At 71.1% G+C, this 57208-nt stretch carries 50 protein-coding genes (2 of these 50 only partly in view); 26 read left to right on the top strand and 24 right to left on the bottom strand.

The window, feature by feature from the left end; genetic code table 11:
* The 5 genes from J4573_RS43095 to J4573_RS43075 form a co-directional block, all read left to right on the top strand.
* Positions 1-60: the end of a hypothetical protein gene (locus J4573_RS43095; RefSeq protein ID WP_243774495.1), read on the top strand. Its footprint begins 225 nt before the window's first position; only the last 60 of its 285 coding nucleotides appear in the window; its start codon lies beyond the left edge, outside the window; the stop codon is at positions 58-60.
* Positions 41-562 (top strand): DUF6879 family protein, encoded by a 522-nt coding sequence (locus J4573_RS43090; protein WP_208261983.1) that lies wholly within the window; start codon positions 41-43, stop codon positions 560-562. Before J4573_RS43095 ends, J4573_RS43090 begins: the two co-directional genes overlap by 20 nt.
* An 11-nt stretch (positions 563-573) precedes the next feature.
* Positions 574-1422, top strand: a complete 849-nt coding sequence (locus J4573_RS43085; protein ID WP_208261981.1) for a helix-turn-helix domain-containing protein — start codon at positions 574-576, stop codon at positions 1420-1422.
* 63 nt (positions 1423-1485) lie between these two features.
* Positions 1486-1674 carry a hypothetical protein gene (locus J4573_RS43080; RefSeq protein ID WP_208261979.1) on the top strand — a complete coding sequence of 63 codons (189 nt, stop codon included), beginning with the start codon at positions 1486-1488 and terminating at the stop codon, positions 1672-1674.
* A 139-nt stretch (positions 1675-1813) separates the two neighbouring features.
* Positions 1814-2008, top strand: a complete 195-nt coding sequence (locus J4573_RS43075; protein WP_208261977.1) for a DUF397 domain-containing protein — start codon at positions 1814-1816, stop codon at positions 2006-2008.
* Between the two features lie 47 nt (positions 2009-2055).
* On the opposite strand, the gene J4573_RS43070 is transcribed toward J4573_RS43075, so the two are convergent.
* From J4573_RS43070 to J4573_RS43060, 3 genes are all read right to left on the bottom strand, one after another.
* Positions 2056-3171, bottom strand: coding sequence for an acyl-CoA dehydrogenase family protein (locus J4573_RS43070; protein ID WP_208261975.1), 1116 nt, complete (start codon positions 3169-3171; stop codon positions 2056-2058).
* Positions 3168-4355 carry an acyl-CoA dehydrogenase family protein gene (locus J4573_RS43065; RefSeq protein ID WP_208261973.1) on the bottom strand — a complete coding sequence of 396 codons (1188 nt, stop codon included), beginning with the start codon at positions 4353-4355 and terminating at the stop codon, positions 3168-3170. Before J4573_RS43065 ends, J4573_RS43070 begins: the two co-directional genes overlap by 4 nt.
* A 72-nt stretch (positions 4356-4427) precedes the next feature.
* On the bottom strand, positions 4428-5051 hold the full coding sequence (locus J4573_RS43060; protein WP_208261971.1) for a TetR/AcrR family transcriptional regulator: 624 nt from the start codon (positions 5049-5051) through the stop codon (positions 4428-4430).
* Between the two features lie 104 nt (positions 5052-5155).
* Between J4573_RS43060 and J4573_RS43055 the strand changes: the two genes are divergently transcribed.
* Positions 5156-6082: a TIGR03564 family F420-dependent LLM class oxidoreductase gene (locus J4573_RS43055; protein ID WP_208261970.1), complete on the top strand. Its 927-nt coding sequence runs from the start codon at positions 5156-5158 to the stop codon at positions 6080-6082.
* Positions 6083-6133: 51 nt separating this feature from the next.
* On the opposite strand, the gene J4573_RS43050 is transcribed toward J4573_RS43055, so the two are convergent.
* From J4573_RS43050 to J4573_RS43040, 3 genes are read right to left on the bottom strand one after another with little or no spacing between them, the layout of a single operon-like run.
* Positions 6134-7072 carry a metal-dependent hydrolase gene (locus J4573_RS43050; RefSeq protein ID WP_243774494.1) on the bottom strand — a complete coding sequence of 313 codons (939 nt, stop codon included), beginning with the start codon at positions 7070-7072 and terminating at the stop codon, positions 6134-6136.
* Positions 7069-7908: an SDR family NAD(P)-dependent oxidoreductase gene (locus J4573_RS43045; protein WP_208261968.1), complete on the bottom strand. Its 840-nt coding sequence runs from the start codon at positions 7906-7908 to the stop codon at positions 7069-7071. The genes J4573_RS43050 and J4573_RS43045 overlap by 4 nt, the downstream gene beginning before the upstream one ends.
* Entirely contained in the window at positions 7905-8879 is a 975-nt protein-coding gene (locus J4573_RS43040) for an alpha/beta fold hydrolase (protein WP_208261966.1), read from the bottom strand. Before J4573_RS43040 ends, J4573_RS43045 begins: the two co-directional genes overlap by 4 nt.
* A 232-nt stretch (positions 8880-9111) precedes the next feature.
* On the opposite strand from J4573_RS43040, the gene J4573_RS43035 reads away from it, so the two are divergent.
* On the top strand, positions 9112-9864 hold the full coding sequence (locus tag J4573_RS43035; protein WP_208261965.1) for a helix-turn-helix domain-containing protein: 753 nt from the start codon (positions 9112-9114) through the stop codon (positions 9862-9864).
* Positions 9861-10430 carry a hypothetical protein gene (locus J4573_RS43030; RefSeq protein ID WP_208261964.1) on the top strand — a complete coding sequence of 190 codons (570 nt, stop codon included), beginning with the start codon at positions 9861-9863 and terminating at the stop codon, positions 10428-10430. Before J4573_RS43035 ends, J4573_RS43030 begins: the two co-directional genes overlap by 4 nt.
* 1 nt (position 10431) lies before the next feature.
* On the opposite strand, the gene J4573_RS43025 is transcribed toward J4573_RS43030, so the two are convergent.
* The 3 genes from J4573_RS43025 to J4573_RS43015 all read right to left on the bottom strand — a co-directional run bounded on the left by J4573_RS43025 (position 10432) and on the right by J4573_RS43015 (position 12933).
* Entirely contained in the window at positions 10432-11694 is a 1263-nt protein-coding gene (locus J4573_RS43025) for an MAB_1171c family putative transporter (protein WP_208261963.1), read from the bottom strand.
* 150 nt (positions 11695-11844) lie between these two features.
* Entirely contained in the window at positions 11845-12258 is a 414-nt protein-coding gene (locus J4573_RS43020; RefSeq protein WP_208261962.1) for a hypothetical protein, read from the bottom strand.
* Positions 12259-12441: 183 nt separating this feature from the next.
* On the bottom strand, positions 12442-12933 hold the full coding sequence (locus J4573_RS43015; RefSeq protein ID WP_208261961.1) for an ATP-binding protein: 492 nt from the start codon (positions 12931-12933) through the stop codon (positions 12442-12444).
* A 268-nt stretch (positions 12934-13201) separates the two neighbouring features.
* Between J4573_RS43015 and J4573_RS43010 the strand changes: the two genes are divergently transcribed.
* Entirely contained in the window at positions 13202-13417 is a 216-nt protein-coding gene (locus tag J4573_RS43010; protein ID WP_208262095.1) for a DUF397 domain-containing protein, read from the top strand.
* Positions 13418-13764: 347 nt separating this feature from the next.
* The gene (locus tag J4573_RS43005) at positions 13765-14664 is read left to right on the top strand and encodes a Sco1979 family transcriptional regulator (RefSeq protein ID WP_372443013.1); all 900 of its coding nucleotides are present in this window, start codon (positions 13765-13767) and stop codon (positions 14662-14664) included.
* Positions 14665-14693: 29 nt separating this feature from the next.
* Here the strand turns inward: J4573_RS43005 and J4573_RS43000 are convergent, their stop codons facing one another.
* Positions 14694-15851: a hypothetical protein gene (locus J4573_RS43000; RefSeq protein ID WP_208261960.1), complete on the bottom strand. Its 1158-nt coding sequence runs from the start codon at positions 15849-15851 to the stop codon at positions 14694-14696.
* Between the two features lie 205 nt (positions 15852-16056).
* Between J4573_RS43000 and J4573_RS42995 the strand changes: the two genes are divergently transcribed.
* Positions 16057-16860 (top strand): SAM-dependent methyltransferase, encoded by an 804-nt coding sequence (locus J4573_RS42995; protein WP_307797373.1) that lies wholly within the window; start codon positions 16057-16059, stop codon positions 16858-16860.
* Between the two features lie 66 nt (positions 16861-16926).
* Positions 16927-17574, top strand: a complete 648-nt coding sequence (locus J4573_RS42990; RefSeq protein ID WP_208261959.1) for a TetR/AcrR family transcriptional regulator — start codon at positions 16927-16929, stop codon at positions 17572-17574.
* 3 nt (positions 17575-17577) lie between these two features.
* Here the strand turns inward: J4573_RS42990 and valS are convergent, their stop codons facing one another.
* Positions 17578-20103: a valine--tRNA ligase gene (gene valS / locus J4573_RS42985; protein ID WP_208261957.1), complete on the bottom strand. Its 2526-nt coding sequence runs from the start codon at positions 20101-20103 to the stop codon at positions 17578-17580.
* Between the two features lie 140 nt (positions 20104-20243).
* Here valS and J4573_RS42980 point away from each other — a divergent pair, with 140 nt between their 5' ends.
* Both J4573_RS42980 and J4573_RS42975 read left to right on the top strand, forming a co-directional pair.
* On the top strand, positions 20244-20531 hold the full coding sequence (locus tag J4573_RS42980; RefSeq protein ID WP_208261956.1) for a DUF4235 domain-containing protein: 288 nt from the start codon (positions 20244-20246) through the stop codon (positions 20529-20531).
* Between the two features lie 105 nt (positions 20532-20636).
* On the top strand, positions 20637-21236 hold the full coding sequence (locus J4573_RS42975; protein ID WP_208261954.1) for a maleylpyruvate isomerase family mycothiol-dependent enzyme: 600 nt from the start codon (positions 20637-20639) through the stop codon (positions 21234-21236).
* Between the two features lie 27 nt (positions 21237-21263).
* Here the strand turns inward: J4573_RS42975 and J4573_RS42970 are convergent, their stop codons facing one another.
* Positions 21264-22124 (bottom strand): hypothetical protein, encoded by an 861-nt coding sequence (locus J4573_RS42970; RefSeq protein WP_372443011.1) that lies wholly within the window; start codon positions 22122-22124, stop codon positions 21264-21266.
* 12 nt (positions 22125-22136) lie between these two features.
* Positions 22137-22433, bottom strand: coding sequence for a DUF4193 domain-containing protein (locus J4573_RS42965; protein ID WP_208261953.1), 297 nt, complete (start codon positions 22431-22433; stop codon positions 22137-22139).
* A 512-nt stretch (positions 22434-22945) separates the two neighbouring features.
* Here J4573_RS42965 and J4573_RS42960 point away from each other — a divergent pair.
* The 3 genes from J4573_RS42960 to J4573_RS42950 all read left to right on the top strand — a co-directional run bounded on the left by J4573_RS42960 (position 22946) and on the right by J4573_RS42950 (position 29876).
* Positions 22946-24604 (top strand): serine/threonine protein kinase, encoded by a 1659-nt coding sequence (locus J4573_RS42960; RefSeq protein ID WP_208261951.1) that lies wholly within the window; start codon positions 22946-22948, stop codon positions 24602-24604.
* Positions 24605-24649: 45 nt separating this feature from the next.
* The gene (locus J4573_RS42955; protein ID WP_208261949.1) at positions 24650-27262 is read left to right on the top strand and encodes an ABC transporter substrate-binding protein; all 2613 of its coding nucleotides are present in this window, start codon (positions 24650-24652) and stop codon (positions 27260-27262) included.
* A gap of 61 nt (positions 27263-27323) precedes the next feature.
* Positions 27324-29876 (top strand): ABC transporter substrate-binding protein, encoded by a 2553-nt coding sequence (locus tag J4573_RS42950; protein ID WP_208261947.1) that lies wholly within the window; start codon positions 27324-27326, stop codon positions 29874-29876.
* A gap of 29 nt (positions 29877-29905) precedes the next feature.
* Here J4573_RS42950 and J4573_RS42945 read toward each other — a convergent pair whose 3' ends face one another.
* A complete protein-coding gene (locus J4573_RS42945) occupies positions 29906-31264 on the bottom strand; it encodes a sensor histidine kinase (protein WP_307797371.1) in 1359 nt (452 codons plus the stop codon).
* Positions 31261-31914 carry a response regulator transcription factor gene (locus J4573_RS42940; RefSeq protein WP_208261946.1) on the bottom strand — a complete coding sequence of 218 codons (654 nt, stop codon included), beginning with the start codon at positions 31912-31914 and terminating at the stop codon, positions 31261-31263. The genes J4573_RS42945 and J4573_RS42940 overlap by 4 nt, the downstream gene beginning before the upstream one ends.
* Positions 31915-32114: 200 nt before the next feature.
* Here J4573_RS42940 and J4573_RS42935 point away from each other — a divergent pair, with 200 nt between their 5' ends.
* Positions 32115-32291: a hypothetical protein gene (locus tag J4573_RS42935; protein ID WP_208261945.1), complete on the top strand. Its 177-nt coding sequence runs from the start codon at positions 32115-32117 to the stop codon at positions 32289-32291.
* Between the two features lie 86 nt (positions 32292-32377).
* On the opposite strand, the gene J4573_RS42930 is transcribed toward J4573_RS42935, so the two are convergent.
* The 3 genes from J4573_RS42930 to J4573_RS42920 all read right to left on the bottom strand — a co-directional run bounded on the left by J4573_RS42930 (position 32378) and on the right by J4573_RS42920 (position 35417).
* Positions 32378-33196 (bottom strand): inositol monophosphatase family protein, encoded by an 819-nt coding sequence (locus tag J4573_RS42930; protein ID WP_208261944.1) that lies wholly within the window; start codon positions 33194-33196, stop codon positions 32378-32380.
* Entirely contained in the window at positions 33193-34218 is a 1026-nt protein-coding gene (locus J4573_RS42925; protein ID WP_208261943.1) for a ferrochelatase, read from the bottom strand. Before J4573_RS42925 ends, J4573_RS42930 begins: the two co-directional genes overlap by 4 nt.
* A gap of 68 nt (positions 34219-34286) precedes the next feature.
* Positions 34287-35417: a lytic transglycosylase domain-containing protein gene (locus J4573_RS42920; protein ID WP_307797369.1), complete on the bottom strand. Its 1131-nt coding sequence runs from the start codon at positions 35415-35417 to the stop codon at positions 34287-34289.
* 192 nt (positions 35418-35609) lie between these two features.
* Between J4573_RS42920 and J4573_RS42915 the strand changes: the two genes are divergently transcribed.
* Both J4573_RS42915 and J4573_RS42910 read left to right on the top strand, forming a co-directional pair.
* The gene (locus J4573_RS42915) at positions 35610-36821 is read left to right on the top strand and encodes an MFS transporter (RefSeq protein ID WP_208261941.1); all 1212 of its coding nucleotides are present in this window, start codon (positions 35610-35612) and stop codon (positions 36819-36821) included.
* A gap of 9 nt (positions 36822-36830) precedes the next feature.
* Entirely contained in the window at positions 36831-38141 is a 1311-nt protein-coding gene (locus J4573_RS42910) for a D-arabinono-1,4-lactone oxidase (RefSeq protein WP_208261940.1), read from the top strand.
* A gap of 57 nt (positions 38142-38198) precedes the next feature.
* On the opposite strand, the gene J4573_RS42905 is transcribed toward J4573_RS42910, so the two are convergent.
* Positions 38199-39146: a hypothetical protein gene (locus J4573_RS42905; RefSeq protein ID WP_208261939.1), complete on the bottom strand. Its 948-nt coding sequence runs from the start codon at positions 39144-39146 to the stop codon at positions 38199-38201.
* A 445-nt stretch (positions 39147-39591) separates the two neighbouring features.
* Here J4573_RS42905 and sepH point away from each other — a divergent pair, with 445 nt between their 5' ends.
* Positions 39592-41595: a septation protein SepH gene (gene sepH / locus J4573_RS54770; RefSeq protein ID WP_243774492.1), complete on the top strand. Its 2004-nt coding sequence runs from the start codon at positions 39592-39594 to the stop codon at positions 41593-41595.
* 33 nt (positions 41596-41628) lie between these two features.
* On the opposite strand, the gene J4573_RS42895 is transcribed toward sepH, so the two are convergent.
* Positions 41629-43116: a PH domain-containing protein gene (locus J4573_RS42895; protein WP_208261938.1), complete on the bottom strand. Its 1488-nt coding sequence runs from the start codon at positions 43114-43116 to the stop codon at positions 41629-41631.
* Positions 43113-43676, bottom strand: a complete 564-nt coding sequence (locus J4573_RS42890; RefSeq protein ID WP_307797367.1) for a PH domain-containing protein — start codon at positions 43674-43676, stop codon at positions 43113-43115. Before J4573_RS42890 ends, J4573_RS42895 begins: the two co-directional genes overlap by 4 nt.
* A 341-nt stretch (positions 43677-44017) precedes the next feature.
* On the opposite strand from J4573_RS42890, the gene J4573_RS42885 reads away from it, so the two are divergent.
* Positions 44018-45001, top strand: a complete 984-nt coding sequence (locus J4573_RS42885; RefSeq protein ID WP_208261936.1) for an ATP-binding cassette domain-containing protein — start codon at positions 44018-44020, stop codon at positions 44999-45001.
* Positions 44998-45837, top strand: a complete 840-nt coding sequence (locus J4573_RS42880; RefSeq protein ID WP_208261935.1) for an ABC transporter permease — start codon at positions 44998-45000, stop codon at positions 45835-45837. The genes J4573_RS42885 and J4573_RS42880 overlap by 4 nt, the downstream gene beginning before the upstream one ends.
* Before the next feature lie 57 nt (positions 45838-45894).
* Here J4573_RS42880 and J4573_RS42875 read toward each other — a convergent pair whose 3' ends face one another.
* From J4573_RS42875 to J4573_RS42865, 3 genes are all read right to left on the bottom strand, one after another.
* Positions 45895-47553 carry an NACHT domain-containing protein gene (locus J4573_RS42875; RefSeq protein ID WP_208261933.1) on the bottom strand — a complete coding sequence of 553 codons (1659 nt, stop codon included), beginning with the start codon at positions 47551-47553 and terminating at the stop codon, positions 45895-45897.
* Positions 47554-47734: 181 nt separating this feature from the next.
* Positions 47735-51007: an ATP-binding protein gene (locus tag J4573_RS42870; protein ID WP_208261931.1), complete on the bottom strand. Its 3273-nt coding sequence runs from the start codon at positions 51005-51007 to the stop codon at positions 47735-47737.
* Between the two features lie 85 nt (positions 51008-51092).
* Positions 51093-52481 carry an NAD(P)/FAD-dependent oxidoreductase gene (locus J4573_RS42865; RefSeq protein WP_208261929.1) on the bottom strand — a complete coding sequence of 463 codons (1389 nt, stop codon included), beginning with the start codon at positions 52479-52481 and terminating at the stop codon, positions 51093-51095.
* Positions 52482-52874: 393 nt separating this feature from the next.
* Between J4573_RS42865 and J4573_RS42860 the strand changes: the two genes are divergently transcribed.
* From J4573_RS42860 to J4573_RS54765, 3 genes are all read left to right on the top strand, one after another.
* Positions 52875-53462, top strand: a complete 588-nt coding sequence (locus J4573_RS42860; RefSeq protein ID WP_208261928.1) for a YbhB/YbcL family Raf kinase inhibitor-like protein — start codon at positions 52875-52877, stop codon at positions 53460-53462.
* Between the two features lie 261 nt (positions 53463-53723).
* On the top strand, positions 53724-55757 hold the full coding sequence (locus tag J4573_RS42855) for a hypothetical protein (protein WP_208261926.1): 2034 nt from the start codon (positions 53724-53726) through the stop codon (positions 55755-55757).
* 73 nt (positions 55758-55830) lie between these two features.
* Positions 55831-57208, top strand: the 5' portion of a protein-coding gene (locus tag J4573_RS54765) for a SulP family inorganic anion transporter (RefSeq protein WP_307797365.1). Its footprint extends 1037 nt past the window's final position; the window shows 1378 of its 2415 coding nt (coding positions 1-1378); the start codon lies at positions 55831-55833; the stop codon falls past the right edge of the window.

Genomic DNA, 57208 nt, shown 5'->3' with positions numbered 1-57208 from the left:
CGTATGAAACCAGCCATCTTGAAGGCTTTGGAGGCCCTTGATGGAGAGACCGCTGACTGAGGACGACTTCGAGACACTGTTGTCGAACGCCACCGAGTCAGCGATCCACCTGGAATTGCGAGACGCCTACATGGCCGACGATTCGTTCACAGCGTGGCTGAGAACAGGTGTGGTGGTGGACGATGACCCGGCCGACGCGTGGTGGCGTTCGGTGGTACGCGCAGCGGTCGCACGCGGTGTCGGCGTCAAACGTGCACGCGTCATCTCCGAGCCGGTCTCCGATTACGTCCGCTGGGAATGGGCGTGCACGGAACCGGTGAACGTAGCGGCAGGAGAAAAGGTGCGTTGGTTGCCTCGGCATCTGACCACAGGCCTGTGCGTACCACCATCCGATTTCTGGGTGTTCGACTCGCAGGTCGTGGTGTGGAATCACTTCAGCGGTGCGGGCGAGTGGTCAGGGCACGAAGTCGTCCGCGATCCGCACCTGGCCGAGAATTGCGCTACGGCGTTCGAGACGGTGTGGGACCGAGGTATTGACCATCGGGACTACAGGCCCTCCTGACGACCGCTCCCATGGCCAAGCATCCCTCGTCGTCCGTTCAGCAAGCGCGTGAGGACCTCGCTGCTCAACTCAGGGAGCTTCGTCTCGACGCCGGCCTCTCAGCACGTGAGGTGGCGGCACTCTGCGGGTGGCACGAATCCAAGTGCAGCCGAGTTCAGAGTGGCCATCAAGCTCTCACCGACGCCGACATCAGGGCTTGGTGTGCGGCCTGTGGCGCTGATGAACGTGTTGCGGCTGGCCTCATCAGCCAGAATCGCCAGCTGGGGTCCGCGTACGTCGAGTGGCAGCGGATGCAGCGCGGCGGGTTGAAGCGCCTTCAAGAAACCGTGATCCCGCTCTGGGAACTGACCTCAGCTTTCAGAATCTACGAGCCGGGGGTAATGCCCGGCTTCTTCCAAACCCAGGGTTATGCCGCCGCGCTGCTTGGTCGTATCGCTGCGTTCTTCGCTATCCCCAGTGATGGCGATGAGGCTGCAGCGGCACGGGTCGAGCGCCAGCGGTTGCTCTATTCGGGCCAACGTCGCTTCGCGGTCGTGATTGAGGAGGCCGTGCTCCGGACTCGCATCGGAGACGCGGAGGTGATGGCCGGTCAGCTGGGTCACCTTCTTGATGTGATGTCGTTGCCGTCGGTGTCCCTTGGGGTGATTCCGTTCACCGCTGATCGTCCGATGTGGCCAGTTGAGGGATTCTGGATTCTCGGTGACGACCAGGTGGTGCTGGAGACTGTATCCGCCAAGATCACCGTGCAGCAGGCCAGCGAGGTGGACCTGTATGCGCGGACCTTCGCAGAGCTGTCCTCAATGGCGATTCATGGCGCGGCGGCGCGTCAGTTGATCACTGCCGCGATCACGGCCCTCTGACCTCGCGTGCAAGCAGACGCAAGTTCCTAGCGCTGGGTTCGCAATTGAGGCGAGGCTCGACGCATGAGCGCGGACGTTGCCCGAGAACTGCACAACCGGCACCGAGAATGGCTAGTGGTCTGGTCGTCCTGGACGGAAGAGTTCCTTGCCTTCCCGTTGTGGCCTGGGCAAGCGGGCAGTCTGGTCACCGATCACGACGTTCGGGAGCTGGAGCGGCGAATGGGGCTGCTCGAGCGGGCCTGCCGTGACTGATCCGGAACGGTTGGCCCGGGCGCTCGTGGAGTTCGAACGTGCACTGGAGGACGCTGTCAGTCCGCTGCACTACGGAGTCAGCGTTCCGCGTTCCAAGTGGCTGCGGGATCGGGCCGCCTACTTAGGCAAAGGAACGTCCATGGCATTCGAGTTCAAAGTGAGCACCTTGGGCGTCGGTGAGGAGGGCGTGGAGGTGGCCACCAATCTCGCTGGCGCGGAGACGGGCGGGACGGTCGCGCTTCGGGACAGCAAGAGCGGGGTCGTCTCGGTCTTCACGTTGGTCGAGTGGCGAGCCTTCATCCAGGGTGTGAAGGCTGGCGAATTCGACGTTTGACCAAATGACGAACCCCGGCCGGGTGGTCGGCCGGGGTTTCGGGGGTGTCAGATGCCTAGGCGTTCGGCCAGGCGGGCTCGGTGGTGGCGGGGCGGGCCCAGGAGGAGTTCGGCGCTCTTGGCTCGCTTGTAGTAGAGGTGGGCGTCGTGCTCCCAGGTGAAGCCGATGCCGCCGTGCAGGAGCAGTGCGTCCTTGGCGACCTGGAAGTAGGCCTTGCCCAGGTAGGACTGGGCCAGGACGGCGGCCACGGGGAGTTCTTCTGGGCTTTCGTCGGCGGCCCAGGCGGCGTAGCGGACGATGGACTCGGCCTGTTCGAGGGTGCAGTGCATGTCGGCGAGCTTGTGCTTCACGCCCTGGAACGAGCCGACGAAGCGGCCGAACTGCACGCGGAGCTTGGCGTACTCGACGATGGTGTCCAGGCAGCGGCGCAGGCCGCCCAACTGCTCGGCCGCGAGGGCTACTGACGCGAGGTCGAGGGCTCGGGTGATGGCGTCGTTCGCGTCGGACGGGCCGATCTGGCGGGCAGGGGTTCCCTCGAAGGTGAGGGCGGCTTGCGGGCGGGTCAAGTCGAGGGTGGTGAGGGGCGTACGGGTGAGGCCCTGGGCGGAGGCTTCCACGGCGAAGAGGGAGATGGGGGCGTAGCCGTCTTTGACCTCGTCGGCGAGGGTGGCGGCGATCAGGATGAGGTCGGCGTCCGCGCCGTTGAGGACGCGGGGAGAGGAGCCGGTCAGCTCGTAGCCGCTGCCGGTCTTGCGGGCGCCAGGGGTCTCCTCGCCCGGGACCGGGATGGCGAACGTCGCCACCTTCTCGCCGCTCGCTATCCCGGGGAGCAGGTCCTTGATGGCGTCGGTGTCGCCCGACTCCAGGAGGACGTTGGCAGCCAGCACCGCGGAGGCCAGGTAGGGGGTGGGGACCAGGGACGCGCCCAGTTCCTCCATGACCACGGCGACCTCGGCGTGGCCCGCGCCCGCGCCGCTGTGCGACTCGGGAACGGCCAAAGCCGCCAGGTCCAGCTCGCGGGTCATGCGCGTCCAGACGTCCCGGTCGTAGGGGGACGTCGACTCGGCGATCTCGCGGACGCGGGACATGGGCGAGGTGTCGGCGAGGAAGGCGCGGACGGAGGCGCCGAGTTCCTTCTGCTCGTCGGTGAGGATCAGCTTCACTTGGACTCCTCGCGCGTCTGGGTGCCGACCTTGAGGTCGCGGAACGGGATCTCGCGGTCCACCTGGGGTTCGCGGGGCAGACCGAGGACGCGGTCGCCGATGATGTTGCGCATGATCTCGTTGGTGCCGCCACCGAGCGCCATTCCGGGGCCCCAGGAAAGGGCGCGGGCGATCTTGCCTTCGCCGGAGTAGGCGGTCGTCTCGGGGCCGAGGATCTCGCTGGCGATGTCGGCGCTGGACAGGGTGAGGTCGGCGAGGAGCAGCTTGGCGATCGAGCCTCGGGCGCCGGGGAAGATGCCGGCTTTGACTTCTTGGGTGAGTCTCGCGTTGAAGAGGTCGAAGGCTCTTTCCTGGAGGTAGAGGTCCACCAGCTGGTCGCGTACGGCGGGGTCGGTGAGGATGTCGCGGTCGCGCGCGGCCTTGCTGAGGGCCTCGAACGAGGCGGGGCGTTCGGTACGGGCGGCGCCCATACCGATCGAGACGCGCTCGTGCAGGAGGGTCGTGACGGCGGCGGACCAGCCCTCGTTCACGGTGCCGACGACCTGGTCGGGCGCGACGCGGACGTCGTCGAAGAAGATCTCGTTGAAGTGGGACTCGCCGGTCATGTCGCGGAGCGGGCGGACGGTGACGCCGGGGTCGTGCATGTCGATGATGAACATCGTGATGCCCTTGTGCTTCACCGCGTCGGGGTTGGTCCGCGCGATGAGCAGGCCGTAGTCGGCCTGGCGGGCGACCGAGGTCCACACCTTCTGGCCGTTCACCACCCACGCGTCGCCGTCCAGGACGGCGCGGGTCTGGAGGGAGGCCACGTCCGAACCCGCGCCGGGCTCGGAGAACATCTGGCACCAGATCTCCTCGCCGCGCAGCAGCGGCCTGACGTAGCGCCTCTTCTGCTCCTCGGTGCCGATCGAGATCAGGGTCGGGCCGCACATGCCCAGGCCGATGCCGAAGACGCCGACCGGGAGGACGACGTCGCGCGCGGCCTGCTGGAAGGCGCGTTCCTCGGCGGCCGACAGCCCCTGCCCGCCGTACTCCGACGGCCAGGTGATGCCCGAGTAGCCGGCGTCGTAGAGCCTGGCGAAGAACGCCCGGGCGGTGGCGAGGTCGGGTTCGCGGGGAAGGTCGACGGCGTTGTCGTCCAGCCAGGCCTTGGCTTGGCGGCCGTATTCATCCAGGTCCGTCACGGGGAGGCTCCTCGGAATTGTCAGCGTTTGCTTACGTTAACGCGGCGACCCGAGAAACGGAATGGCGTTCGGTTAGGTGGGGTTCGTGTCGGTTTTCCCGATCGGCTTGCCCGGCAGCGGGGTCCCCGGACGGGCCCGGAGGCCGTCCAGCATCAGGCCGACCAGACGGCCGGGGACCGATTCGGCCAGCTCGACGGGGATGTCGGCGGCCTGGTGGATGTGCACGCTGATCAGCATGCCGATGTCGCCCGGCCCGACGTCCTCGCGCATCACGCCGGACGACTGGGCGCCCGTCACCATCTGGTCCAGATAGTCGGCCATGCGCGCCCGCGCCTCGGTCACCCCGGGGTCGCGGCGGATCCTGGTGTGCAGGACGGGGTCGACGGTCGCGCTCAGCACGCCCATCCGCAGCGCGACGCACTCCCGTACGAAGCGGCTCAGCGCGCTCCAGGCGTCCGGCTCCTCGCTCCACGCGCGTTCGGCCACGTCCCCGACCAGACGCAGCGTGTGCTCGGAGACCCCGATGATCAGGTCCTCGCGTTCGGGGAACCGCCGGTAGAGCGTGCCGATGCCGACCCCGGCGCGCGCCGCGATGTCCTCCAGCGGGGGCATGGCGCCGCGTTCCACGATCAGCTGCCGCGCGGCCTCCAGGACGCGCTCCCGGTTGCGCCGGGCATCGGCCCGCAACTCCGCCACGAAGGCTCTCCCCTCGAGAGAACTGGAGGATTTTCCTCCACATAGGCTACAGTCCAGACAACCGGAGGAAATTCCTCCGCTTACCTCCCGACTTGGAGTGCGCCATGCGCATCGGACTGTTCCTCAACGAGCTGGGCGTCCCCTTCGAGACCGTCGTCGACCAGACCCGCGAGGCCGCCGAGCAGGGCTTCGCCGGGGTCTGGCAGGCGGGCCGCCCGGGCTGGGATCCCCTCACCACGCTGGCCGTCTCGGGTCGTACGGCACCCGGCGTCGAGCTGGGCACCGCGATCGTGCCCAACCTCCCCCGCCACCCGCTGGCCCTGGCGGCGCAGGCGCTGACCGTTCAGGCGGCGACCGGCAACCGCCTCACGCTCGGCCTCGGCGTGAGCCACCGGCACATCATCGAGGGCCAGTTCGGCATGCCGTTCGACCGCCCGGCGCTGCGGATGCGCGAGTACCTGACGGCCCTGCGCCCGCTGCTGAACGGCGAGGACGTGGCGTACGAGGGCGAGACGCTCAAGGCCGAGGGCGCCGTCATGGCGCCCGGTGCCGAGGCGCCCTCGGTGATGATCGCCGCGCTCGGCCCGGCGATGCTGAAGGTCGCGGGCGAGCTCACCGACGGAACGATCCTCACCTGGGCGGGCGCCGAGGTGATCGAGAACCACGTCGTTCCGGCCATCACCAAGGCCGCGGAGGCCGCCGGACGGCCGAGCCCGCGAGTGGCGCTCTCCACGTTCGTCAGCATCACGAACGAGCCGGACGAGCGCCGTGCCTGGGTCGCGGAGAACTTCGGCGTCGCGGGGAAGATGCCCGCCTACCGCGCCATGATGGACCGCGGCAACGCCGCAGGACCCGAGGACACCCTCATCCTGGGCGACGAGAAGACCGTCGAACGCGAGCTCGCGCGCGTCGCCGACGCGGGCGCCACCGACCTGATCGCGGTGACGATCCTCGGCCCGGAAGAGGAGCAGAAGCGCACGAACGAGTTCCTGGCCGACCTCGCACGCGCCTCCCGCCCGAAGCAGAACTAGTGCGATGGACGGGCCGCCGTGGGCGCGGTTACAGCGGCCCGCCCACCGGGATCAGGAAGCGGTCTCGCCCGTTCCATAGCCGCCGACCGCACGCGCGGCGGGCGAGACGGCCAGGTAGTCCAGGGCCACCTGCGTCGAGCACTCGTGCGAGGGATGGTAGTCGCGGCGCAGGTACGCCCGTGCCGCGCTGATCATGAAGCGGTTGCTCGGGAAGATCCCGCGCCGCACCGCCCGCCGGTAGTCGCGGATGCGCGGCCGTACGCCCTTCAGCGTCGGGTCCTTGGCGCACAGGTAGCCGGCGCCGAGGTAGACCATCAGCGGCATCGCCAGCACGCCCAGGAAGAACGCGATGAAGCGCCGCCAGTACGCGCCCGACACGTGCTGGTAGACGTCGAACGCGACCGACCGGTGCTCGACCTCCTCCGCGCCGTGCCAGCGCAGCAGGTCCATCATCGTCGGGTCGGCGCCCGCCTCGTCCAGCTCGGTGGCGTCCAGGATCCACTGCCCGAGCACCGCCGTGTAGTGCTCGATCCCGGCGATGATCCCGATGCGCAGGTTGAGCCACTGCCGCTTGGGGATCACCGGCAGCGGGCGCCGGTCGCCGAGCAGGTGCTGGAACATCCACTCGATGCGGTCCGTGAGCGGCCGCGGGTCCAGTCCCTGGGCGAGCATCTGCCGGTCGAGGACGCCCTGGTGGGAGTAGGCGTGCACGGCCTCCTGCCCCATGAAGCCCTTGACCTCCTTGCGCAGCTGCGGGTCGCCCTCCACCAGCGGGAGCGTCTGCTTGTAGACGTGCACGAACCACCGCTCGCCGGCGGGCAGCAGCAGGTGCAGAACGTTGATGAAGTGCGTGGCGACCGGCTCGTCCGGGATCCAGTGCAGCGGCGTGTCCGACCAGTCGAACTTCACCCGCCGCGGGGTGATGACCGGGTGCCGCTCGTCGATGTCGCTCACCTCTCGCCCGTCGCTCATCGCCCGCCCGTCGCTCATCGCCTGCCCCTTCGTTCCAGCACGGCCGGGTCCACGCGCGCCATCAGCCGCATCGCGCCCGGTGACAGCCGCGACAGCGCCCGGTTGAGCTTGGCCTCGGCGGCGACCGGCACCACCGCGGCGTTGCGCTCCACCGCGCGCACGATCTCCTTGGCGACCTTCTCCGGCGGGAAGTTGCGCAGCTCGTACCCGCGGGTCGCGGCCTTGCGAGCCCGCTCCTGCCCCTCGGCGTCGAGCGCCACGTACTCGGTCGTCTTCGAGATGCCCGTGTTGACGAAACCAGGACAGATCACACTGACGCCGATCTTGTGCGGCGCCAGCTCCGCGCGCAGGCATTCGCTCAACATCAGCACCGCCGCCTTGGTGGTGGCGTAGGCGGCCATCCCGCGGTTCGGGGTGAACGCGGCGGCGGACGCGAGGTTGACGATGTGCCCGCCGCTCCCCCGGTCGACCAGTTGCCGCCCGAAGATCCGGCAGCCGCGCGCGACGCCGTTCAGGTTGATCTGCAGGATGCGGTTCCACGCCTCGGGGCTGGTGTCCAGCAGGCCGCCCGCCATGCCGATCCCGGCGTTGTTGACCACGATGTCGGGCACGTCCGGCAGCCCGGCCGCCAGCTCCTCCATCGACTCGTCCGACGCCACGTCCACGCGCCGCGCGAACGCCTCCTGCGCGCCGACCGCCCGCGCGAGGTCCGCCGTACGCCGCGCCGCCGCCTCGTCGATGTCGGCGGCCACCACCCCGGCGCCGCGTTCGGCGAACGCCAGCACGGTCGCGCGCCCGATGCCGCTGCCGCCGCCCGTGACGACGACGATCCTGTCCCGGTACGACCTGCTCACGCGCCGCTCCCCGCCATGATCTCGCCGACGGCCGGCACCTGCGCGGCCCGCAGCTCCGCGCTCTCGGGCGCACCCTCGATGTGCCACACGAACTGGGCCACCCAGTCCGCGACCAGCGCGGGCTCCTTGCGCACCGAGCCCCAGTGCCCCACCGGGATCTCGCGCCGCCAGAACCGGTCCACGTACCGCCCGACGTCCTTGGACTGGTGCGGCGACACGAACGCGTCGCGGGTCGGCGCGATCGCCTGGACCGGCACGCCCGTACGGCACATGTCGCCCGGCCGCAGGAAGCGCAGCGCGTTCGCCCGGTAGAGCTTCATCCCGTACAGCGCGTCCTTGAGGAACGTCGGGCCGGGCCTGCGCTCGATGCCCTCCATCCGTTCGATGACGACCGGGAAGACCTTCGCGCCGCCGAGCCGCCACGTCAGCTGCGGAACGCCGGGGATCGCGCCGAACATCAGGTACCAGGACCGCGCGAACTGCCCGAACAGCTGCCCGACGTTGCGAGGCGTGGGCCGCCGGAGCCGGTCGCGCACCCACTGGCCGAAGTGCTCGATGCACGGCCCGGAGATCGAGGTGAACGAGGCGGCGCGCCCGCCGAGCCGGTCGCCGGTCACCGCGCCCCAGCTCTGCACCGAACCCCAGTCGTGCCCGACCAGGTGCACCGGCCGCCCCGGCGACACCGCGTCGATGACCGCGGCCAGGTCGTCGCCGAGGTTCTCCATGACGTAGGCCTTGGTGCGCCGCGGCCTGCTCGACTCCCCCGCGCCCCGCACGTCGTAGGTCACCACGTGGAAGTCGTCCGCGAGGATCTCCGCGACCGGCTCCCAGATGGCCTGGTTGTCGGGATAGCCGTGCACCAGCACGATCGTCGGCGCGCCCTCCGACCGCCCCCGCTCGTGCCCGTACTCGCGTACGGCCAGCTTGACGCCGTCGGCCTTCACCTTGCGCGTCCTGGGTGTGAGCGTCACGCCTCGCTCCCGTCGTTCGCCCCGACAATTGGACTGTCGATCTAATATGCTGAGCGAGTTGAACCAAAGTCAAGAGACGCCGACGCGCGATCGGCAGAGCTCCTGATGTGATCGGGGCGAACACCGGTACATCCGGGAGGTCTCGCGATAAAGTTGCGCAAAGGTTCAGCCTCGCGGTCCGGGCGAGCGTCGTGTGCAGTCCCGACGAGGCCAGGCGGACGGAGAAGTCGCAATGGATGCCGGTCGGCGCGAGTCATTCGCCGCGAACCTCGACGAGCTGTGCCGTTACCCGGTGGCGCGCCGTCGCCCCTTCACCAATACCGAGCTCGCCAGGGTCGTCTGCGGCCTCGGCGGTGACATCACCGACGGCTACATCTCGCACCTGCGCAACGGTCACCGCGACAACCCCACGTTGCAGACCGTCCAGGACCTGGCCGCCGCGCTCGGCGTCTGCCCCGCGGCGTTCGTCGGCGGGCGCCGCGAACGCCGGGGCGAGGAGGATCCGCGGCAGACCTTCTCCGCCAAGCTGCGCCATCTGATCGCGGCGATCTACCCGTCGAGCCGCGGCCCGTACACGCCGGAGGAGGTCGCGCAGTCGATCAGCGCGGACGGCCGGTACGGCTCGATCTCCTCCAGCCACCTGAGAGACCTGCTGAACCCGGCCGACGACGTGGTCCCGAACCCGCGCCTGAAACACCTGATGGGGCTGGCCGATCATTTCGGCCTGGCCGACGACGGCGGCCCGCAGGTCGCCTACTTCCTCGACGACCGGCTCGCCGCGAGCATCGACGCCGAGCTCACCGACCTGGTCGCCCTCCGGGACGCCGGGGTCGTCGAGTTCGCCGCGCGCGTTGCCGAGCACGCCTCCGGCTGGAGCCCCGAGCTGCGCAGCCAGGCCGTCCGGGCGATCACCCAGGCCATGGAGTCCGGGGAGACCAGCTGGGTCTTCCCGCTCAACCGCGAGAGCGGAGGTGCGGTGACATGAACGGGCTGAGCCGGCGAGCCCGCGAGACCCTGTGCGACGAGGTCGTCCAGCGGTTCGGCCTGCCGCCGTCCGCGACGCACCGCGAGGCGTGCCGCCGCACCGGCGAGGTGATGAGCGAGATCCTCGGCGCGCAGGTGGAGGTGCGGTTCGCCTCGCTGCGGAACGTCCCGTTCAGCGGCGCCACCGTGCGGCACGCCGACGGCACCTACGTCGTCTACTGCGCGAAGTCACGCTCCTGGTACCACCGGCTCGGGATCCTCCTGCACGAGCTGGCGCACGTTCTGCTGGACCATCCGCCCGTCGCGTCCGCCGACTCGTCCGCCGTACGGCTCTTCACGCCGCACCTGCCGGGCAAGATGGCGCGCATCATCGCGGGGCGAACCGTTCACGCGGAGGCCCAGGAACGCGAGGCCGAAGAGCTGGCCGACCGGCTCCTGGAGCGGCTGACCGAACGTCCCGAGGAGCGGGAGGACGCGGCGCTGCTCGACGCCACGCCGCGCGTGATGCGCATCGCCCAGGGACTGGCCCGCCATCCGGCCGGCGGCAAGGACCGCCCGCGCCGCTGACTCACACGGCAGGCTCTGTCCTGGTCTTGTGACGGTCGGCGTGGTCCTGCCGCGACGGTGGCTGAGGAACGTCGTCGACCTCAGCGTTCTTGAACGCGCGGGCGACCTGGCACCACCACGCGAGCTCGCCGTCGAGATCGTTGCCGTCCCGTTCCTCCAGACGTTCCTCCGGAGAACCGTCCGCCGGGACAAGGCCATCGTGCTCTGTGGAGGCATCCTCGCCGCTCTGCCACGCGCGCAGGGCGGCCTTCAGGCGTGCGGCCTCCAGCGCCACGGCCAGTTGCCCGTCCGTGAGGCCCGCCTTTTCGGCCCGCGCACGGACCGCGGTCTCGACGAACGGGTCGAAGCTCGGCGCGAGGGTCCAGCGCCAGTCGCTGAGCTCGATCAGCGCGCGGCGGATGCGGTGCTGCACGTCGAACCGCCGGCCCGACGCCACGAAGACGATGCCGGGGCTGACCTCGCGCAGGGCCCGGTGCAGCGGCCGCAGTGTCCGGAACCCGTTCCACAGGCGAAGCGTCCGGCGCAGCGCGGGCCAGCGCGGACCCCAGATGGGGATCAGCAGGGCCGGCGCCAGGACCACGCATCCCGCCACGGCCGCGATCACCGGGGCCACGGTCCCCATCGGCCTCAGCGCCTGGACGCCGAACCAGTCGGCGACCAGCGCGGCCAGCCTGGACAGCGAGTAGAGCACCAGCACCATGCCGGACCAGCCGTACAGCCAGAGCCCGCGGCGCAGGTGGGGGAAGCTCTCGTAGTCGTCGTGCCGGGCCCAGGCGAAGCACCAGCGCGACAGCACCAGCGACCCGGCCAGCGTCGAGACGTACAGAACGCAGTAGGAGGCGCCGACCGTCGGCTGCCGACCGTAGTGGTAGATGAAGTCGACGGGGCGTTCCTGGGGCACGTCCGACAGCGCGAAGAGCACGCTGATCGTCGCGATGACCAGGAGATAGATGACGATGACCTGCACGGTCTTGGGCCGCGCCACCCGCGCCGGATAGCGCCAGTGCAGGGCCAGCACGAGGAACGAGGCAGCGAGCGCCGCGAGGCAGCTCGCGGCGATCAGTTCCGCGACGTTGGACACGCCGATCGTCCGGTTCAGCCATCGGCAGCTCGCCGGGGACGCCGACCACATCGCACCGGCGAAGAAGAAGATGGTGCCGCACAGCGCCCACATCACCGCGCTGCTGCGCCTCAGGTAACGCGCCTTGTAGGCGAGAACGGCCACCAGCAGGATGCCGCAGAGGGGAAAGACGAAGTTGCGCATCGCCATGGCCCCTCTCACCGGTGCTCATGACAACGATTCACCATCTAAGGCTCATCTGCCACGGCAATGCACAAAGAAGCGGACCAAAGAGGCAGCCGAACACGGTGAACCGAACGCCGCGAACCGAACGCGGTGAGAACTGTGCGAGCCTCAGCTCGCCATCTGGTGGGGCTCGGCCAAAAGGAGCAGCGCGGTCCGCAGTTCCTCGGGCGTCGCGCTCACCAGGCGGGGGCGGTTCGGGCGCACGCCGTCGTCGTGGCCAGGGCGGCGGGGCTCGGCGGCCCAGCGGTCGTTCTCGCCGAGGTGGCGAACGCGCCAGACCTTCCAGCCCGGGAACTCGCGCTCCAGGTCGACCCGGAATCTCTCGGTGAGCGAATAGGCGATGCGCTCGGCCATGCAGCCGCGCCGCAGCCGCGCCCAGGTCTGTTCGATGACGACGATCGCCGGGTCGCGGACGCTGACCGCGCGCCAGCCGCCCTCGGGCAGTGCGCTCACCCGGAAATCAGGGATCCGGTCGTGGGTCTCCACGTCCTGTGCCCTCCCCTGGCCGACCACGCTTCGCATCGCGAGCTCTTCATGCTTGCGTGGAAGCCCGGACCGGACTCGCACCACCGCAGTAGAGCTCGTTCACGACACGAAGTTAGTCCCCAGTCGGGGCGCTCACAACTGAAATGGAAAAGGTGCCGGAAATCTCTCCGCGACAGTAGAACGCCGGGAGAACAGCGGGTGAACGTCTCCGGAACGACCTCAGGCCACGGTGGCGAGCGTGGCCCAGACGACCTTGCCGCCCGTGGCGAGGGGCGTCCATCCCCACTCGTCACTGAGCGCCTCGATCAGGTGCAGGCCACGGCCGCTCTCGGCGAAGTAGTCCGGCTCCCGCACGGTGGGGCCCTGTTCGCTGGAGTCGGTCACCGCGGCCAGCAGCCAGCGCGGATGCCGGATGAGCACGAGCTGCGGAGGTCGGCGTGCGGCGGAACCGGCCGACGGCGGCGACGCGTGCCGCAGCGCGTTGGTCACCAGTTCGCTCGCGATCAGCGCCGTGTCGTCGTGCAGCGCGAGCAGGTTCCACTGGGTCAGCGTCCGGTGCGTGAACTCGCGCGCCACTCCGCACGAGATCAGGTCGGGAGACAGGACGCGCCGGACTATCTCTGGCTCACCGTCGAGCTGCGCCGGCCACGCGGTGTGCGCGGCGACCGACGCGAGCGAGTCGAGTGGGCTGGGGAAGCGAGAACTGATCATTGCGAACCCTCGGGGGCGTGAGAGGGATGGGTTCGGTATACGGCCATAATCCCCTTTGTCACGTGCACCTGCAAGCACATCTGCAAGGTTAGATGCACGTGCACGGCGATTCCACGGCGTGCCCGGTGCGGGGACAAGTCTCTCACTTGCAGGTGCAGGCGCAAGCACATCCGCAAGAACGTTCCACTGCAAGCACAGATGCACGTGCAGGACTTAGGATGTCGGTCAACCAAAACGGGAGGTGAGGACCATTCGGTTCTTCAACGGCATGCCGGCGTCGCAGTTGCCCGGCATCAGCTGGCGCAAGAGCCGGCACAGCAACCCCGACGGGAGTTGCCTGGAAGTGGCCGAGCTCATTGATGGAAATATTGCTGTCCGTAATTCGCGTCATCCCGAGGGGCCGGCGCTGATCTACACCCCCGCCGAGATCGCGGCGTTCGTCCTGGGCGCGAAAGACGGGGAGTTCGACGACCTCATCGGCTAGCGATCCGCACTCACCAGGGAGTGATCTCTGACTCCCGCACCCTCGAACGACCCCCGTGTTCGACGCCAGATTGAGCCCCTGACCTCCTCGTTCAGAATTTTTCGCGATTTCCCCAGCGATTGCATGACCGGCGCATGCGGCCTGAACTGGGGATCAACGAGACTCCGCCGGTGAATGCGTCACAATTCGGCAGACGTCCCTGTCCATTTGGTTGCCAAAACGCCTTCGAACAAGCCCCTTGGTCGTACCCTGAGTCGGTACGGCATCAATGAGCGGGCAACGCTGGGGGCGGCGAATCCCGAGGGGGAGGGCGCGTGAGCACCGTGCGCAAGAGAGAGGAAGCTCCCGTGGAGCGCTTGGTCGAGGTCGGCGAGCTGCAGAGCCTGGAAGGTCTGCACCGCCGCGGTCCGACGGTGCTCCGCATCATTCTCGGTGCCCACCTGCGCCGGCTGCGCGAGGCACGCGGTGTCTCGCGCGAGCAGGCCGGGTCGGCGATCCGGGCGACCCACTCGAAGATCAGCCGCCTCGAGCTCGGCCGCACCGGCTTCAAGCAGCGCGACGTCGCCGACCTGCTCACCCTCTACCGGATCACCGACGAGGAGGAGCGCGAGACGCTGCTCGCGCTGGCGCGCGACGCCAACCGGCCCGGCTGGTGGCACCTGTACAGCGACGTCATGCCGACCTGGCTCGAGGCCTACGTGGGCCTCGAAGAGGCCGCCGCGGTCATCCGTAACTACGAGGTCCAGTTCGTGCACGGCCTCATGCAGACGATGGACTACGCGCGCTCGGTCATCCTGCTGCGCCACGCCGACTCCCCCACCGACGAGGTCGAGCGCCGGGTCGAGCTGCGGATGCGCCGCCAGCAGTTGCTGCTGCGCGAGGACGCACCCAAGCTGTGGGTCGTGCTGGACGAATCGGCCCTGCACCGCGCGCTCGGCGGCCGCCAGGTCATGCGCGGCCAGCTGCAGCACCTGCTGGACCTGACCGCGCTGCCCAACGTCACGATCCAGATCGTGCCGTTCGCCTCCGGTGGCCACGCCGCCGCCGGCGGCCCGTTCACCATCCTGCGCTTCCCCGACCTCGACCTGCCCGACGTGGTCTACCTGGAACAGCTGAACAGCGCGCTCTACCTCGACAAGCGTTCCGACGTCGAGGACTACATGGGGACCATGGAACGGCTGTGCGTGGAGGCCGAGCCCGCCGACACGACCCCCGACATCCTCAACGCCATCCTCAGGGAGACCTGACCACAGGGAGCAGGTCTCCCTGACAACGGTCAGCGGCCGGCGAAGAAGGCGCCGTCCTGGGCGTCCGGCCGGCCCAGCGGGCGGACCACGCCGAGACCGAGCATGGTCGCGGTGCCCGGGACGTTGGCGAACGCGTCGACGCTGACGTACGCGCCTGGAGCTCCGGGAGCGCCTGGGAACGGGACGGTGGTCCAGCGGCCGGAGCGGAAGTGCACCAGCCGGTCGACGCCGCCCTTCATCCACAGCCCGCCTCGCCCGTCGGCCGAGAGCGCCGAGAGGTCGAACTTGTTGTTCGGCCCCGCCTGCCTGCTCCACTTGGAGCCGTTCCAGTGCAGGACGACGGGATGTTGTACCTCGTCGTCCCCGACCATCCTGATGTAGGAGCCGACGGCCCACACGTTCCGCGGCGACAGGGCCGTCACGCTGGAGAGCGAGAAGACCGCGTCCTTGGGCATCGCGATCCGCGGAAGCGTGGTGGGCTTCCACGACGTGCCGTTCCAGTGCAGAGCGATGGCGCCCTTGCCGTTGGTCCTGATGCCGACCGCCCAGCCGTTCTTGGCCGAGGTGAAGTGCAGCGAGTACAGCCGGCTGACACCCGGGACGGTGACGCTGCGCCACGTGCGGCCGTTCCATTGCCGCAGCTGCCCGCGGCCGGTGTAGTCGTCGACCGACAGCCACACGTTCGACGGCGACACCACCTCCGCGTCCCAGAGGTAGACGTCCTTGCGCTGGACGACCGACGCCGTCCACGCCTTGCCGTTCCAGTGGAAGGCCTTGAAGGCGGGCTTGCCGGAGGAGTCGTTGTCGCCGCCGAACGCCCACACGTTCTTGTCGGAGGTGGCGTCCAGGTCGGTGAACGACTTGTCGACGTGGGCGGGGAGCTTGACCCGGTGCCACGCGCTGCCGTTCCAGCGGAACAGGAGCGGCGTGCGTCCCGGCCAGATGAGACCGCCCGCCCACGCGCTCTTCTTCCCGGTGACCGCCAGCGCGCCGAGTGAGTCGTCGTGGCCCGGGACGCCCGTGCGTCCGGTCAGCTTCCATTTCTGCGGTCCGGGCTTGGGCGCCACAGGTGCGGCAGGTGCGGCAGGTGAGCCGGGTGCGACGACCGCCGCCTCCGCCAGGCCGCTCATCGAAGTGCCTGCCGACAGCACCAGCACCGTCAGCGCCGCTGTCCCGCGTCGTCTCATTGGGCTTCTTTCGTCCGAGTGAACTGTTCACATGCTGGACGGCCCACCGAAACCACCCGTTGTCCCGAGCCCGGGCCGAACCTGGCCAACCGAAAAGGGGCCCCGGCGGGAACTTTATCGATCATCGAGGAGTCCGACCTTCCATTTCGGCCACGGTCGGCGACTTCGCCGCAGGGACGGCGGCAGTCCGGGCTAGTCTGGCCTGGTGTCAGGTGAACGGCCTAAGCAGAGCGGGTTCGACCCGAGCATCCCGAATGTCGCCCGGATGTACGACTACTACCTTGGCGGCAAGGACCATTTTGAGGCCGACCGAATACGGGCCGACGAGGCGATCGCGGCCGACCCGACGCTGGTGACGCTGATCCGGGAGAACCGCGCCTTCCTCGGGCGCGCCGTACGGTACCTGGCCGCGCAGGGCATCGATCAGTTCCTCGACGTCGGCACCGGTCTTCCGACCCAGCAGAGCGTGCACCAGATCGCGCACGGGATGAACCCGGACGCTCGCGTGGTCTACGTCGACTATGACGGCCAGGTGGTGGCGCACGGGCGTGCCCTGCTCGCCGACGCGCCGGGCACCAAGATGATCCAGGGTGACCTGCGGCGCCCCCGGGAGATCCTCGACCACCCCGAGGTTCGCCGTCTTCTGGACTTCGACAAGCCGGTGGCGGTGCTGACGGTGGCGACGCTGCACTTCGTCCCCGACGAGGACGACCCGCAGGCCATCATGGCCGAGTTCCGCGACGCTCTCGCTCCCGGGAGCCACCTCGTCCTGACGCACGCCTCCGCCGACGGCGTCCCCGACGTGGTCGCCAAGGTGGTGGAGGTCTACAAGAAGACGTCCGCGCCCGGCACCCCGCGTACCAGCGAACAGGTGACGAACCTGTTCGGCGACTTCGAACTGCTCGAGCCCGGATTGGTCTGGGCCCCGCTGTGGCGCCCGGACCACCCGGTCGGCATGGAGGAGGCCAAGCGGGTCTGGTTCTACGCCGGCGTGGGCCGCAAGGCCTGAAATTAGACGCTATGTTGAATAGGGTCACCGGTTGAATCGAAGTCAATAGGGGGCACCTTGGCCACCGTGACCGGACCCGAGAAGGCCCTCACGGCGTCGGCCCCGGCGTCGACCGGGCGCGGCGAGGCGCGGCGCACGGCGATCCTGGAGGTCGCCGCCAGGCTCTTCGCCGACCGGCCCTACGACGTGCTGTCGATCGACGAGATCACCCGTGAGGCGGGCGTCGCCAAGGGGCTGATCTACTACTACTTCGGCAGCAAGCGCGGCCTGTTCATGGCGGTGATCGACCAGGCCGCGAGCGCGCTCAACGACCTCGCCGAGAAGGGCGAGCGGTCCGCCGACCTGTCCCCCACCGAACGGCTGATCCGCACGCTGGACGCCTACCTGTGGTGGGCCGAGACGCACAGTTCGGCGTTCCAGACCGTCACCAGCGGCGGCCTCGGCGTGGACGCCGAGGCGGTCGACCGCTACCGGCGGGTCCGGCGCCGGCTGCTCGGCGCGATGTCGTACGGGCTGGTCGGCTCGCGCGACCCGCGGCCGACCCTGCGCGTCGCGCTGGACGGCTGGCTGTCGTTCGTCGAGGGCGCGACGGTGTCGTGGCTGGAGACCCGCGACCTCACCCGCGAGGAAGTGCGCGACCTGGCCGTACGGGTGCTCGGCGGCACGCTGCAGGCGGTCGGAGCCGCAGACCCCGACTCCGACCGGCCCGCCTAGTACTCATTCAGTCGGCGCGAGCGTGACCTCGACGGTGAGGTCGGCGTTCGCCTCCTCCAGCGCGAGGTCGGCGATCCGGCCCGCGGCGGTCAGGTCGTTCCGCGCGATCCGGCCGACCTCGGCGCCGCGGACGAGCGCCCGCGACACGTCGGCGCGCATCGACGCCTTCGCCTCCGACTTGGCCTTGCGGACCTGGCGCAGCGCCTCGGCGGTCGCGGCGAGCACGGCCGGGTCGCCGCCGGTCGGCAGCTCATCGGTGTCCGGCCAGGACGCGCGGTGGACCGAGCCCTCGCGCCACCACGACCAGACCTCCTCGGTGACGTACGGCAGGCTCGGCGCGAACAGCCGCAGCATCACCGACAGCGCGGCCCGCAGCGCCGCACGCGCCGACTGGGCGGCCGCTCCCTCGCCGTACGCGCGGGTCTTGACCAGTTCCAGGTAGTCGTCGCAGAACTCCCAGAAGAAGCGCTCGGTGCGCTCCAGCGCCCGCGTGTAGTCGTAGCCCTCGAACGCCTTGGTCGCGTCGCCCACGACACCGGCGAGCGCGGCCAGCATCGCCAGGTCCAGCGGCTCGGTGATCTCGGCGCCGGCGTCCACCTCGCCGAACCCCAGAACGAACTTGGAGGCGTTAAGGATCTTGATGGCGAGGCGGCGGCCGACCTTGATCTGGCCGGTGTCGAACGCGGTGTCGGTGCCCGGCCGCCCGTTGACCGCCCAGTAGCGGACCGCGTCGGACCCGAACTCCTGCAGGAGCGCCATCGGCGTGACGACGTTGCCCTTGGACTTGGACATCTTCTTGCGGTCGGGGTCCAGGATCCAGCCCGACAGCGCGACGTCGGTCCACGGCAGCGAGTGGTGCTCCAGATGCGCGCGGACGACGGTCGAGAACAGCCAGGTGCGGATGATGTCGTGCGCCTGGGGCCGCAGGTCGTAGGGGAAGACGCGGCCGAACAGGTCCGGGTCGTGCTCCCAGCCGCCCGCGATCTGCGGCGTCAGCGACGACGTCGCCCAGGTGTCCATCACGTCAGGGTCGGCGACGAAGCCGCCCGCCTTGCCGCGCTGGTCCTCGGTGAAGCCGGGCGGGACGTCCGAGGACGGGTCGACCGGCAGCGACGCCTCGGCCGGGACGATCGGCTCGTCGTAGAGCGGCTCGCCCTCGCCGTCCAGCCGGTACCAGACCGGGATCGGGACGCCGAAGAAGCGCTGCCGCGAGATGAGCCAGTCACCCGCCAGTCCCTCGACCCAGTTCTCGTACCGCGCCTGCATGTAGCCGGGGTGCCAGGACAGCTGGCGGCCGCGCTCCAGCAGTTCGTCGCGCAGGCCCGCGTCGCGCCCGCCGTTGCGGATGTACCACTGGCGGGTCGTGACGATCTCGAGCGGCTTGTTGCCCTTCTCGTAGAACTTGACCGGACGCGAGATCTTGCGCGGCTCGCCGTCCAGGTCGCCGGACTCGCGCAGCAGCTCGGCGACGCGCTCCTTGGCGGAGAAGACCGTCTTGCCGGCGAGCTCGTCGTACGGCGAGGCCGGGACGCCGGCGGGCGGGTCGGCGACCAGCCGCCCGTCCCAGTCGATGATCGCGCGCGTCGGCAGGTTCAGCTCGCGCCACCAGGTGACGTCGGTGATGTCGCCGAACGTGCAGATCATCGCGATGCCCGACCCCTTGTCGGGCTCGGCGAGGCGGTGCGCGACGACCGGGACCTCGACGCCGAACAGCGGCGTGCGGACGGTCGTGCCGAACAGCTCCCGGTAGCGCTCGTCGTCGGGGTGCGCGACCAGCGCGACGCACGCGGGCAGCAGCTCGGGACGCGTCGTCTCGATGTAGACCGGCCGGTCCTCGCCGTGAAAGCGGATGCGGTAGAACGCGCCGGAGTGCTCGCGGTCCTCCAGCTCGGCCTGCGCGACCGCCGTGCGGAACGTGACGTCCCACAGCGTCGGCGCCTCGGAGTGGTAGGCCTCGCCGCGCGCCAGGTTGCGCAGGAACTCGCGCTGCGACGCGGTCCGCGACTCGTCCCCGATGGTCGTGTAGAGGTGGTTCCAGTCGACCGACAGGCCGACGCGGCGCCACATCTCCTCGAACGCCTTCTCGTCGACCGCGGTGAGCCGCTCGCACAGCTCGATGAAGTTGCGGCGGCTGACCGGCAGCTGGCGCTTGGCGTCCGGCTTCTCCGGCGGCTCGAAGCCCGGGTCGTACGGCAGCGACGGATCGCAGCGGACGCCGAAGTAGTTCTGGACGCGGCGCTCGGTCGGCAGCCCGTTGTCGTCCCAGCCCATCGGGTAGAAGACCTCGCGGCCGCGCATCCGCTGGAAGCGCGCGACGGCGTCGGTGTGGGTGTAGGAGAAGACGTGGCCGACGTGCAGCGACCCGCTGACCGTGGGCGGCGGGGTGTCGATCGAGTAGACGTCGGCGCGCGGGCGGGTCCGGTCGAAGCGGTAGGTCCCGGCGTCCTCCCAGGCGCGTACCCACTTCTCCTCCAAGCCGTCCAGTGAGGGCTTGGCGGGGACGTTCGGCGTACGCGGCTGTTCTGTCATGCGTCAATGGTATTGACATCGCCACCGTCCGCAGGCCAATTAATCACCGCCCGGGGCACCCCGGCCGCATTCACCGGCGAGTCCCGGGTACGCCGTTCCGGTAGCGTCGTGGTCAGCCTGGATTACTGGAGGAACAGACGATGGCGGACAAGGGCGACTTCGGCTGGCGCATCATGGCGGGCGCCGCGGCCTTCGCCGGTGGCTTCATCGCCAAGAAGGCGATCACCGTGGCCTGGAAGAAGAGCACCGGCAAGGAGCCGCCGACCCACCCCGAGTCACCCGAGGTCGCGCTCACCGAGGCGATCGGCTGGGCCGTGATCATGGGCGTCGGCATGGAGCTCACCCGGCTCCTGGTGACGCGGGCGGCGGCCAAGCAGTGGGCCAAGGGCACCGGCGAACTCCCCGCGCAGCTCAAGGCCGACGTCTGACGGAGGATCTTGACGGCCTCCTATTAGATGGGGGGTCCAGTGCTTGCTGCGGCAAGCACCTGCGTATCGTGGTCGATTCCTGGCGATGCGAAGGGATCGACCACGATGCTGCCGTTCAAGCTCCCGTACGAGGACGAGCTGAAGGCCGAGCGCTTCCGGATGATCGAGACCCTTGACGGTCTCTCTGACGACGACTTCGACGCCGGCGTCACCCTGTGCAGCGAGTGGGCCCCGCGCGACGTCCTCGGGCACGTGATCGGTCTCGACTACTTCTGGAAGTCGTACCTGCCGTACGGCACCCGCATCAACGCGGCCAACCAGGCGCAGGCCGACCGGGCCCGCGCGGTGTCCCGCGAGCGCCTGATGGAGTGGGCCCGCCACTGGGCCGCCAACCCCAGCACCACCAGCCGCCTCAGCGCCGGCATCCTGCTCGGCGACCTCGGCGTTCACCACCAGGACGTGATCCGCGGCCTCGGGCTGGAGCGCGAGATCCCCGACACCGTCGCCACCGCGATCTTCCGCGAGGGGCTTCAGCTGAGCATGTGGATGAACCGGCGGACGATCCGGCACCGCCTGGTCCCCACCGACGGTCACCGGCCGATCGCCTTCCCCGGCGCCAAGGCCGAGGCCCGGGGTACCCGCGAGGCCTTGGGACTGTGGCTCACGGGCAGGGATTCTGTAACTTCCGAGCTCATCTTTTCCTGAAGATCGGTTCAGGTCCTCACGATGGGGTCAGCTTTCGAGCGGCGGGCGTTCCCCGGGCAGCGGGAACGGGGTGACGTCCAGGTCTCCCTCCCCGTCCACGGCCCCGCCCGACGTGCCGCGCAGGTCCTTGCGGATCTCGGAGGCGAGCTTGCGCGTGGCGGTGCGGTTCAGGGCCGCACCCGCGGCCGCTCCGGTGAGGAACGGCCCCATCGTGCTCAGGCTGCGCCCCATCGTGCGCAGCAGGCGCTTGCGCAGAGCGACCTTGGCCGCCGAGCCGAGCGCGTTGGTGAGGGACCCCGATTCCAGCGGGTTGATCCCCCGGCGCCGGGCCCAGGCGGTGAGGAACGCGGCGCCGCGCACGGTGCCCGAGCCCTCGACCCGGACCCCGTACACCTCGTGCAGCTCGGCGATCATCTTGACCTCGATCGCCGCGACCACGAGGGTCTCGGCGGCGAGCTGGGCGGGCGCGGACAGCAGCAGCGGCGGGGCGGCGAACTCGACCGCCGCCAGCGCCCCGCCGGCCGCACCCACGGCCGTGGTGCCATGACCGGCCACCCGCACCACGCTCTCGGCCAGCTCCTCGCCGGTCAGTCCGTGGTGATGGGCGCTCAGCGTCTCCAGGTCGCGGATCGGGATGTGCGGCGCCGCCGCCATCATCAGCTCCGCGAGCCAGCGGCCGCGCGCGTAACCCGAGGCGCCCGCCCGGCGTGCGCTCTGGCCGATCAGTCGGGCCAGACGCCGGAGCAGGCGGCCACGGGTCTCGCGGTCCATGTCGTCGTCGCCCGCGGAGAGCCGACCGATCAGCGTGCCGATCTCCTCGGCTGACGCGTCGGCTCCCTCACCGGCGACCCGTTGGTCGTCGCCCTCTCGTTCCAGGTCTCCCGTCACCGCGCCCCCTTGTCAGGCGGCGCACTCGCGGCAGATCGGCTGGCCGTTCTTCTCCTTGGCCAGCTGGCTGCGGTGGTGCACCAGGAAGCACCGGCTGCAGGTGAACTCGTCGGCCTGACGAGGGACCACCCGGAAGGTGAGCTCCTCGTTGGACAGGTCGGCGCCCGGAAGCTCGGCGACCTCGCCGGCGTCCAGGTCCTCGTCGATGATGCTCGCGGCCTTGTCGGCCCGCCGAGCCTGGAGCTCCTGGAGGCTGTCCTCGTTGAGGTCGTCGTCTGTCTTACGTGGGCTGTCGTAGTCGGTCGCCATCTTCTATCTCCATCCCCCTCAGTCCTTTATGCGCCCCGTCGCGCGGATCTAACGCTCGGGAGACCGTTCTTGTGCCCGATCCGGGCGGGAAATTCTGTCACGGGCAGTGGCCTGTGACACACAAGGCGCGACTGATCCCATCGGTGACACCCATCACCCCAGACCAACCCCCCGATATGTGTCATATGTCACAATCCCGATCGGGTATCCCGGACTGAATCAGGGCCGAGACGCCCCACCGGGGCATCCCGCGGCGGCGGGGATCATATCGGTCCGGGCGGCCTTGCGCTCGCCGACCGGCCCACCGACCCAGGAGGGCGTCCTACCCGGGTCCGCCGGAGGCGAACCAGACGCTTCGGTGAAACGTCAGAACTAACGCGATATCGTGCCCGCCTGAAGGTTGGGGCGGGCCCCTGCCAGGGGGCGGCCGGCATGCAGTGCCGGAGGAACGTCCCGCGGGGGCCGGCGACCACCACCATGCGGGTCTTCACTGTGGGTCACTGGAGGGTCAGATGCCGGATGCCGCTCCCCTGGAGCCAGGCGATCCCCGAGCGCTGGGTCAGTACGAGGTCGTCGGGCGTCTCGGCGCGGGCGGGCAGGGCGCGGTCTTCCTCGGCAAGTCCGCCGGCGGCGAGTACGTCGCCGTCAAGCTGCTGCACGCCCAGATGGCCACCGACCCCTCCGCGCGCGCCCGTTTCTCCCGCGAGGTCGCGGCGGCCCAGAAGGTCGAGCCGTTCTGCACCGCGCGGGTGATCGAGGCCGACGTCCAGGGCGACCAGCCCTACGTGGTCAGCGAGTTCATCGACGGCCCGTCCCTGCACGACGTGGTCGCTCACGACGGCCCGCGCGGCGCGGCCGAGCTGGAGCGGCTGGCGATCGGCACCGTGACCGCCCTCGCGGCGATCCACGAGGCCGGCATCGTGCACCGCGACTTCAAGCCCAACAACGTCATGCTGGCCTCCGACGGCCCGCGGGTGGTCGACTTCGGCATCGCCCGTACGGTCAACTCCCAGGAGAGCGCGGTCACCGCGACCGGCATGGTCGTCGGCACCCCCGGCTACCTGGCCCCCGAGCAGCTGACCGGCGCCCCGCTCACCCCGGCGGTCGACATCTTCGCCTGGGGCGCGACCATGGTGTTCGCTGCGACCGGGCAGTCGCCGTTCGAGGCCGACACCCTCCCGGTGATCATCAACCGGATCCTCAATGAGGAGCCGGACCTGTCGGCCCTCCCGGCGGGCCCGCTGCGCGACCTGGTCGGGCGCTGCCTGTCCAAGGACGCGGGCCTGCGGCCCCCGGCTCCGCAGCTGCTGTTCAACCTGCTCGGCCACGTGGGCGCCGCGCCGTCCAACCCCTCGGCGGGCCAGGAGGCCCTGCTCAACCAGGGCACCCGGATCGCCGCCCAGATGCCCGCGCCGCCGCAGGTCCCCCCGGTGCGGCAGCACACGCCCCCGCCGCAGCCGATCACGCCTCCCCCGATGCCGATGGGCGGCGGCCCGCACACCCCGCCGCCGCAGCCGATCACCCCGCCGCCCATGCCGATGTACCAGGGCGGCATGCAGCAGCCTCCGCCGCCGCCGCAGATGGTGGCGGGCGGCGGCTACCCGCCACCGCGCCCGCCGCAGTACGGCCCGCCGCCCCGCCAGGGCGGCAGCAACACCGGCGCCGTCGTCGGCATCGGCTGCGCCGTGCTGGCGGTCATCGCGATCATCGTCGTGATCGTCGTGATCGCGGTGAACGCGGGCGACGACAACCCGACGCCGCGGCGCTTCACCTACTCGCCGACCTACACCTACAGCCCGCCGTCCGGCCTGCCGTCGTCGGGCACGATCGGCGACGGCCTCACCGGCATCTACAAGGGCTACGGCAACCAGCCGAACGCCGGCACCGGGCGCACCAGCTTCAAGGCCAACTTCTACTTCTACGGAACGCGCGGCAGCGCGATCTACACCTACACCGACACGCCCGCCTGCTTCACCTCGCTCAGCCTGCTGAACAAGGACGGCGACAAGCTGATCTGGCGCGAGACCTCGACCTCCAGCGATCCGTCGCGGTGCGCCAGCGGGTACATCACCTTCACCCCGACCGCGAGCGGCGCGACGGCGCGCTGGGAGTGGCGCCCGACCCAGTCCACGGCCTCGGCGACGGCGTTCGGCACCGTGGTCAAGAACTGACCGGAGACCCCGACACGAACTGACCGGAGACCCCGAAAGGACTCCATGGCGGTCCTCCCCCTGCGTCCCGGCGACCCCGACCGGCTGAGCGGCTACACGCTCATCGGACGGCTCGGCGTGGGCGGACAGGGAACGGTGTTCCTCGGCGAGGACGACGACGGCGGCCGCCGGGTGGCGATCAAGCTGATGCACGCCGCGTTCACCGACGACCCGCGGGCGCGGTCGCGGTTCGCCGCCGAGCTGGCGGCGGCCCGGCGGGTGGCGCCGTTCTGCACGGCGCCGATCCTGGACTCCGACGTGGACGGCGACGCGCCCTACATCGTCAGCGAGTTCGTGCCGGGCCGGCCGCTGTCGACCGTGCTCAGGGAGGACGGGCCGCGTTCGGGGGCGGCGCTGGACCGGATCGCGGTCGGCACGATCACCGCGCTGGCCGCCATCCACCAGGCCGGGGTCGTGCACCGCGACTTCAAGCCGCACAACGTGATGCTGGCCGCCGACGGCCCGCGCGTGATCGACTTCGGGATCGCGCGGGCGCTGGACGCGACGACGGTGTCCGGGCACGCGGTCGGCACGCCGTCCTACATGGCGCCCGAGCAGATCTCGGGCGACGAGGTCGGGCCGCCCGCCGACGTGTTCGCCTGGGCGAGCACGATGGTCTTCGCGGCCACCGGGCGGCCACCGTTCGGCAACGACACGATCCCGGCCGTCATGCACCGGATCCTGCACATCGAGCCCGACCTCGGCGGGCTGGAGGGGCGGCTGCGCGAGACCGTGGAGCAGTGCCTGGCCAAGGATCCGGCGGGCCGGCCCACGTCCCACCAGGCGCTGATCCGGCTGCTGGACCAGTCGGGGCCGGTGCCCGCGCCGGCGGTCGCCCTCAACCGGGGCGCCGTCGCGGCCGCCGAGAACGCACCGGCGAGCCCGGCCAAGCCCGAGGAGTCCGACGGCGGGCTCACCGAGCCGCGCGACACCACCCACCCCGTCGCACGCCGCAAGCGGATCCCCCGGCCGGTCTGGGCGGGCGGCGCCGCGCTGGTCGCGCTCGCCGTGGCGGCGGGCGCCGCCGCCTGGGTGCTGTGGTCCGGCGACGGCGGCGGCCAGGACGGCCCCAAGAAGCCCGCGGCCGTGATCGGGCGGACCGGCGGCGAGCTGACCATGGCCCTTCCCGTGGCCGGGACCGACTTCCGGTTCGATCCGGCCGAGGCCCGTTCCGGCAGCGAGCGGACCGTCGCCGAGCAGCTCTCCACCGGGCCCGCCGAGCTCGGCACCGACGGGCGGGTGCGGCCCGCCCTGGCCACGGCGATCAAGCCCTCGGCCGGCTGCTCGGCCTGGGAGCTCACGCTGCGCCGGGACACGGCGTTCAGCGACGGCACGAAGGTCGACGCCGCCGCGTTCGTCCGTGGCTGGAACGCCGCCGCCCGGGTCGGGAACGGGCCCGCCGCCACGGCGATGCGCGACATCAAGGGCTACGCCGAGGTCGCGGGCGGCGACCGTACGACCATGTCCGGGGTGCGCGCCGCCGGTCCGGGCACGGTCGAAGTCGCGCTGAGCTCCCCGGACTGCGAGTTCGACAAGCGCCTGGGCGACCCGGTCTTCGCACCGGTCCCGAAGAAGGACGCCGACCGCGTCGGCACCGGTCCCTTCAAGATCGAGTCGTATGACAAGGGGAAGCGGCTCGTGCTGGCCCGCAACGATCGCTGGGCCCTCGGCCAGGCGCGCCTCGACCGCGTGATCATCGACCTGGACTCGTCCACGACCGCCGACACGATCTCGGCGTTCCAGGCGGGCAAGTACGGCTTCTCCCCGGTCGGGTCGGGCGAGGAGGCGCTCGCCCGCTCCCGGCTCCCCGAGGGCGACCGCCTGCTCAACCGCCCGATCGGCGCCGCCACGTACCTCATCCCGATCACCGCGCGCGGGCCGCTGCGCACCCGCGAGGCGCGCCTGGCCGTCTCGTACGCGCTTGACCGGGCCGAGCTGACCGACAAGGCCTACAACGGCCTGAGGGCCCCCGCGCCGGGTCTGGTCCCGTCGGCCCTCCCCGGGTGGGGGACGCAGGCTTCCGGTGGCTCAGCGGCCGCCTGCGCCTCATGCGTGCGGCAGAACGTGGCCGAGGCGCGGCGTCTGGCCAAGGCGGGCGGGCTGGCCCCCGGCACCACGCTGAGGCTGATCGTTCAGGGCGAGATGAACGCGGCGCACTGGGCCCCGCTCGTGCAGCGGCAGCTCGACCGGGTGCTCGGCCTGAAGGTCGTCATCGAGAGCGAGGAGTCCATGGCCGAGTGGAAGGCGGCCATGATGGCGCCGGACGCCTCGGGGCTCGGCTCGTCCGGTTACGGCGCGCCCTATCCGACGGCGTACGCGTTCCTGCACCCCACGCTCGGCGGGGACCAGATCCCCTCGGCGGACGGCGGCGGCGAGGGTTTCAACCTGTCCCAGTGGAGCAACGCCAGGTTCGACGCGACGCTGGCCCGCGTCCCGCGCGCCACCGACGAGCAGACCCGCCTCGGTCTCGCCCGCCAGGCGGAGAAGATCGCCCTGGACGACATGGCGCTGATCCCGCTCTGGAACACCCGCAAGACGGCCCTGGCCGACCGGTCGTTCGTCGGACTCGACCTGGACTTCGAAGGCGTCCCCACGCTGGCGGGCGCGGCCCTGCGCTGAGACTCAACCCGCTTTCGCGCACCAGTCAGGCCGACCTCACACGCAAGTAATATCGGGCGACATGTCCGTCCTCCCCCTCCGGTCAGGTGATCCCGAGCGCCTCGGCGCGTACGGGCTCGTCGCCCGGCTCGGCACCGGCGGGCAGGGAACGGTCTTCCTGGGCGAGACCACCGACGGCGTCCAGGTCGCGATCAAGCAGCTGCACGCCCAGTTCAACGACGACCCGCGCGCCCGCGCCCGGTTCGCCGCCGAGCTGGCCGCCGCCCAGCGCGTCGCGCCGTTCTGCACGGCCTCGATCCTGGACTCCGACGTGGAGGGCGACGCGCCCTACATCGTCAGCGAGTACGTGCCCGGGCTGCCGCTGTCGACGGTCGTCAAGGAGGAGGGCCCGCGCACGGGGCCCGGGCTGGACCGGATCGCCGTCGGCACGATCACCGCGCTCGCCGCGATCCATCAGGCGGGCATCGTGCACCGCGACTTCAAGCCCGCCAACGTCCTGCTCGGCCCGGACGGCCCGCGGGTGATCGACTTCGGGGTGGCGCGGGCGCTGGACGCGACCACGGTGTCCGGCCCGGCGGTCGGCACGCCGTCCTACATGGCGCCCGAGCAGATCTCCGGCGACGAGGTGGGCGCGCCCGCCGACGTCTTCGCCTGGGCCAGCACGATGATCTACGCGGCGACCGGGCGTCCGCCGTACGGCAAGGACAGCATTCCGGCGGTCATGCACCGCATCCTCTACCTGGATCCCGATCTCGGCGGCGTGCAGGGCTCGTTCAGCGACCTGCTGGAGCGCTGCCTGGCCAAGGAGCCGGGCGAGCGGCCGGCCTCGCAAGAGATCCTGATGGCCCTGCTGGACCAGTCGGGCCAGGTCAGAGGACCGAACGCGCCCGCCACGGCCGGGGCGATGCTCAACCGGGGCGCCCTCGCGGCGAGCACCGAGCACGCCGACCCGGCGCCCGACGGCGTCACGTCGGCCGAGCACGAGGACCGGACGAGGTCGATCCCGCCGCGGCGGCGCAGGTGGGTCCTGCTGGCCGGCTCGGCGGCGGCGGTCCTGGCCGTCTCGGCGGGCGGGATGGCGCTCGCCATGAGCTCGCAGGACGACACCAGGCGGCCCCCGGCCAAGATCGGCGGGACGCTGATGATGATGGTGCCGTCGGAGGGCGGCCCGCCGGAGATCGACCCGGCGCGGGTCGAGGGGGTGGCGGGCAAGTCGATCGTCCGGGCGCTGTTCACCGGGCTGGTCGAGGCCGGGCCGGACGGCCGCGTTCAGCGGCGGCTCGCGACCGCGATCACGCCGAGCGACGGCTGCCGGGCCTGGGACATCGCCGTACGGCCTGGCACCACGTTCAGCGACGGGTCGCCGGTGGACGCGGCGGCGTTCGTACGCGGCTGGAACCGTGCGGCCAAGGACCGCAAGGGCCCCGCCGCCGAGGTCATGGGCGGGATCAAGGGGTTCGGCGCGGCCCGGTCCGGGCGGGCGGCGGCGATGCGGGGCGCACGCGCCTCGGGGTCCTCGATCCGGGTCGAGCTGGACTCGCCGGACTGCGAGTTCGACCAGCACCTGGCCGACACCGTGTTCCTGCCCGTGCCGCGGACCGCCGGTCCGCTGTGGGGCCGGCACCCGGTCGGGAACGGCCCGTTCAAGATCGCGTCGTACGAGCGGGGCGAACGGATCACGCTCGACCGCAACGACCGGTGGGCGCTCGGCCGGGCCCGGCTGGACCGCGTGGTGGTCACCACCGCCGGGGAGACCTCCGCCGACGGGATCTCGGCGTTCCAGAACGGCCGGCTCGGCTTCACCCCCGTCGCGCCCGGCGACGAGGCGCTCGCCCGGTCCCGGCTCGGTGCCGGTGATCGTCTCCTGGAGCGCCCGGCCGCCGCCTCCGCCTACCTGGTGCCGATCACCGCGCGCGGCCCGCTGCGGACGCGTGAGGCGCGCCTGGCGGTGTCCTACGCGCTCGACCGCGCCGAGCTGACCGACAAGGCGTTCAACGGGCTGCGGAGCACGGCGACCTCGCTGATCCCCGCCGCGCTGCCGGGGTTCGGCAGCGGCGGCGCCTGCGCCTCGTGCCTGCGTCAGGACCCCGCCGAGGCCAGACGGCTCGCGGCCCAGGCAGGACTGAAGCCCGGGACCAGACTGAAGCTGCTCATCACACGGACCGACGTCGCCACCGCGTGGGCTCCCCTCGCCCAGCGGCAGCTGAAGCGCGTGCTCGGGCTCAAGCTCGACATCCGGATCAAGCCGTCCACGGCGGCGCTGACCCGGACGATGGCGGCGCCGGGCGCGTCCGGCCTGGCCGCCTACGGCCATTCGGCGGGCCACCCGTCCGCGTACGCGTTCCTGCACCCGATCCTTGGCGGCGGGCAGAGCGAGAACTACTCCGCGTGGCGGAACGCCGACTTCGACGCGGCGCTGGCCCGGGTGCCGGGCGCGGCCACCGAGGCCGAACGGGTCGGGCTGGCCCGCGCGGCGGAGAAGATCGCCCTGGACGACATGGCGCTGATCCCGCTGTGGGACACCCGCCGGACCGGGCTGGTGTCCAAGCGGTTCACCGGCCTGGACCTGGGCTTCGACGGCGCCCCGACCCTGGCCACGGCCTCCCTGCGCTAGGGCCCGCCTGCGCTAGGGCCCGTGGAGCGTCAGCCGAGCGGGAGGCGGACGGTGACGATCAGCCCGCCGCCGGTCCGGGGCGTGGCGTAGACCGTGCCGCGGTGCGCCCGCACGACCGAGCGGACGATCGACAGCCCGAGGCCCGCGCCCTTGGCCGACTCGACCCGGTCGGAGTTCAGCCGGCGGAACGGCTCGAACAGCCGGTCCACCTCGTAGGCGGGCACGACCGGCCCGGTGTTCTCCACCTGGACCGTCGCGTAGCCGTCCAGGACCCCGGTGCGGACCCAGACCTCGCCGCCGTCCTCGTTGTGCTTGATCGAGTTGTCGACCAGGTTGCCGACCAGGTGCTCCAGCAGCACCGGGTCGCCGAGCGCGATCCCCGAGGTCAGCTCGCGGTGCACGGTGACCTCGTTGTCGTGGTCGCGCCGCTCGGCGTGCTCCAGCACGGTCGCGGCCACGTCGGCGAGGTCGACGGCCGTACGGGTGGTCAGCTCGCGCTCGCTGCGGGCCAGCAGCAGCAGTCCCTCGATCAGCCGTTCGTGGCGCGCGTTGGTGGCCAGCAGCGTCTTGCCGACGGCCTTCAGGTCCGGCGAGGCCTCGGGGTCGCCGAGCGCGACCTCCAGCAGCGTCCGGTTGATCGCCAGCGGGGTGCGCAGCTCGTGGGAGGCGTTGGCGACGAAGCGGCGCTGGGAGTCGAAGGCCTGGCTGAGCCGCTCCAGCATCGCGTCGAAGGTGTCGGCCAGCTCCTTGATCTCGTCGTCCGGGCCCTCCAGCGCGACCCGCTCGTGCAGCGCGCTCTCCGACAGCCGGCGGGCCGTCGCGGTCACCCGCTGCAGCGGGCTGAGCGCCCGGTCGGCGACGAAGTAACCGAGGACCAGGGCGATGATCCCGACCCCGGCGAGCGCCAGCAGCGACCGCCCGACCAGCTGCCGCATCGTCGCCTCGACGAAGCTGTGCTGGACCTCGGCCATCTGGTCGTCGGTCAGGCCGGGAACGAACAGGTGGATGTTGCCCAGAATGTTGGCGACCAGGATCGACATCACCAGGAGCAGCAGGCCGCCCGCCAGGAAGAACAGCAGCCCGTACAGCACGGTGAGGCGCAGCCGCACGCTCACCCGGCCGGGCAGCGCGCGCAGGTCCGAGGCGATCGACGAGCCGCTGCGCTTGGGCCCCTTGCGGCCGCCTCCGTTCGGCGGGCCGACCATCAGCGGCCCGGTCTCCTCGAACCCGCCGGTGTCGGGCGCCGCCGGCACCGGCTGCGTCGACTGCGCCTGAGCCGACTGCGCCTGCGCGTCACCGGCACGCGCCTTCGCCTCACCCGCGCGCACCTGCGGGTCGTTCGCGCGCGTTTGCGGGCCGGCGCTCTCGGCCGGGTTCGGGGCGCTCACAGGCGGTACCCCACACCCGGCACGGTCTCGATCACCGCCGGGTCACCGAGCTTCTTGCGCAGCGTCATCATCGTGACGCGGACCACGTTGGTGAACGGGTCGATGTGCTCGTCCCAGGCCTTCTCCAGCAGCTGCTCGGAGCTGACCACGGCACCGTCCGCGCCGAGCAGCACCTCCAGGACGGCGAACTCCTTGCGGGTCAGCTCGATCGGCTGCCCGTCCCGCAGCACCTCGCGGCGGGCCGGGTCGAGCGTGATCCCGGCGCGTTCCAGCACGGGCGGCAGCGGCGCGGCGGCGCGCCGGCCGAGCGCGCGCACCCGGGCGATCAGCTCGGCGAACGCGAACGGCTTGGCCAGGTAGTCGTCGGCGCCGATGGACAGGCCCTCGACCTTGTCGTCCAGCTCACCGGCGGCGGTCAGCATGATGATCCGCGCGGGGTAGCGCTGCGCGACCAGCTGCTTGCAGACGTCGTCGCCGTGCACCTTGGGCAGGTCCCGGTCGAGCACGATCACGTCGTAGTCGTTGACGCCCGCCCGCTCCAGGGCCCCCGCCCCGTCGTAGGCCACGTCCACGGCCAGCGCCTCGCGGCGCAGGCCGGTGGCGATCGCGTCGGCGAGCACCCGCTCGTCCTCGACGACTAGAACACGCACTCCGTCCCCCTATGAATCGGCCCCGAAGACCCACTGTCAGGTATCGCACGAGGCCCGTAAGACCCCCGTAAGCCCCTGATCAGGATGGCCCTGATCAGCGGTCTCATCGACGCCCTGCGTACACCTCGAATTACCGCTTTGGAACAGGTTTACCTTCAGCGTAGGCGTGGGTACAGACGGCTCGATCCGGGAGGAGGCCCATGGGCGAACTGTCACGCACGATCAGGGAGCGTCTCGATAGCGCGTACGAGTCGCTTCGCCACGCCCACGCCGACGGCGACACCTACCTGGCTGACATCCGCCAGGAGGAGATCAAAGAACTACGCCGGATCGCGGCGAACCACGACATAGGCGTCGAACCACCCCGCTGCGATTAGTCAGGACGCCTGAGAAAGCACCATCGTCGGGGAGACCCGGGGCCCACCGCCCCGGGTCTCTCCGTCGTTTCAGCCGTCTTCGTCGTTCAGTCGCGGGCGGGGTCCAGCGGCTTGAGCAGGTCGTGCAAGGCCTCGAAGGTGCCCGGGCCTGCGGCGATGGTGATCTCCGGGCCGGGGGCGGCGCCGCTCAGGCCCTCGACGCGGCCGCCCGCCTCCTGCACGATGAGCGCCCCGGCGGCGATGTCCCACGCCTGCACGCCGCGCTCGTAGTAGGCGTCGATACGGCCGGCGGCCAGCGAGCACAGGTCAACGCAGCACGAGCCGCCCCGCCGGAGGTCCCGGACGTTGGGCAGCACGCCGGTGAGGACCTTCGCCTGGTGGGCGCGGCGTTCCGGCGCGTAGCCGAAGCCGGTGCCCACGAGGGCCTGCCCCAGCGGGACGTCCGCGTTCACCCGCAACTGCCGCGCGCCCGTGGCCGTGTGCAGGAACGCCCCGCCGCCCCGTACGGCCGTGTAGGTCTCGCCGCGCCGCGGCATGTCCACGACCCCCGCGACCGCGACGCCGTCCACCTCGGCGGCGATGCTCACGGCCCAGTCGGGCAGGTCGTAGAGGTAGTTGACGGTGCCGTCGATCGGGTCGATCACCCAGCGGACCGGGCTGCCGTCGCTGCCGGCGCGGGTGCCGCCCTCCTCCCCCAGGAAGGCGTCGCCGGGCCGGACCGTACTGATCCGGTCGATGATCAGCTTCTCGGCGGCGCGGTCCATCTGGGTGACCACGTCGGTCGGGCTGGACTTGGTCTGGACGACGTCGGGCCCGTCCGCCGGGCGGTCGTCGACCAGCATCCGGCCCGCCTCGCGCGCGGTCGCCAGCGCGAGTTCGAGCAGTTCGTCGGCCTGGACGGTCATTGGTTCCCCCTCGTACAGCAGCCTGCCGGGCAGCGGTCGGGTCGCGGTCCGAGCGCGCCCAGCGCCGGCCGCTCGCCACCGCCGTCGCCGGTCTCCTCCGCGTCCTCGCGTTCGAGCAGCAGTTCACGGACCATCGACACGAACCGCGGATGGTGGCCGGGCGTCGCAGCGCGCTCGAACGCCAGCCCGAGCTCGGCGGCCCGGTTCGAGGCCTCGACGTCCAGGTCGTACTTGACCTCCATGTGGTCGGAGACGAAGCCGATCGGCACGTTCACCACCGCCCGCACGCCCTGGCCGGGCAGCGTGTCCAGGTGGTCGACGATGTCGGGCTCCAGCCACGGCTGGCTCGGCGGGCCGCTGCGGCTCTGGTAGACCAGCGCCCACCGGTGGCCGGGCGCGGCGCGCTCGGCGACCAGCGCGGAGACGTCGTTCAGCTCGGCGTTGTAGCGCTCCTGACCGGGCTGCGACAGCGGCACGCTGTGCGCGCTGAACGCCAGGTGCGCCTCGTCGCGCAGCTCGGCGGGCAGCCGGTCCAGCGCCGCGCGGGCGGCCTCGACGAACGGCTCCACGAACCCCGGGTGGTTGTAGTAGATCCGCAGCTTGTCGATCTCCGGGGCGCCCGGCACCTCGGCGCGGGCGCGATCGATGTCGTCCAGGTACTGGCGGCAGCAGGAGTAGCAGCTGTAGGCGGAGGTGACGAACGCGGCGGCGCGGCGGATCCCGTCGTCCTTCATCCGCCGGACGGTGTCGGCCAGGTAGGGATCCCAGTTGCGGTTGCCCCAGTAGACCGGCAGGTCCACCCCGCCGGCCTTGAAGTCGGCCTCGATCGCGGCCTTGAGGTCGCGGCACTGCTGGTTGATCGGGCTCACGCCGCCGAAGAGGTGGTAGTGCTCCCCGACCTGCTCGAGCCGCTCACGCGGGATGCCGCGGCCACGGGTGACGTTCTCCAGGAACGGGATCACGTCATCGGGCCCCTCGGGCCCGCCGAAGGACAGCAGGAGCAGCGCGTCGTACGACGTCATGACTCCATCCAACCAGCCGCGGCGCCATGGTCTGGATCACCCCCGGCGGCGGGTCGGACGCGGGTCTGTCAGCTGAAGCGGGTGGAGTAGGCCTTGGCCAGCGCGAGCACCTTCTGGACGTACCAGTCGGCGTGGTTGTAGTGCCAGATCGCCCGGTAGAGCTGTTTGCCGCCCTTGCCCGCTCCGTTCGCGCACAGGTACTTCGCGGCGGCCGGAACGGCGTCGTAGGGGTTCATGATGTCGGCCTTGCCGTCGTGGTCGCCGTCCACGCCGTAGGTCTTCCAGGTCGCCGGCATGAACTGCATCGGCCCGAGCGCGCCCGCGCTGGAACGGCCGGCGTTGCGGCCGTGGTCGCTCTCGACCTGGCCGATGGCGGCGAGGACCGTCCAGGACAGCCCTGGGCAGCCGGTGGCCGCCTGCTTGTAGAGGTCCAGGTAGCTGCCGGGCTTGCCGCCGTTGTCGGAGGGGCTCTGGTACTTGCGGTCATGCAGGTTGACCACGTTGGCGCCGACGCCCAGGACCCTGCCGACCGCCTTGGACAGCTTGGCGGGGTCGACGCCCGGCGCGTTGACCATGATCGCCACGTTCGGCACCAGGCCCATGTCGTTGCCGGTCTTGCGGCTGACCAGCATGTCGATGCCGGGCAGGCCGAGGGAGCCCGAGCCGCCCATCATCACGTTCGGCATGGACTTGGCGACGATCGGATACTGGAAGCCCTTGGCGAGCTGGAGCTGCTCGGCGGCCGTCGGGGACACCACGAACTGGTCGGCGGCCAGCGCGGCCCACAGGTCGGTCTTCTTGGCGGTGCCCGGCGGCGTCCAGGACCGGAACGAGGACGGGTCGACGGCGAAGGTGTTGACCGCGCGCCCCTGAAGCTGGACGGCGCCGCCCGCGACCGCCACCACGTCGCGGACCTTGCCGAGCTTGCGGATCTTGGCGATCTGGGCGGGCCCGATCGAGCCGCCTCCGCCGCTCACGGCCAGCACGTCCGGCGGCACCACGCGGCGCAGCGGGGCGACCTGGCCGGAGTCGGCGACGTTGGTCACCGGGCCGGTCGGCGCACCGGTCGGCGGCGGCTCGGCGGTGGTCTTGGCGACCGGGTCGGCCTTGCCGTGGCCGCTCACCACGGCGTACACGCCCCCGGACAGGCTCCCCGCGGCGAGCACCGCGATCGCCGCCGCCCCGACGGGCAGCAGCACGCGCCTCTGCCGCGCCTTGGCCTTCCCGGCCTTCGGAGAGCCCTTGGGAGAGGCCTTCGGAGAGGAAGGAGAAGGAGGAGGTGAAGGAGGAGCCACAACCAATCCCAACGAGTGTCGCTACGGGTGGGTTACCGGAAAATCCAGTTGATTCGCCCAGGTAACGTGATCATGGAGGTCAGGAGGGAGCAACAGGTGGCCAGTCCATACCGGGAGCTGCTCGGGGTTCCCGGGGCACGGTCGTTCGTCGCCGCGGGATTCGTCGGGCGGATGTCGATGTCCATGGTGGGGATCGGCATCGTCCTTCTGGTGTCGGCGGTTACCGGATCGTACGGCATCGCCGGGGCGGTGTCGGCGACCATGTCCCTTTCGTACGCCGCCGGGGCCCCGCTCAGCGCGCGCTTCGCCGACCGGTACGGGCAGCACGCCGTACTGGTGCCGCTGGTGCTGGCCAATGCCGCGAGCTGGTCCACGTTCATCATCTTCGCGCAGGCCGGGCTGCCGATCTGGACCCTGTTCCCCGCGGCGGCCCTCGCCGGGCTGAGCCTGCCCTCGCTGGGCGCGTGGGTGCGGGCCCGCTGGACCTACGCGCTGCGCGAGCGGCCGGCCCGGCTGTCGACGGCGTTCTCGTTCGAGTCGGTGGTGGACGAGTCGATCTTCGTCTGCGGCCCGATCATCGTGACGGCGCTGTCCACCGGGCTGCATCCGGCGGCGGGCCTGGCCGCGGCCGCCTCGTTCACCCTGGTCGGCTGCCTGGCGCTGGCCGTGCAGCGCCGCACCGAGCCGCCGCCGCGCCCGCGCGGCGAGTCGGTGCCGGGCAGCGTGCTGCGCATCCCGGCGATCCTGATCATGACCCCGGTCTTCGCGCTGCTGGGCGCGGTGTTCGGGGCGATCGACGTCAGCGGCGTGGCGTTCGCGCAGGAGCAGGGGCACAAGGCGCTGGCCGGGGTGCTGCTGGGCTGTTACGCGCTGGGCAGCGGGACGGCGGCGCTCTGGTACGGCGCACGGAGCTGGAGCGCTCCACTGGACCGCCGCTTCCGGGTCGGCCTGGTCCTGCTGACCCTCGGCGGCGTGGGACCCGTGCTGGTGACCCACCTCTACCTGATGATGGCCGTGGTGTTCTTCTCCGGCCTGGCGATCTCCCCGACGATCATCCCGGCGTACGGGCTGATCGAGCGGGTCGTGCCGCCGAGCCAGCTGACCGAGGGCCTGGCGCTGGTGTCGACGACCGTCGGGATCGGGGTGGCGATGGGCTCGTCGGGCGCCGGGAAGCTGGTCGACGCCTATGGCTCGCGGGCCGCGTTCCTCATCCCGCTGGGCGCGGCGGCGGTCGCGGCGGTGATCGGACTGGCCGGCACGCGGAAAATCAGTAAACGTGAACTTTCTTCACGATCGATTGCCGGGTAGAGTCCTCGCATGTCCCCCGCGAGTGCCCAAACATGGCAGAACTGGGCAGGAAACCAGCAGGTCACGCCGCGTCGCGTCGCGACCCCCCGTACCACCGAAGAGGTGGCGGGAGCGGTCCGCACCGCAGCGACCGACGGCCTGACCGTCCGCATGACCGGGACCGGCCACTCCTTCACCGGCGCCGCGCTCGCCGAGGGCGTCCTGCTGCGCCCGGACGGCCTGACCGCGGTCCGCTCGGTCGACACCGCCAGCGGCCTGGTGACCGTCGAGGCCGGGCTGCCGCTGCACCGGCTCAACCGGATCCTGGACGAGCACGGGCTGGCCCTGGCCAACATGGGCGACATCCAGGAGCAGACCGTCGCGGGCGCGCTCCAGACCGCCACGCACGGCACCGGCCGCGACGCCGCCGGCCTCGCCTCGCAGGTCGCCGCGCTGGAGCTGGTCCTCGCCGACGGCAGCGTCGTCACCTGCTCGCCCGACGAACGCCCCGAGCTGTTCGACGCGGCCCGCGCGGGCCTCGGCGCGCTCGGCGTGATCACCGCGATAACCTGGCGCACCGTCCCGGCGTTCCTGCTGGAGGCGCGCGAGGAGCCGATGAAGTGGGACGAGGTGCTGGCGCGGGTCGACGAGTTCGAGGCCGCCAACGAGCACTTCGAGTTCTACTGGTTCCCGCACACCGAGGGCTGCCTCACCAAGCGCAACAACCGCGTCGAGGGGCCCGCCGAGCCGCTGCCCAGGTTCAAGGGCTGGCTGGACGACGAGTTCCTGTCCAACACCGTCTTCGGGCTGATGCAGCACGTGACGCACCGTGCCCCGGCAGCCGTCCCGTTCGTGAACGGGGTGTCGGCCAAGGCCCTCGGGGCCCGCACGTTCAGCGACACCTCTTACAAGGTGTTCACCAGCCCGCGGAAGGTGCGCTTCAAGGAGCAGGAGTACTCCATCCCGCGCGAGCAGCTCGTACCGACGCTGCGCGACCTGCGGGCGCTGTTCGACAAGCGCGACTGGCGGATCAGCTTCCCGATCGAGGTTCGGCTGCTGCCCGCCGAGGACGCGTGGCTGTCGATGGCGCACGACCGCCACAGCGCGTTCATCGCGATCCACGTCTACAACCGCGACCCGCACGAGGAGTACTTCGAGGGCGTCGAGGAACTGCTGACCTCGGTCGGCGGCCGTCCCCACTGGGGCAAGATGCACACGCGCGACGCCGAGTACCTGGAGACGGTCTACCCGCGCTTCAAGGACTTCCAGGCGCTGCGCAACGAACTGGACCCCGAGCGGCGCTTCCTCAACGCCTACACCCGGCAGGTCTTCGGCGCCTAGCTCTCATAAGGAAGGGCCGGAGCCTCGTGGTGAGGCTCCGGCCCTTCCTTATATACGTCAGTTGCCGCTGGGCTGGACGTTGTTCTTGGGCGTCTGCCCGCCCTGGCCATCGCCGGTGCTGGGCGTGTCCTTGGGAGTGGACTTGTCCGGCGTGGGCGTCGGGTTCGTCGGGGGCGCGGTCGGCGTGGTCGGGGTCTCGGTCGGCTTGTCCGACGGAGAGCTGGAAGGCCCGCTCGACGGGGTGTCGCTCGGCGCGGAGCCCGAGTCGCTCGGGGTCGGCGAGGACGTGCCCGTCGACGGCTTGTGCGACGGCTTCTCGTCGTGGTCGGTCCCGCCGCCACCACCGCCGCCCCGCGAGGACTGCTGGATGACGCCGCTGCCGCCGAACGCCTTGTCGGTCTGCCACTGGAAAAGGGCGACGCCGCCCGTCACAACCGCGAAGACCGCGGCCGAGGAGACCAGCAGGACGACCCAGCGCTGCCTGGCCCATTCCAGCGTGCTCTCGAACGCGGCCTTCCAGGACGCCCTGCGCACCGCCTCGTCGCCGGCCTCTGCGGCCAGCTCGGCCGCCACGGTCTCGGCGGGCGTACGGTCGATCCGCGTCACGTTCGGGTCACTCAGCGTGGGCAGCCCGTCCATCCGGGTCGCGTTCGGGTCCACCCGGGTCGCGTTCGGATCGTCCATGAACTGCGTCGCGTTCGCGTCGCCCAGCCACCGCGCGGTCCGCGTCGGGTCGGCGCTCGTGGCCGCCGCGGCCGCGCCCCTGGCGACCGCCTCCTCCTGGACCGCCTCCTGGAGATGGGTGCGCTCGTGGAGCTGCTCCTTGCCCTGATCCAGGTAGTGCTTGCACACCGCGGCGCCCGCCGTGGACGCGACGCTCATGAAGGCCGCGCCCAGGATCGTCCCGTACACCCCCAGGTAGGACGCCCCCCAGGCCGCGGCGAGCGTCGCCAGGCCACTCGCGATCAGCTGCGTCGTGCTGAGATCCGGCATCTTGTGCCGCATCGATGAATCCCCCGTTCCGGTCAGGCCGTAAATCCCCCGCAACAGAAACTAACGGCCGGGTCCGGGTGTTCCTGCCCCGTACGTGACGATCGCAACGTGAAAAGACTGGAGTCCCCCTGACCCATCAGGCACAGTGTGGAAAAGGATCCACAAGAATGCGGCAGGGCGCCCCCGGGGACCCTCGCACAAGGGCAAGCTTGGGCAGGCGCCCTCTTCACCACGGGTGATGAGGGCTTCGAGAGCGGCGATGTTCGGACATGCCGGGTACGGTGCTGGCAGCAAGGCGTGTCCAGAAGAGAGACTCGGGAGTCCGGGGGAAGGGCACGCATGCGCCCTCGGTGGGCACCGAACCATCGGTCGGCACGAGCACGAGTGAGGCGGGCTCGCGACCGGACGGCGGGTTCGGCACCCTCCGGTGCCGTCAGGAAGGGCAGGAAGGACACGCATGCAGGAGCTGCGCCTCGTCGCGGTGAGCGAGGACGGGACCTATCTCGTCCTGGCGACCGCTGGCCGGGGCACCCGGTTCACCCTGCCCGTCGACGACCGGCTGCGTGCAGCGGTACGTGGGCACTTCTCCCGCCTCGGCCAGTTCGAGATCGAAGTGGAGAGTCCCTTGCGTCCCAAGGAGATCCAGGCCCGTATCCGGTCCGGCGAGACGGCGGAGGAGATCGCCGAGTCGGCCGGAATCCCGGTCGAGCGCGTCCGCTGGTTCGAGGGCCCGGTCCTGCAGGAGCGCGAGTACATGGCGCAGCAGGCGCAGCGCGTCGGCGTGCGCAGGCCCGGCGAGACGACCCCGGGCCCGCCCCTCGGCGAGACCGTGGAGGAACGGCTCGGCCGCGGCGGCGTCGACCTCGAGGAGGTCGAGTGGGACTCCTGGAAGTGTGAGGACAGCACCTGGCGCGTCCGGCTGTCGTTCTTCGACAACGGCCGCCCGCACGCCGCCGAGTGGCTCTTCGACCCGCGCCGGCGGCACGTGTCGCCGCTCGACGAGGTCGCCGCCCGTCTCACCGCCGTCGAGTGGGACGAGTCGCTGAGCGACACCGTCACCCCGCTGGTGCCCCGCCGCCCGGCGATGAAGGTCGTCTCCGACGCTCCGGAGGATCCGCCCCGCCGCGAGTACATCGTGGAGCGCGGGCGCATGGTCGACGCGCGCCCGCAGCCGATGCAGCGCGAGGCCGCCATCGCCGCCCGCGTTCAGCCCGTACGGGAGGAGCGGCGGCTGAGCGAGCCGCCGGAGGCCCCGGCGCTGCCCGCCGCGCCCGTTCCGGCCGGCGAGAGCCCGATGCGTGAGGCGTCCGCGCGTACTCCCTCCCGCGAGGTCGAGTCCGAGACGCAGCGCGGCGAGACGCAGCGAAGCGAGACGCAGCGCACGGAGGTGCAGCGCAGCGAGTCCCGTGAGGCGGCGGCCGAGGCGCGCGAGGCCGCCGCGGAAGCGCGCGAGGCGGCCAAGCAACGCGCCGCCGCACGCGAAGCGGTCATCGCCGCCGAGCGCGCAGCGGCCGTGGAGGCCGAGGCGGCCGCGCGGGCCGAAGCCCGCGAGGCGACGGCAGCCGCCGAGGCGGCGAGCGCGGACGAGGACGCCGACGACGAGCAGGACGTTCACGACGTGGACGACGTGCAAGAGGCCGCTGTGGACCGTGCCGCGGACACCGAAGAGGTCGAGGAGGACGAGCCGCGCGACCTCGTTCAGGAGCGCGAGGCCGCCGTCGAGGCCCAGGCCGCCGCGCGCGCCGAGGCCCGTGAGGCCGAGGCCGCGGAGCTCGAGGCCGAGGCCGAGGCCGAAGCCGCCGAGGACAGCGCGGACGAGGACGAGGCTCCGGTCGAGGCGAAGACCGACCTGGCCGAGGACGCCGCGCCCGAGGCGGAGGCGGAGGCCGACACCGACGCGCACGACTCGGAGGCCGCGGACGCCGCCGACGAGGACCGTACGGACGAGCACGAGGCAGCGGCGCAGCGCATCAAGGAGCAGGCGGCGGCCTCGAAGGTCGCCGCGGCTGAGGAGAAGCTCGCCGAGGCGCCGGTGCCGGAGGCCCCGAAGCCCAAGCCCGCCCCCAAGCCGGCTCCCGTTCCCGAGCCCGTCGCCAAGCCTCAGCCCGCGCCCAAGCCGAAGCCCGCCGCCGAGCCGGAGCCCGAGCCCGCCGAGGAGCCCGCGGTCGAGCCCGCCGCGGCGAACGTGCCGCGTCCGGCGGAGCCCGAGGCGCCCGCCGCGCCGAAGGTTCCCAAGCCGCAGCCGCCGCGCCACACCCCGGCCAAGAAGAAGTCCGGGACGCGGCCGTCCATGCCCGCCGCGCAGACCGAGCCCGTGAACGAGCCCGCGGCGGCCGAGGCGCCGTCGACGCCCGCTCCGCCGCAGCGGCCCGCCGCGCGCAACCGGCGCAAGGCCAAGGGCAAGCGCGCGTCCGTCCCGTCCTGGGACGAGATCATGTTCGGCGCGCGCCGACCCGAGTAACAGAGTCCGGCGAGAACGCCCCGCAGCCCGTTGCTAGGGTCGCGGGGCTTTTTCGTGCTTGCGGGCGCGGGCGCGGGTGGCAGGCGCCTGCTCCAGGAAGGGCGTCACCCAGTCGGGGGTGATCCGGGCGGCGAACGCGACGGCGTCGCCCTCGGCCATGTCGGTCGCCGGGTAGCGGCCCTCCCCCGCGCCGACCGCGACGAGCAGGGTCGCGAGGCCGAGGCGCCGTTGGAAGAGCGTGCGCCGGATGCGCCAGCCGACCACCGCGCTGTGCTCGACGATCGCCTGGCGGCGGCGCAGCGACCCCGAACGCACGGTCAGCCGTTCGTCATCGGTCGCGTGCCCGAGCTGGCGATAGCGGTCCAGCCCGAGCGGGATCGCGAACACGGCCAGCACGACGCACGCGTACGCCACCCAGGGCTGGTGCGCCAGCACGGCCATCGCGGCGATGCCGAGCGGCGGGGCGACCGCGCGGGTCACGCGGCGGCTGCGCGCGGCGCGGGGATGTCCGATGAGGGGTGCGGGCGTACGGCCGAGCACGCGCCAGGCGAGGTCCTCCACGGCCGAACGGGGCGCGGCGGGCAGCAGGCGGCCGCGGTGGGCGGCGTCCCCGAGGCCGGTGACCAGCGCGCCGAGGCGGACCACCCCGGCGGCGCGCTCGAACGGGTTGTCGTCCAGCTCGACGCCGCGGATGCGCCGGCGTTCGAGCGAGACGCTGCGGCGGGTGATCACGCCGCGTTCGGCCACCACCGAACCGTCCCGCTCGTACACCGTGAAGTCCCAGTTGAACAGCGCGAACACGATCACCGACATGATCGGCATCGCGATCAGGAACACGATCGCGAACGCGATCACCGCGACCGTGGGCAGGCCGACGACGTCGTGCCCGAGGTTCTGCAGCCGTTCCTGCGTGACGAGCCCGAGGTCGTCGCTGAGGTTGTAGAGCGTGCCGAGGAGGCTGCCCGCGAGCGCGAACGGCGTCAGGAGATAGGCGCCGCTGAGCGGGGCGTACAGATACCAGCGCGGCCTCATGCGCGCGAGCTCGCGGCGTCGCACGATGGGCCGTTCGGCGGGCGGCGACTCAGCGGACACCGCGCGCGTGAGCAGCACCCGGCGGAGGCGCTCGGCCTCATGCCGCGAGACCGCGTTCAGCTCGCCCTCTCCCCCGTCCGCGCCCGCGTCGATGTGAACGATCGCGAGCCCGAGGAGCCGGTGCGGCAGGGTGGCGCTGATGTCGACGCCGCGGATGCGTTCGCGCGGGATGGTCTTCACCGAGCGTCCGATCAGCTGCCGCCGCAGCTCGATGCGGTCCTCCTGAACGGTGTAGGTGAACGTCACCCACGTCGCCACGTGAAAGACCAGTCCGAGGCCGAGCCCGACCAGCGTGAAGTAGAACGCCGTGGACAGGCCGCCGACCACCAGACCGGCGGCGCCCGCGCCCAGCAGCGCGATCAGCTCGCGCGCCGCCCCCACCACGAACGTCAACGGGTGCAACCGCAACGTCCGCGCCTGGGCGTTCACGTCGCGTCGTCCCGCAGATCGTGCGCGCGGTGGGCGAGGTCCTCGGCCATGCGCGTGGCCAGGGCCACGGGCAGTCCGGCGACCTCCGACGACCCGGTGTGCGACGCGGTGTTGACCTTGAGGGTGGCCAGGCCGAGGATGCGCTCGATCCAGCCCTGGCCGGTGTCGACGGTCTGAATGCGGCTCACCGGGACCAGCAGCCACTCGCGGCTGAACCAGCCCGTACGGGTGTAGACGACGTCGGCGCTGACCTCCCAGCGGTGCACCCGGTAGCGCCAGACCGGCGCGACCGTGCCCATGAGCAGGCCCACGACCCCGATCGCGACGACGAACCACCAGGCGCGCCCGGACAGCCAGCCGGGGACGCCCTTCCAGTCGGAGCCGTCGATCCAGGCCGCCACTCCCCAGGAGAGCCCGAAGATCAGCCCCCAGAGCAGGAGGTACTCGATCGCCCACTGCGCCATGGCCCGGGGCGACACCTGGTGGGCGGGCGGCCGCAGCCGCGACGGGCGTGGCAGCGGCCCGCCGCCGGGCTGTGGGGCGCGCCGTACCGACGTCACGTTCTCAAGTCTAGATCCCCGAGGCCTCTCGCCAGTGGAGCGTCACGGGCGAATCCGCTCCGCGCTCCGCCCCCATCTGAGCGCTTTTGCCCGGACTTGATCCAAAGCTGTGCTCCGCATGCTCGGTGCCACGCAAGATGAAGGCTCGAGGCAAGATGAAAAAATCTCAGTACCAGCGTTTTGTCAGACCCTCCTGCGAGGGTCACCCCAAGGGCAGCGGCTTGCCAGCGATCTGACAGGGGTCGCGGAAAAACTGGATGCGTTCGCCACCGGACTCTGCATAGGTTGCAAGCCGCCCATAGGCCGCGAGTTGTCCGGCTGACAAGTACCTAGGAGATCACATGGCTTCCGCCATCCAGGCCGAGGGCCTGGTGAAGAACTTCGGTGAGACCCGGGCGCTCTGCGGCGTCTCGCTGGAGGTGCAGCCCGGGACCGTCCTCGGCGTCCTCGGGCCGAACGGCGCCGGCAAGACCACCATGACCCGGATCCTGGCCACCCTGATCCAGCCGACCGAGGGCAACGCCCAGGTCGGCGGGTTCGACGTGGTCAAGGACGCCCACCGCGTCCGCCAGCTGATCGGCCTCACCGGCCAGTACGCCGGCATCGACGAGATGCTGACCGGCACCGAGAACCTCCTGCTCATCGGCCGCCTGCTCGGCAAGTCACGCACCGAGTCCAGGGCCCGCGCCGCCGAGCTGCTGGAACGCTTCGACCTCGTCGAGGCGTCCGAGCGCGCCGCCAAGACCTACTCCGGCGGCATGCGCCGCCGCCTCGACCTGGCCGCGAGCCTGGTCGGGCGCCCCGAGATCCTCTTCCTGGACGAGCCGACCACCGGCCTGGACCCGCGCAGCCGCAACGGCCTGTGGGACATCGTCCGCGGCCTCACTGACGACGGCGTCACCGTCCTGCTCACCACGCAGTACCTGGAGGAGGCCGACCAGCTCGCCGACGACATCATCGTCATCGACCACGGCACCGTCATCGCGCACGGCACCTCCGACCAGCTGAAGGCCCAGGCAGGCGGCCAGGTCCTCACCGTGCGCCCGGTCAACCGCCAGGACGAGGTCACCGTGGCCCGCGTGGTGTCCGAGCTGCTCGACGCCACCCCCGACGTCACCGACGGCCTGGTCTCGGCGCCGGTCACCGACCCCGCCGTGATGCCCATGGTGGTGCGCAAACTCGACGATGCCGGCGTCGTCCTCAGCGAGCTCGCCCTGCGCAAGGCCAGCCTCGACGAGGTCTTCTTCGCCCTCACCGGCAAGCACACCGACGACTTCGAGGCCGAGGCCGAGGAGCTCATGCAGGAAGAGAGGTCCAAGGCATGACGACCGCCACCACCACGATGCCGCGCGAGCTCCCGCGGCACGTCAACCTGACCACCGGCCTCCGCAACACGCTGACGCTCACCTGGCGCAACCTGGTTCAGATCAAGCACAACCCGATGGAGCTGGTGGACCTCAGCATCCAGCCCATCATGTTCGTGCTGCTCTTCGCCTTCGTGTTCGGCCCGGCCATGGCCGGCAGCGTGAAGGACTACCTGCCGATCCTCATCCCGGGGATCATCGTGCAGAACGCGCTCTTCGCCTCGATGACCACCGGCGTCGGCCTGAACAACGACGTGACCAAGGGGGTGTTCGACCGCTTCCGGTCACTGCCCATCGCCAGGAGCGCACCCCTGGCGGGCCGCATCATCGCCGACACGGTGAAGCAGGCCTGGTCCATGTTCATCGTCATGGTCGTGGGCCTCATCATCGGCTTCCGCATTGAGACCAACTGGTTCAACCTGATCCCCGCGTTCGGCCTCCTACTGGCCTTCGCCCTGCTCTTCTCGTGGGTGTCGGTCTTCGTCGGCCTGGCGGTGAACGAACCGGAGAAGGTGCAGATCTTCGGCTTCACGATCATCTTCCCGATCACGTTCCTGAGCAACGCGTTCATCCCCGTCTCCGACAAGTACCCGAGCTGGATCCGCACGATCATGGAGCACAACCCCGTCTCCCTCCTGGGCGACGCGATCCGCGGACTCCTGGTCGGCCACAAGGTCACCGACCCCTCGGCGGCCCAGCCCGTCCTGGCCCCCGCCATCCAGGCCCTCCTGTGGGGCGTGGGCATCGCCATCGTCTTCATCCCGCTCTCCATGCGGGCCTTCAAGAAGAACGGCTGAGCAAGCACCACCCACCTCGGCCCGCCCGTCCACCAGGACGAGGCGGGCCGCGGTGTTTCAGGAGTGGTCGGGAGTGGGGCGGGCGGCCAGCCATTCCTGGAACTCGCGGTGGACGAACTGGTAGGCCGGGCCGGTCTGGCGGAGGAGGCGAGCCTCGGCGGCCCAGTCCAGGAACGGGATCAGGCGGAGGGGAAGCTTGCCGCGCATGCGCATCAGAGCGGTCAGGTAGCGGACGCCCATGCCGCCGAAGTAGACGAAGTAGCCGTACACGGTCAGGAGAGCGCCGATGAGCAGGCTGTACTCCAGCGCGTAGGAGCTGACCATGAGGCTGGTCAGGCCCACGAAGGCCACCATGGCGATCACGCCGTTCGCCGCCAGGTCGGTGCGGATCACCTTGCGCGGCGCCATCACCTTGGCCGGCGGGACCACCTGGACCGACAGCAGGGAGATCAGACCCGAGCAGGCCACGAAGAGGGTGAACGACAGGCCCCCGGTCATGAACGCCATCGTCGAGAACCCGACGAGCGCCGGGACCGCCAGGAACAGGTGCGGTGGCCACCGCCAGGGGAACACCTGGCTGATCGTGCGAGGCCAGGTCTGGTTGTAGATCCCCGCCCAGAGGAAGAACACCGCCGCCATGACGAAGGAGACGGGCCAGCGGTCGGACGCGTCCACCAACTCGCCGTCGTGCGGGAGGAGGAGGATCAGGGCCGCGATCAGAGCTCCGCCCACCAGGGTGACCGCTTCCAGGACCGCCTTGACTCTGCGCTCGCCCGCGATGAGCCAGAGGTCGGCCGCCTCCAGGACCGAGCGCGACTCCAGGTGGCGGGCGATGAGGTGAAGGCGCTGGTGCACGTTCGTATGGGAGGACGGGTGCAGTTCGGTGGCCGCGGGGATGTAGCGGGACAGCAGGAACTCGTCCAGCTTGGCGGGTGAACGGAAGCGAGCGATCTCGGCTGGGTCGCCTTCCGATTCATAGACCGTCGCCACCAGGCAGAGGCGCCAGGGGGTCGACGGCAATTGCGGCTTGTCGAGCAGGGGTTTCCATCGGTCACGGTCGTCGGCACGCTCGAGGAGGTATTGGCGCGCCTCCTTCACGAGGACGGGTCTGATGGCGATCTGGGCGGCGTACTGAAGACGACCTGCCTTTCCGTACGCCTCGTCGCGACAGGTGATGACCAGCGGGCCGGGTTCCCTGCCCACTTGGTAGCTGTTGAGTGCGGCCAAGGCCGCTTTGGCGCGCGGGGCCTTAGGGTCAGGCCTGCCGTTGGGGAGAGCCGGATCCATCTCGTCCAGGCCGTCCAGGATCGGCAGCACGAAGTTCCGCTCGACCAGCCAACGGGCTTTGCGCTTGGACCAGCCAAAGGTCTTCCTGAGATGCGTGACGAGGAAGTCGGCGAATGGTTCTTGCGTATCCCAGGCTGCGAGTGGAAGGCGGACCGGCACAGGGCCATCCGGGGCTCGTCTTTTCAGGAGGGCCAGGAGGAGTTCCAGGGCGAGGATCGTCTTGCCCGACCCGGGCTCGCCGGTGATGACCAGGCGGCGTGGCTTGAGTTCGTTGAAGTACTCGCAAATGTCGTCCTCGGCGAGCCGGCCCGAGTCGCGTGCGTTTCGGGCCGTCCTGCCCGACGCGGCCACCTGTACGTAGGTGAGGTCGATCCGCCCGGTCGAGTCCCCGAGCGCCCTGCGCCACTCTTGTTCTTCTATGGCGGACACTTGCTGGGCCAGCCTGTCGGTCCATCGTTCAGCGCGCGGCGTGCGTCGCACGAGGAAGTTGACGTCTCTGGCCTGAATCAGGTTTCCGTGAACGGTTCCGCCTTCGAAGCGGTTCTCTACTGACCCCAGGCGACGCAACCGGTTCATCACTCGCAAAACATCCCAGAGTCCGGGCCTGCCGTCAGTCGGGTTGCTCCAAGCGGCCTACCGAGAGGGCGGGCGGGGACGGGCGTTCCATGGAAAACGCAGCTAGGACGTCTTCGAACGTCCAGTCCAGGCCACGTTCGTACGCGGCGGCGTAGGCCGACTCGCCCAGGGCTTTGCGGGTCACGTCCTGGATTCGGAGAACGTCCCATAGAGAGAGGTCGGGCGAGCCACGGAGCGTGTCGCTGACGCCGATGAGTTCGGCGGCGCGGTCGGGTGCGCCTTCGCGTAGGGCGAGCCCTGCGAAGCCGGCCAGGGCGTACGCCACCACCGGGTAGTCCATGGCGCGCACGGACCACTTCAGCGATTCCTTCAAGCGTGAACGTGCCCGGGGAAGGTCGTTCATCGCCAGGTCGAGCTGCCCCCGGGAGCAGAGGGTCAGGGCGCGGAAGTGCGGCGGGCCCGTGATGGTCTCGGCCACCGCGAGTGCCTTGTCCAGTAGGCGTGCGGCCTCCGGGAAGTCGCCCTCCCAGCGGGCGATCTCCCCCAGCTCGTAGTTCAGCGCCGCCCTGCCCTCGCGGCTCTGGATGTGTTCGGCGTCGTCGAGCGCCTCGGTGAGGAGCTTGACCGCGCGGTCGCGCTGGCCGAGCAGGATCAGTTCGTTGGCCAGCTTCATGTGGGTCTGGAGGACCAGGCCCGGACCGCCGCCCAGCTCGTCGTTCAGGCGCAGCGCCTCTTCGAGCATCGCGGCGGAGTCCTCGTGCTCGCCTCGGCGGCTCCGCAGTTCGGCGAGCGAGTGCAGGGAGAACGAGAGTCCCCAGCGGTCGCCGACGTTGCGGAACGCGCTCTCGGCACGTTCGAAGTCGTCCGCCGCGCTGGAGATGTCGCCGAAGTTGAGCGCCACTTGCCCGTGTGCGAAGCGGGCGACGCCGCGTACCCAGTCGTCGGGGTCGTCCAGCAGGGGGCTGAAGAGCGTGAGCGCGCTGTGGTCCCAGCCGTGGTGGAGGAAGAGGTCGAGCGTGAGGCTGAGCACGCGCAGCACGGGGTGGTCGGGCCGGCGGCCGAGGAAATCGCAGATCTCGCGGGCGCGGTAGAGCCAGGCGGTGGCGTTCGGGTCGGCCTCCAGCCGGTCGAGGGCGGCGAGCCCGCCGAACGACAGGGCGCGCGCGGTCGTCTCGTCCTCGGGGAGGCCGGGCATCGCGAGCACCCACACGAACGTGTCGGTCCCCTCGGGCATCTGGCCGCGCAGGAACCAGTACCAGCCGAGCGCGGCCACGAACCGCACGGCCATCCGCCCGTCGCCCGCCGCGATCGCCCAGCGCATGGCCGCGTGCAGGTTGTCGTGGTCGGCGCTGAGCCTGCCCAGCCACTCGATCTGCTCGTCCCGGTAGAGGCGCGGCTCGGCGTTCTCGGCGAGGGCGAGGAAGTGCGCGGCGTAGGCGGCGCGTACGCGGTCCTCCTCGCCCGCCTCGGCGAGGCGTTCCAGCCCGTACGCGCGCAGCGTCTCGAGCATGCGGTAGCGCGGGGCCTGGGCGGTGTCGGTGACGATCACCAGCGACTTGTCGACGAGGGCGGTGAGGACCTCGAGGACGTCGGCGCGTTCCAGGCCCGGCCCGGCGCACACGTCCTCGGCGCTCTCCACGGTCGCGCCGCCGGTGAAGACGGCGAGGCGCCGCCACAGGGTCCGTTCGGGCTCGTCCAGCAGGTCCCAGCTCCAGCCGACGACCGCGCGCAGCGTCTTGTGGCGGGGCAGCGCGGTGCGGCTCCCGGCGTTCAGCAGGCGGAAGCGGTCGCCGAGCCGGGCGGCGAGCAGCCTCGGCGGCATCGCGCGCAGGCGGGCGGCGGCCAGCTCGATCGCCAGCGGCATACCGTCCAGGGCGTGGCAGATCTTGGTGATGTCGGCGACGTTGCCGGCGTTCACCGTGAAGCCCGGGGAGACGGCCGCCGCGCGGTCCGCGAGCAGCTGGACGGCGGGGTAGGTCATCGCCTCGGCGGCGGTCGCGTTCGGCGGCGGCGGGCTCAGCGACTCGACCGGCCACAGCACCTCGCCGGTGATGCCGAGCGGTTCGCGGCTGGTCGCCAGGATCCGTACGCCGGGGGCGTCGGCCAGCAGCCGGTCGGCCAGGCGGGCCGCGGCGTCGAGGAGGTGCTCGCAGTTGTCGAGAACGAGGAGGAGCCGCTGGTCGGCGAGCGCGGTGGCGAGGCGGTCGAGGGGATCGTTCGCATCGGCCGGTACCTGGCGCCCCGGGCCGGGGGCGGTCCACAGCTTGTCCCGCAGGTCCAGCGCGGTGAGAACGGCGGACGGCACCTCGCTCGGGTCGACGATCGGCGCCAGCTCGATCGCCCAGGCGCCGTCGGGCATCCGTTCGGACGCCCGGCGCGCCGCCTCCAGCGACAGCCGGGTCTTGCCCGCGCCGCCGGGCCCGGTCAGCGTCACGAGCCGCTCGGTCTCCAGCAGCTCGGCCACCCGGTCCAGGTCCAGGTCGCGGCCGATGAAGCTGGTGATCGCCGCCCGCAGGTTCCCGGCCGCTCCCCTCGGCCGCCGCGGCTCGGCGGCCTGGGGTTCAGGCGCGGAGGCAGAGGCCAGCGTGGAGTCCTGGCGGAGAACGGCCAGGTAAAGCTCTTCCAGGTCGGGTGAGGGGTCAACGCCGAGGGAGTCGGCGAGCGTCTGCTTGATCGCCTCGTACTCGGCGAGCGCGTCGGCCTGGCGGCCCGCCGCGTACAGGGCCCGGATGAGGCGGCCGCGCAGCGGCTCGCGGAGCGGGTCGGCGGCGGTGAGGGCGCGCAGCTCGGGGATCAGCTCGTCGTGGCGGCCGAGCGCGAGGTCGGCGTCGATGCGTTCGTCCAGCGCCGCGTCGCGCAGGCCCTCCAGTCGGGCGGCGGGCCCGTCGGCGAACGGGAGGCCCGTGACGTCCGCCAGCGCGGGGCCGCGCCACAGCGCCAGGGCTTCGCGCAGCTCGGCCGAGCGCCGCGCCGGGTCGGTCGAACGGCGCGCAGCCGCGACGCGCGCCTCGAAGTCGTGCGCGTCGACCGCCTCGCGCGGCAGCAGAAGCCGGTACGTGCCCGGACGCGATTCCAGGTGCTCGCGGCCGATCACCGTGCGAAGCCGCGACACCAATGATTGGAGGGCGTTGGGCGCGGCGGCGGGCGTCCGTTCCTCCCACAGGTCGTCGATCAGCCGGTCGGCGGGGAGCGTACGGCCGGCGTCGAGGGCGAGCAGGATCAGCAGGGCCCGCAGCCGCGCGCCGCCGACCTCGACCGGGCGGCCGTCATCGGCCACCTCCAAAGGACCCAGGATCCTGATCCGCACGTCCCGATTCTCCCCCACGACGAGAACGCCCCGATGACCTTGCGGTCATCGGGGCGTCGCGCGTCCGAACCAGGTCAGACCGGGGTCAGATCACGGGCTCCTTGGCCTGCGCCGGGGCCTTGGGGGCCTCCAGGGGCTTCTCGTCGCTGGCGGCGAGCTCGAAGTCCGCGCGCGGAGCCTCGACGCTGGCCAGCGAGATGATCTCCCGCTTGAAGAAGACCGCGAGCGTCCAGTCGGCGAGGACCCGCATCTTGCGGTTGACGGTCGGCACCATCATCCCGTGGTAGGTGCGGTGGAACCACCAGGCCGGCAGGCCCTTCAGCTTGAACCCGAGCGGGTTGGCCACGCCCTTGTGCAGGCCGAGGCCGGCGACCGCACCGAGGTTGCCGTGCACGTACGGCTTCAGCGACTTGCCGCGCAGCGACCGGACGATGTTGTCGCCGAGCAGCTTCGACTGGCGCAGCGCGTGCTGGGCGTTCGGCGGGCAGAACATGCCGTCTTGCGTGAGGTCGGGAACGGCGGCGTTGTCACCGGCGGTCCAGGCGCCCACGACGCCCTCGATGGTGAGGTACTCGGTGGCCTTGATCCGGCCGCGCTCGTCCAGCGGCAGGTCGGTGTGCTTCACCACCGGGGCCGGCTTCACGCCCGCGTTCCACACCAGGGTGCCCGCGGGGAACCGGCTGCCGTCCGACAGGACGATGTCGCCGTTCACCGCCGACTCCAGGAAGGTCTTCATCTTGACGTCGATGCCGCGGCCGCGCAGCTGCTCGGCGGTCCACTTGCCCATGTCGGGGCCGACCTCGGGCAGGATGCGGTCGGCCGCCTCGACCAGGTAGAAGCGCAGGTCGCGCGGGGTGACCCGGCGCATGTGCTTGGTGGCGTCGCGCGTCATGTCCTCGATCTCGGCGACCGCCTCCACGCCGGCGAACCCACCGCCGACGAACACGAAGGTGAGCGCCTTGCGGCGGATCTCCTCGTCGTCGGTCGACTCGGCGATCTCAAGCTGGCCGAGCACGTGGTTGCGCAGGTGGATGGCCTCGCCGACGGTCTTCAGGCTGATGCCCTGGTCGGCCAGGCCCGGGATCGGCAGGATGCGCGGCACCGCGCCGACGGCCATCACGACGTAGTCATAGGCGATGCGCTCGGGCGGGCCGGCCAGCGGCTGCACGATGGCCCATCGGTCCTCGTGGTTGATCTCGATCACCCGGGCGTTCCGCACGTCGCACTTGGGCAGCACCTGGCGGAGCGGCACGACGACGTGGCGGGGGGAGATGTTCCCGGCGGCGGCCTCGGGGAGGAACGGCTGGTACGTCATGTACGCGTTCGGGTCGACGACGGTCACCTTGACCTCGCCCCGCTTGAGCTCGCGCTTGAGCTTCTTCTGAAGGCGCAGCGCGGTGTACATGCCCACATAGCCGCCACCCACGATGAGGATGTGGGGAGCGCCAGGGGTTCCCTGGGCGGTCCTGGCCATGATGGCCCTCCAATGATCGCGTTCAGCTTGTGAAGACATTCACAAACTAGCCCATAGACCGTGCCAAGCGCCAACCAAGTCGGTCGAAAGAAGCCCGAAAGTTTCCAGTACGTCAAACTGGAACGTTACGACCATGTGAACTTCTCCCTTCCTTCTCGTCAAACCGGACGTCAGGGCGTATAACCCTCATGATGAACGTCACAGCGGGATTCTCCGGGAGCGCCGTCGCCCCGCGGGAGAAAAGGCCCGTTCCACCCCCGGCTACCGCCTAAGGTGGCGGAGACGAGGAAGGGGTGGCCACCGGTGAGATGCGCCGTGCCGCCGCGAATGCACCTCCCGGTCGGCGACGTGCGGGAGGATGGCGGCGTGCGCAACGCGAGGAGGCGGGGGTTGGTGACGGCTCGACGGCGGCCGGTGGTGGCCGCGGCCGGCGGTTTGATGCTCGCCGGATCGCTGAGCGGGTGCGGCCTGATCGGGCAGCCCCAGAACAAGAGCGCCGAACTGGCGGAGTGGTTCACCGTGACCAGCCCGGTCTTCCGGGATGGGCAGGGAATGCCCCCGCGATACGGCTGCACGAAGTACGCTGGCGGGCAGGGCAAGACCCCGCCGCTGAGATGGTCGTCGCCGGGCTCGGCCTCAGGAAGCGCCAAGTCGTTCGCGATCGTGATGGACGACCCGGACGCGGGCAGCGGAGCCTACGTTCACTGGGTGATCGCGGGCATCGGCGGCAACACCAACGAGCTCGTCGAAGGCTCACGGCCCGAGAAGACCTGGGTCGAGGGCCTGAACACCAGCAAGAAGGCGGACTACGTGCCGCCGTGCCCCCCGAAGGGCGAGAAGCACCGGTACCGCTACACGATCTACGCACTCGACGACACGGTCCCGTTCAAGAACGGGGCACCGCTCAAGGACTCGCTCAACGCGATCGCCAAGCACACCGTCGGCCGGGGCAGGATCACCGGGAACTTCGGGACCAAGTAGGCGCGTTGACCGTGAGGCCATTGGGCACGAAGGCGAAGTCGACCCCCGTTGGGACCCATCTGGCGGGAGTGCGAGGATCGGCCGAATTGGCCGATCGGGGCGCGTCGTGTGAGGGTAGATGTGCGCGAAAGGTGTGACAACGGTCATAGCGGTCGGTCAGAATCGGTCTAGGTCTCCGAGGACCGGGCCGCTAGCGATAATCAGGACGAACCTGCGGGCCTCGACGGCGGCGTTCGCCGGGCCAAGGCATTGGGTGGTGGCATGACTTCTTACATCGTGGTCTTCGGCCTCATTGTGGTCGTGGTCCTGGTGGTCGTCCTGGTGGCCTTGGGCATGCGGGCCAGTAGGGCGGCCCGCGAGGACGACGACTGGATGGACGACGACGCGCAGCAGCCGGCGCGCGGCTATCGCGGCGCTCCGGCGGACGAGATGGCCGGTGACGAGTACGCCACCGGTTATGACAACGCGTCGTATGGACCGGGCCAGCAGCAGGACCCCGCCTTCGACCGCCGTGTCGCGGGCGGCCCGCTCGCCGCGGCGGCCAGCCCGATGCCCGCTCCCGTCCCGTCTCCCCCGCAGGCCCAGGCGGCTCCCGCTCCCCCGCCGCCGAGCGGCCAGGCGAGCGATGAGATGGAAGACGACGACTATTGGGCCACCATCACCTTCGACAAGCCCAAGTTCCCTTGGCAGCACGACTCCGCCCCGGAGAAGACCGAGGCCGAGCTCGCCGCCGACCCGTTGAACAACCAGGGCCAGCAGGCCGAGCCGCCGATGCCCGCCGAGCGGCCCGCCGCGATGATGACGCAGCCGGTCTCGATGGGCGAGCACGGCCGTGGCGGTGGCACCGGCCCGCAGGCGATGCCGAGCCCGCCGCCCTCGTTCTCCCCCGCCGCGCAGTACGGCGGCGACCCGTCCTCGACCTCCACCGACCAGCCCGCGATCGCCGGTGACGGCGGCCTGCTGGGCACCGGTGCGCAGTCGATGTACGGCAACGACCAGTCTCCCTACGGCGGCGGCAACGACCAGTCCCCGTACGGCGGCGGTCAGGACCAGTCTCCGTACGGCTCCCAGGACCAGTCGTCCTACGGCGGCCAGGACCAGGGCTCTCCCTACGGCTCCCAGGACCAGCAGCCCGCCGCGGCGGCGTACGGCTCGCAGGACCCCTACGGATCCCAGGACTCCTACGGCGGCGGCTCGCAGGACTCCTACGGGTCCTCGTCGCAGGACCCGTACGGCTCCCAGGACCCGTCGCCGTCCTCCCCGTACGGACTCGGCGACCAGTCCCCGTACGGCACCCAGGACCAGCAGCCGGCCGCGGCGTTCGGCAGCCAGAGCCCCTACGGCGGCGCCGGCGACCCGCTGAGCGGCGGCCCCCTGTCGGGCGGCCCCTCGGTGCCCTCGCGCCAGGACGGCTACAACTCGCCGGGCGACCCGCGCGTCTCCGACCCGCTGGGCCTGCCGCTCGGCCGGACCGAGGAGCCCGCGCGCGGCGGCTACGGCGACACCGGCGGCAACCAGCTGCCGCCCTCGTCCGACACCGACAGCAACAAGCTGCCGACCGTGGACGAGCTGCTCCAGCGCATCCAGACCAGCCGGGCCGGGTCCGGCCCGGGCGCCGGCTCCGCGCGCCCGTCCGAGCCCGAGCCCTCCTACGGCAGCGGCCTGAACGACCCGCTGGGCGACCCGCTCGGCACCGGCGGCGGCTCGTCGTTCGGCAACACCGGCGGCTGGTCGTCCGACACCTCCGGCGGCGGCCAGGGCGGCGGCGGCTTCTCCGGCCTGAGCGGTTCGAGCTTCGGCTCCGGCGCGGCCGGTGCGGGCGGCGGCGGCGGCCAGGACGGTTACCCGTCCGCGCCCGCCTACGGCGACTCGGCCCCGCGCTACGACGACCCGCTCGGCGGTGGCGGCGGCGGCCGCGACTCCTACGGCTCGTTCGGCGGCGGCAGCGGTAACGGCGGCGGCGACCCGACCTCGACCGGCGAGCCGGGACGCTACTCCGACTTCAGCGGCAGCAGCTACAACGGCGGCGGCGACCCGCTGGGCGCCCCGACCGAGTCCGGCCCTCCCGGGGGCGGCTTCGGCGACCCCGGCGCGACGCAGCGCTTCGACAACAATGGCTACTTCGGCTCCCAGCAGCAGGGCTACGGCTCGCAGCAGGGCGGCGGCGCTGGTGACGGCGGCCAGTACGGCTCGTACGGCAACGGAAACGGCGGCGGCAACGGAAACGGGAACGGTTCCGCCCCGCGCCAGCAGCAGCACGACGACTGGGAAAGCCACCGCGACTACCGTCGCTGACCGGATGTAGCCGACCGGCCGAAGGGGTGTCATCGGCCGCAATCATGATCAAGTTCATGGTTGCATACGATGGGTGACTTCACAGCCACTCACCGCATCGATACTGCGGCGGGACCTGCCCGCCTCGTTCGTCGTCTTCCTCGTCGCGATCCCGCTCTCGCTCGGGATCGCGGTGGCCTCCGGCGCACCGATCGCCGCCGGCCTGATCGCCGCCATCGTCGGCGGGATCGTCGCTGGGCTCTGCGGCGGCTCGCCGCTCCAGGTGAGCGGCCCGGCCGCCGGGCTCACCGTCATCGTCGCCGGCCTCGTCCACACCTACGGCTGGCGGGCGACCTGCACCATCACGGTGCTCGCCGGGCTCCTGCAGATCGTCCTGGGCGCGGTCAAGGTGGCGCGTACGGCCCTGGCGGTCTCCCCCGCCGTCGTGCACGGCATGATGGCCGGCGTCGGCGTGGTGCTCGTCCTGGCGCAGCTGCACGTCATGCTCGGCGGCGAGCCGCAGCGTTCACCGCTCGCCAACCTGCGCGAGCTGCCCGGCCAGCTCGCCGCACCGCACTCCCATCCCGCCATCATCGGCATGCTGACGATCGCCGTCCTGATGGTGTGGTCCCGGCTCGCCAAGAACAAGGGCGGGCTCGGGTCCGTTCTGCACTGGATCCCCGCCCCGCTGCCCGCCGTCGTCCTCGCCACGCTCGCCGCGTGGTGGCTGCGGTGGGACGCGCCCCGGGTGGACCTTCCGGACACGCTGCCGGGCGACTGGCGGCCGCCGACGCTGCCGCACGGGCCGCTCCCGGAGGTCGTCGGCGCGGTCGTGTCGATCGGCGTGGTCGCCGCCGTCGCGTCGCTGCTGTGCAGCGTCGCCGTCGACCGGACCCGGCCCGCCGGGGTGCCGGCCTCCGACCTCGACCGCGAGCTGCTCGGGCAGGGCGCGGCGAACGCGGTCTCGGGGCTGCTCGGCGGCCTGCCGATCGCCGGTGTGATCGTCCGGAGCACGGCGAACGTGGAGGCGGGCGCGCGCACCCGGGTCTCGGCCGTGCTGCACGGCGTCTGGGTACTGATCCTCGCGCTGTCGTGCGGACCGGTCATCGAGCAGGTGCCGCTGGCCGCCCTCGCGGCGCTGCTGGTGGTGCTCGGCGCCCGGGTGATCGACATGGCGCAGGTACGTGACCTTCGTCACCACCGCGAGGCGCCCGCCTACTTCGCCACGCTGGGCGGGGTCGTGGTCCTGGGGCTCGGCGAGGGCGTGCTGCTGGGGATCGGGCTCTCCGCCCTCCTCGCGCTGCGGCGCCTGACCCGGCTGACCGTACGGGTCGAGCAGGCTCCCTCGTGCAACGTCCTCGTCCCGCCGCAGGCGGGCCCCGAGGGCCTGGAAGGCCCTGCGACAGGGGCGGGAGCAGGCGCCGGAGCGAGGTCCGGTGGAACCGGAGCGAGGTCCGGTGGAACCGGAGCGA

It is taken from the genome of Actinomadura barringtoniae (assembly GCF_017573505.1).
In the GTDB taxonomy this organism is placed as follows: domain Bacteria; phylum Actinomycetota; class Actinomycetes; order Streptosporangiales; family Streptosporangiaceae; genus Spirillospora; species Spirillospora barringtoniae.
The sequence above is the reverse complement of the archived record's forward strand: the minus strand, read 5'-3'. Positions and strand labels throughout refer to the sequence as shown.

Excerpts from the sequence above, each read along its gene's own strand:
- J4573_RS43090 (WP_208261983.1), top strand. The coding sequence starts at position 41 with ATGGAGAGACCGCTGACTGAGGACGACTTCGAGACACTGTTGTCGAAC.
- J4573_RS43085 (WP_208261981.1), top strand. The coding sequence starts at position 574 with ATGGCCAAGCATCCCTCGTCGTCCGTTCAGCAAGCGCGTGAGGACCTC.
- J4573_RS43080 (WP_208261979.1), top strand. The coding sequence starts at position 1,486 with ATGAGCGCGGACGTTGCCCGAGAACTGCACAACCGGCACCGAGAATGG.
- J4573_RS43075 (WP_208261977.1), top strand. The coding sequence starts at position 1,814 with ATGGCATTCGAGTTCAAAGTGAGCACCTTGGGCGTCGGTGAGGAGGGC.
- J4573_RS43055 (WP_208261970.1), top strand. The coding sequence starts at position 5,156 with ATGCGCATCGGACTGTTCCTCAACGAGCTGGGCGTCCCCTTCGAGACC.
- J4573_RS43050 (WP_243774494.1), bottom strand. The coding sequence starts at position 7,072 with ATGAGCGACGGGCGGGCGATGAGCGACGGGCGAGAGGTGAGCGACATC.
- J4573_RS43035 (WP_208261965.1), top strand. The coding sequence starts at position 9,112 with ATGGATGCCGGTCGGCGCGAGTCATTCGCCGCGAACCTCGACGAGCTG.
- J4573_RS43030 (WP_208261964.1), top strand. The coding sequence starts at position 9,861 with ATGAACGGGCTGAGCCGGCGAGCCCGCGAGACCCTGTGCGACGAGGTC.
- J4573_RS43025 (WP_208261963.1), bottom strand. The coding sequence starts at position 11,694 with ATGCGCAACTTCGTCTTTCCCCTCTGCGGCATCCTGCTGGTGGCCGTT.
- J4573_RS43020 (WP_208261962.1), bottom strand. The coding sequence starts at position 12,258 with ATGCGAAGCGTGGTCGGCCAGGGGAGGGCACAGGACGTGGAGACCCAC.
- J4573_RS43015 (WP_208261961.1), bottom strand. The coding sequence starts at position 12,933 with ATGATCAGTTCTCGCTTCCCCAGCCCACTCGACTCGCTCGCGTCGGTC.
- J4573_RS43010 (WP_208262095.1), top strand. The coding sequence starts at position 13,202 with ATGCCGGCGTCGCAGTTGCCCGGCATCAGCTGGCGCAAGAGCCGGCAC.
- J4573_RS43000 (WP_208261960.1), bottom strand. The coding sequence starts at position 15,851 with ATGAGACGACGCGGGACAGCGGCGCTGACGGTGCTGGTGCTGTCGGCA.
- valS (WP_208261957.1), bottom strand. The coding sequence starts at position 20,103 with ATGACAGAACAGCCGCGTACGCCGAACGTCCCCGCCAAGCCCTCACTG.
- J4573_RS42980 (WP_208261956.1), top strand. The coding sequence starts at position 20,244 with ATGGCGGACAAGGGCGACTTCGGCTGGCGCATCATGGCGGGCGCCGCG.
- J4573_RS42975 (WP_208261954.1), top strand. The coding sequence starts at position 20,637 with ATGCTGCCGTTCAAGCTCCCGTACGAGGACGAGCTGAAGGCCGAGCGC.
- J4573_RS42965 (WP_208261953.1), bottom strand. The coding sequence starts at position 22,433 with ATGGCGACCGACTACGACAGCCCACGTAAGACAGACGACGACCTCAAC.
- J4573_RS42960 (WP_208261951.1), top strand. The coding sequence starts at position 22,946 with ATGCCGGATGCCGCTCCCCTGGAGCCAGGCGATCCCCGAGCGCTGGGT.
- J4573_RS42955 (WP_208261949.1), top strand. The coding sequence starts at position 24,650 with ATGGCGGTCCTCCCCCTGCGTCCCGGCGACCCCGACCGGCTGAGCGGC.
- J4573_RS42950 (WP_208261947.1), top strand. The coding sequence starts at position 27,324 with ATGTCCGTCCTCCCCCTCCGGTCAGGTGATCCCGAGCGCCTCGGCGCG.
- J4573_RS42935 (WP_208261945.1), top strand. The coding sequence starts at position 32,115 with ATGGGCGAACTGTCACGCACGATCAGGGAGCGTCTCGATAGCGCGTAC.
- J4573_RS42930 (WP_208261944.1), bottom strand. The coding sequence starts at position 33,196 with ATGACCGTCCAGGCCGACGAACTGCTCGAACTCGCGCTGGCGACCGCG.
- J4573_RS42925 (WP_208261943.1), bottom strand. The coding sequence starts at position 34,218 with ATGACGTCGTACGACGCGCTGCTCCTGCTGTCCTTCGGCGGGCCCGAG.
- J4573_RS42910 (WP_208261940.1), top strand. The coding sequence starts at position 36,831 with ATGTCCCCCGCGAGTGCCCAAACATGGCAGAACTGGGCAGGAAACCAG.
- J4573_RS42905 (WP_208261939.1), bottom strand. The coding sequence starts at position 39,146 with ATGCGGCACAAGATGCCGGATCTCAGCACGACGCAGCTGATCGCGAGT.
- sepH (WP_243774492.1), top strand. The coding sequence starts at position 39,592 with ATGCAGGAGCTGCGCCTCGTCGCGGTGAGCGAGGACGGGACCTATCTC.
- J4573_RS42885 (WP_208261936.1), top strand. The coding sequence starts at position 44,018 with ATGGCTTCCGCCATCCAGGCCGAGGGCCTGGTGAAGAACTTCGGTGAG.
- J4573_RS42880 (WP_208261935.1), top strand. The coding sequence starts at position 44,998 with ATGACGACCGCCACCACCACGATGCCGCGCGAGCTCCCGCGGCACGTC.
- J4573_RS42865 (WP_208261929.1), bottom strand. The coding sequence starts at position 52,481 with ATGGCCAGGACCGCCCAGGGAACCCCTGGCGCTCCCCACATCCTCATC.
- J4573_RS42855 (WP_208261926.1), top strand. The coding sequence starts at position 53,724 with ATGACTTCTTACATCGTGGTCTTCGGCCTCATTGTGGTCGTGGTCCTG.